Raw genomic sequence first — 57,671 nt, forward strand, 5'->3', positions numbered from 1 at the left:
TTCCTCCAGCTCACACCTCACGGTGGATACCTTGTCTTCAGCTAGTGGTTGGTAACTACAGACCCCCACAGTGGACTTTCACCACCTAGTTAATTGCCATGCCTGGCACACTTACAAAACCCCTACATATAAAAACTATGCAGGGGTTAGCATTTTACCAAATATAATATATCTTAAAGTTGATCTAGTTATAGATCACTGCTTTGTAAAATTCATCCAATTAAAATTCCAACCGCCCGAGTTTGCATAAACCCTAATAGTCTGATTTCCCGCATTTAGATTTACATTAGCCGATACAGTCGTAAAGCCTTGATTATTCCAAGTCTGTGGAACAGTTAATGAAGTAAGCACTGTTCCAGAAGAATCTTTTAATTGCACTGCATCTGCATAAGTTCCCCAATAACTCGAAACTCTAAATTGTACTGTATATATTCCTGCCGAAGTAACATTAACATTGTAATCCATCCAGTCACCTGAATCTATTGTAGTTACAGCTGATCCTCCATTAATATCAGCTGTTGCTTCGGTTGTAATTCCATTCATAGAATCATAGTTTTCTGCCTCAATCTTTCCAGGTATAGCCTTAGTTGAAATTGGTGGTTCAGAACTAATTGTACTTTCATCTAAAACAAGAATCGCAACTGAATTTGATCCTAAAGATAAACCTTGAGCACCTGTTAAATCTGAATATTTAATGGTGTCATAAGCTATGCCCCATCCATAAATACGTTTCACAGTAAAAGTAGTATTTGCAGTAGGAGTTGTTTGCCAATTTGAAAAAGAAAGTTGTACTGCCTGATCTGTCTCTGAACGATTAACAAGTAGTATTTTATCCCAAGAACCAGTTTTTACAGACATTATGTCAACTTTTTTTGAGTCTGCCGTAGTTGATGTTTTTATAGGTCCACACATATCAGTATTTAAAAAATTATATAAATTAGCAGATGCTCGTATTTCATAATTTGAAGGTCCTCCTAACTTTCCATACCATCCATCAGATTCATTCCAAGCCATAACACCTGTAGGTCCTGATTTTGCAATAGATATCAAAGAAAGTGCATCATATACCATGCCAATTTCATTATTCATTCTGTTGTCTGGTGGATTCCAACTAATATTGAATTCATCATGGAAGGTTTCTACATTTCTTGTAGTATACTTTGCTATACTACTTTTAAAATTAGTTGTGGTTTGACCAAGGCCTTGAGCAGTATTCCATACTGTAGCGTTTGAATCCCCAGTACTACCACTTGTATAGGAATGATAAGACACGAAGTCAATAGTCCCCGCTGTAATCTGTAAAAACGGGTCTACTCTTTCTGAAATTAAGTCAGATCTAGCAAATGCAGGACCACCAACTTTTATATTAGAATCTACTAACTTCATTTTGTTGTAGCATTTAACAACAATATTTGCTAATTCACTCATATTAGATGCATAAGCATCATCTCTTTCATTAGTTACTTCAAAGTATTGTACCCCGCGACTTTGTTGTATGTTTACTATACTTACAAGATCGGCACAAAATTGTGCATAAGCATCATACATATTTGTTTTTAATTTTCCTGTTCCATCATCCATATAAGAAGGCCAATTTGCAATGTTTATCATTCTTGTAGGACTATTACTAAATGTATTTGATAAAATTGTATTTATCTTTGTAGCATCCCACGCATAGGATGAAGTTGTAGGATTTATTACCCATGCTTTTAAATCAGTAGTGGAGTCATTACATTGACCTGCATAGTGATAACGAATAATACCATTTTTCATGTATGATACATTAGCCTTATAAGTTGAGTTTGAAGCAACTGCAGGGTCATTCCCCTGATAAATATTAATACCATAGGTATTATTAGTTGTAGTTTGTCCTTGATTAGAACCCCAATCAACACTTCCAGTAGTTGTAGCAGCAGACACAGGGATGGAAACTGATAGAGTATTCAAAACCAAACTTAGCGATAATAGTATTGTAAGTTTTTTTAGACCTTTGCTTTTTAACATACTTTCCCTCCTCTTATTGAAAACATAAATTTTAGTAAGCGATATATGTAAGCACGTGTTTACAATATTATCATACAACGTTTACATGACATTTACTATTGCGCTAAACAACGAAATGTAATAGTAAAACAACTATTTGAGTATGATTTATTATTTAATTCATTAAATAATTAACTTTATTATGAGTTTATACCATAAAAATTGCTCTGAAGAAGCAGTATATATAATCTCTCCTGAATTTTTATCTGTTAGTTGATTAGGACCTTTTATTCTAATCAAAAAAATAACAATCACAAGCAATATAACTTAATCTGTGGTATAAGTTGGATTAATTCTTCCATCTGATAATTTGTTTAGAATATTTTCAATATTTTAAACATCATTCATATATTTTACTAAATTAGCAAAGTAATTTTTTCTCAATTATAAAACCCCATTTCAGTTAATATTCTAACAAAAATGAGGTCTCATTGACAGTTAAAAAACCCGTGTTTTATACACTTTCAGCTGCTACCTCCCTTATACAATAAAAGTATTGAAGGAATAAGCCTTTAATATAACAGTAATTTCTTTATCCTTTACTATTAGGGTTATCTTTCTATCATTCTTAAATCCATTGTTAACTACCAAAACTACAGTTCCATCAGGATTTTCAAAAGCAAGAGAATTTCCAGTAAAATGCCCTTTAGTTCCTAATCTTATAGCACCTGATTTTATGAAGTGTGAAAAATGTTTCATAACATAGAATTCAGGATTATACACATATTCATTAGTCTCTGGATTTATTGTCACTAATGTATTTTGATTCCATCCCCAAGTGCTAAGACCACCTGGCTCAAGTGCCATGTTCCAATATATATATGCATTTACTCCATTTGCAAAATAATGTCTAAACAATCTGAAAACATAATGTGCATATTCCCATGAGTTTTTTCCATCTCCACATTCATTCTCTGTTTGCATTAATTTTATTTCCGGCCAACTTTCATGAGTTCTTTGAACCGCATTTTTTCCAGCCCATTGATAAGCTACACCTTTTACATATTTAGCTGCCTTCTCGTCGCTAAGCACTAGATTAGCATAATCATCATAATCTGTATATAATTGTCGGTTGTCAATTTCCGGTCCATTAAGCGTTCCAAGCCATATTTCTGCTGCCACATTATTTTTCTCAAAAAGAGGCCCTATGTACTCACCTATAAATTCTCTAAACTGATCTCCAGTCCAAATACAAGATGGAAACTTCTGGCTTGACATAGGCTCATTCTGCACATGAATCTGATCTATTTTTATTCCTTGCTCCTTGTATGCTTGTAGGAACTTTAAAAAATAAAGAGCATAGGCATCAAGTATCTCTTTATTCCATATCAATGTTCCGTAATTATGAGCTTTAGGATGTTTCATCCAAATAGGTGGACTCCAAGGCGATGCAAAAAGCTTCAGGTCAGGCTTCCTTTTAAGACCCTCCTTAATATATGGAATCAAATATTTTTGATCTCTTTGTATTGAGAAGTCTTTCATTTCGTAGTCATTATCTGTTTCATTTAGACTGTACCACTCAGTAGAATAGTCATTTGCTCCAATAGGTAGGCGACATAAATTGAATTTACATCCAGACTCATTAAGAAATAATTCATTTAATATATCATTTTTCTTTTCATCTGAAAGTTTTGATAACGCAATCCAACTAAGTTCGTTAAAGCACCCTCCAAAACCGTCAACAGTCTGATACTTTTCTCCTGTGAGCTCCAAAGTATCTTTTGAACTCCCTATGTTTACCAATGCACCTATATTTATTTTTTCAAAAGCACTTAATTCAGTTGTAGAATACCATTCAAAATTATCTTCTTTAGCCATAGTTAATCCTCCTAAAAATTTGTTATTAACAAAATATATAACCTTTATTTAATTTTTTGTACTATTATTTAAAAATTCAAACTTAAATACAAACTTAGCATCATCCTCATACCACATTGGGAAATTCGTACCCCAGACATTATTATACAAATTGAAACTTAATCCATCATTGACATCCTCAAATTTATTATCAAATTTAAGAATCTTACCTTTTCCCATAGAAAATAAAGGTGAATGAATATTTTTTATAGTTAATTGCTTTCCTTCTTTTTCATATTTTAATTCTTCAACAGCGCTCAAATTTTGGTTCCCGTTTATAGCAATATCTGTTAAAGGTAAGTAGGTATTTATTTTTTTCATTCTCCAACAATCTATATCTTTTAAGTTTAAATTGAAATTTACCCAAATTGCTTCTGGCATTCTATTGGCATCCTTATTGAACCAATTTATTTCATAATCAAATACATCAAATTCTTTGTCAAAGAAATATCTTACTTGAACAATTCTTGGAGCTCCATAATCGTTTGTTAATACTTCATTTATATTATATTCTACTAAAATCGAATCATAATTATCTTCACGCTTTAAAAATATGGATTTAAACTTATACGGATATCTTCCATCCGCAATCAATTTTTCATATCTTTCAATCCCAACCTTACTAAAATCTAATTGGCTCCATTCTTTTGTTATTTCAAAATCTCTAATATAGTTATCAAACCAAAATTTATAATCTTCAACGTTAAATATCTGATAATCTATTACTCCAAACCTTTCACCCTTAGTTATAAGTTCTGTAGCATCACTTGTAATTAAAGATATTAATGTTCCCTCAGTATCAAAAGTAACCCGAAAATTTCCTACGCTAATAGACTCATTACAATTAATCTGTTCATAATTTTCACGGGAGATATTCTTGCTAGGTACTAAGCTTCCAATTAACTTCAAAGCTTCTTCTTTGTGTTTACCCTCAGTGCAATTAATAGCACTCGAAATATATTCTCTTTGCTCTAACCATGAAGCTTCGAAGCATGAATACGATGGGCCTACATAAGAGCTTTCATTGTCATCATGGTGTGAAGAGAATATGCAATGTTTAAGATACTCCTCAGGATTATCAAGTGTATTTATTAAATCTTTATTACGTGCTGCTTGAAAATCTTTTTTTAAATAATTCTTGAAATCTGGTAAATAAGTTTTTTCATCCATTCCCCAGGTATGTTCTGGTATTCTAAGAAGATAATTGCAAAAAGTCCGATATTCCTTACTATCCTTAGATAAACTCCCCTCTTTGAGCCACTTGTTTTTCAGTCCTAAAAGTTCTCTATATTGTCCTACCTTTAATGGATCACTGCCCACTCCATGTATCCAGCTGTCACCAACTTCACAGGTTAAAACCGGGAGATTTTCCTTAACTAACCATATCTTCTCTGCAAAATTATTTAATGTTGATGCACATACTTCATAACCTTTATATCTATGCTTTAACTCTTCTATTTGAGCGTATAATTCTATTTCTCCAAGAGGACCCATATTATCATTGGTATGAGCAAAATATAAAACTTCTTCTAACTCATCATTTTTATAGGCATTTCCATAATTCCCTTCATAATTTACAATTATCTCATTATTATTATCGCTTCTCCAAAGAAATATTTGTGGTACCTCAGGCACAGATGATGCTGGATTTACACCAATATGTAGAAATTTAATTCCGTGCTGTGCTAATATATCAATCATTGCTTTAGTATGTCCCGGTACATCTGTTAACTTTGCAGCTATTGTTTTCTTATTATATCGTCTGTCAAGCTCCTCAGATAAACTGATTCCATATTCAAGTAAATCCTTATCCATAAGTTCTGAATGAGTTGTAAATGGAAGAGCATGCCATACAATATAACCCTTTTTAATTGCTCTTTCCATAATATCCTTATGTTCTTTATTTGCATTTTCGAGGAAATGATATATTAGCCAAGAACCTGTTGTCCAAATAAAATCCTTCCTAGTATCATTATTCACTTTATTAGCTAGCTCAATTGCCTTAATTATAAATTCATTAAAATACTTATCCATAATACTCGCAGCTAAATCGGTAAATCCCAAATCTAAATGTGTTTTATATATTACATTAACTTTCTTCATAAATACCCCCCTCAATTGATTTTTCTATACCAAGGTAATCGAGATAGAGGCGCAGCTACAGTCTTTGTACATGATCCAATTTCTATGCTACCGTCATCGCCTTGCCAAGTTCCCTCTGGGAAATGAATAGTTTTTTCATAACTACCCTTTTGTACAACTGGGGCAACTAAGAGATTTTCACCAAGCATAAATTGAGATGTTATTTCTTCATACCCGTTATTAGGAAAAGCATAAGCCATATGTCTTAATATTGGTTCACCCGTTTTTGCAGATTGCTTTGCAACCTCCAATATATAACTGCCAAACTCTTTATGTAAATTAGCAGCCTCAATACAATAGCCTGAATGTTTTTCATCCAATACTCTCCAAGGTGCCGCAGAAAATTGCATCATAGGAAATAGTGCACTACACTGTGCATATCTAACAAATAATTCTTGATCAAGCTTTGAAGAATTAGCTAGAAAACTAAGATATTCTCCACCACCTATCATATCAGGACATCCAAAAGCATAACCCATTAAACCTTGCGCTAGAGCATTCGGTATTAATGAAGCTAAGCCAGCTTTTTCCCATGAGTGTGTTTTATCTTGCAATCTCTGTACAAGTGGTTCTCCTGCCATCTTCCAGCATGCTCGGTATTCATTTAATTTATATTTTGTACCTATTTTAGCATAAGCTAAACATTGATCTTCTTGAACTGTTGTTATTCCTTCTTGATTTGGCAATGTGTAGAAGCTTGGATCTCCAGCATCAAATTTAAAACCATCTATCCCATAATTTTTTATAAGGCCCTGAAGCTGACTATCAAACCATTCCACTGCTTTCTCATTTGTAAGATCAAGTACAGCACTATATCCATTCCACCACTCTACCATATGAGGTTTATTACCGTTCATATAAAGAAGATTCAAATCTCTTAATTCTCTGTAGGTAACGCTATCCGCACTTATAAATGGACATATCCAAAGCATTACCTTAAAACCTAACTTATGAAGTTTATTCACCATTAATTTAGGATAGCTGAATCTACCTGGATGAAATGACCAAACGCCGTAATCCTCTTGCCAATTATCATCAATCATAAAAACACCAGTTGGCATATTATTGTCAATAATTGCTTGTGCATACTCCAGTATTTTATCTTGTTCTTGATCATAAATTAACTCAATCCAGGTATTATATTGTGGTGCTGTAAATAATAATTCTTCAGGTAAAAGTCCTTTAGGTGCAAAATATTTGTCCTTAACAAATTTGAAAACCTCTTGTAAATTTTTATGCCCTTCACCAAAGTCAATATCACCCTTTTTGCTTTTAACAGTTAAAAAGTTATCCTTAAAATAAAAAGCAAAAGGATCCTCTGACCATATAAATCTACCCTTGTTTGAAATTAGTATTGGTGAACTTTGATTACCAGTTTCATTTGGATCTAAATTTCTATTAAAAGTTTCCTTTCCATAAGGCATGGAAGTTCCATCAAAAACAGCTCCTCCCCACCAACGCTCTCCATCAATAAGAATTAATTTAATGTTTCTTGAATCCATTTTAGCACTCCTCCTTCTATAATATGTTGCTACTACCTCAGGTCCCAACATAAACTGGAAGTTTATGTTGCTATTATTAATTCATTAAATTGTTAATTCATTAACTTTATCACGAGTTTACATGATAAAAGTTGCTCTGAAGATGCAGTAATAATAATTTCTCCTAAGTTTTTATCTGCTTGTACTATCAGTTGGCATAACCCTTTAAATACACGTCTAACATTCATCAGATCTGATTCATGGCTCATAGGATTTCCATTACCAACTCCCAGTAGTTTACCATTTCCCTCAATGTTGAACTTTATGAGGTTATCTGCTGTTGGAATAACTCTGCCTTTTTCATCAACAACTTTGACAGTTATTATTGATACATCAACACCATCAGCTTTTATAATTTCTCTATCCGCTGAAAGTTCTATTTTATACGCGGCGCCAGTAGTTATGGCCTTGTACTCACAAACCGTTTTACCTTTTTTTGTTCCAATGGCAAGAAGCTCTCCCGGCTCATATTCTACCTCGCTCCAAATTAAATACCAATTTTTCTCCATAACCTTTTTGCCTTTGCTCTTTCCATTAACAAAAATCTCAATCTCATCACAATTACTATAGCAATAAACGTCAATAGGCTTCCCTACTTTATCAGGCCAGTTCCAGTGTGGACAAACATGCAGCACATCTTCACTACTCCACCAAGATTTGAAATAGTAATAGTTGTCCTTTGGGAATCCACAGGTATCCATAACACCAAATTGAGTTCCTATAGCAGGCCATGTAAAAGGTGCTGGCTCACCTCTGTAATCAAAGCCCGTCCAGATAAATGTACCACTAACCCATGAGTTTTCTGCAGTAAACTTCCACTGCTTCTCACCTTCATTAAGCCTTTTAAATTTTGGGTCATAGCCGAAAACCTCGCATTTATCTTCATCTGTTTCATAACAGCCCCTAGTCCACATACTTGAATAGGTTTCTGTTCCTATTGTAGGTTGATCTGGCATTGCCTCATGATACCTTTCCCATAAGTGTTCATGATAATTAAAGCCCATTACATCAAGCTCTTTTGTAGTAGGAAAAACAGTAGTAACATCCTCAAACTTGTTTACACCATCCCAAAACACAATTGCTGCCGTAACAGGTCTTGTAGGATCAAGTTTTCTGGTAATACTTCTTAGTGTTCGTGCTATACGCCCACCTTCTTCTGTCTGTTGGAGGCTTCCTTCTTCATTTCCAATAGCCCAAATAAATACTGATGGATGATTTCTATCTCTTAAAATTAAGCTCTCTAACTGCTCAATATTTTCTTTTGAACTACTCAAAATTCTGTTTTCATCCATTACAAGAATACCTAATCTATCACATATATCAAGTACCTCAGGTGTAGGAGGGTTATGCGAGCATCTGTAAGCGTTACAGCCCATCTCCTTTAATTTTTGGAGTCTAAATTCGTTTATTCTATCAGTTATTGCAATACCCACTCCTGCATGGTTTTGGTGACAACAGACACCCTTTATTTTAATAGCTTCGCCATTTAGGAAAAAACCTTTATCTTTATCAAAATTCATATTTCTTATGCCAAAGATAGTTTCATAACGATCTACTTCCACATCTTCTTGTATAATAATAGAGATAACCTTATACAGGTTTGGCTGATCTATAGACCATAGCTTTGCATCCTCAATACTTATTATTTGATGAATAGCTGTATCATCCAATCCATCTACTTCACCCGCGGATTCTATTTTTGAAACATTATTACCTGCTGAATCAATGATTTTTGTCACAAGCCTAAAATTAACCTTAGCATCATATTTATTATCTATTGATGTGTGGATTTCTATTTTTGCGTTAGCCTTTCCTGAACTTGTGTCTTTTTCAAAAGTACTTGTAACAAAAACACCGCCTAAAGGCTTTACATGTAATGGTTCTACCTTAACTAGCCATACGTGTCTGTATATTCCTCCGCCTTCATAGGCCCATAGTTCATGTCCAGTTGAATCTACTCTCACTGCAAGTAAGCTTTCTTTGCCATAATTAATAAAATCGGTGACATCATAATAAAAACCGGTAAATCCACTTTGATGGTTTCCTACAAAAAAATGGTTTAGATATACTGTACTGTCCCTGTATACTCCATCAAAAAAAATATAGAAACGCTTACCTTTATCCTCTTTTGCTACATTTATTTTCTTTCTGTACCAGCCTACACTACCTTCGAGAGAACCAGCTAGAACAAGTCTGCTGTCAATTGCCTCCATGGCAGGAATTTCGTTTTTATAACTAAAATCCTCGTTTACCCTTTTATAATTACCTTCTAAAGTAAAATCATGGGGTAGGTTTACAGTTTTCCACTTAGTATCGTCAAAATCTATTTTGGTAGCTCCAAAATCAAAAGCACCACCTTTTGAACCAGCCCATCTTTCTGTAGTTGTCTTAGGTGATAAATCAGCATTATAAAAACGCCAATTAGAATCCAATAATTCCTTCGTTCTCATTTAAATCAACTCCTCTAGAGCTATAAATACACCTGCAGTCCAACCAAGCATAGACGGCATTTCATATTCATTAGCCACATTTATAGTTCCATCAATTACATTATACTTCTCCCACAACTTATTGGTAGTGCCGTAATTCTTTATTACTGTATTAACGTACTTTTCTGCAATTCTCTTAGCATCATCTTTGTAGCCATAGTTCATAAGTCCCATAGCTGCAATATATTGAAGGGGTGCCCAGCCATTTGGGTAATCCCATTGATACAAAGAATCTCTTTCTCCTGGTTTACAAGTTGCAAGTCCAAAGGGATTTTCGAAAATTTCTATATTCTTCACAGTGCTCTCTGCTTGCTGCTGACTAGCTAAATTAACCCATAATGGGTGAAATACTGCCAATGATTCCACCTTACTAAAAGCATTATTTATAAAATCATAATCTACGAACAATTTTCTTGTTTCGTCCCAGCAATATTTATTTACAAGTTCTTTCCTTTTTTCTGCCCTATCTTTCCATAGCTTATCTTCATTCTTGTTTAAGATAGTGCTAAAATATTCAAAATTCTTTTCATATATAAAAAGATTGCAGTTTAAATCAACAGGAATAAAATCTGTGCATCTTCCTTCAAAACGAGGATTAAAGTCCCAACCTGATTCACATTCCGCTATATAGTGCCTACCTATAAGTGCTTTAGCATCCTCATCCACGTCTATGGGTTTTACCTTTTGAGGCATACGATTGTATATATGTTCAAACATACCTAGTTCTGTTTCTGTATCTGCATCAACAAAATATCTATTAAGACCTATCGGTGTTATTCTCTTTTTCATCCAAAAGTCATACTCTATTTTCAAGGTCTCATAAGCTCTTTCAAGCCACTCTTTATCCTTATATATATTAAACACATCTCTAACCATCATTGATAGATAAGGGGGTTGAGATCGATTTAAGTAAAGTTCTCTATTTCCATTAGGCATAAAACCATATTTGCTTACCATATAAAGTATATTATCTGTGTTGCTTTTAGCTAGGTTTTCAAAACCTTGTCTAAGCAATCCTTGATTAGTAAAATACGTATCCCAATAATACATCTCCTGAAAACCACCACTTATAGATGGAACAACATATGGATATGGCATACCTAAAAGGGTTCCTTCATCCTCTACATTATTTCTTACAGTCTTAATCCAATTGTTTTTTATATAACTTAGCACTGACTCAATTTCAGTGTGTTCAATATTATTCATTTAAAATTCGCCTCCTTACTTTTTATCTTACTTTACTCCATCCTCAAACATGACATGGCTTTCAGCATCAGTATATATCGTTTTCATTAACATTACTATTATGCTAATCAACTAAACATAATAGTAAAACAACGATTTTATTTTTAATAACTATAAATAAAGCACAAATAGATATATCCATTTGTGCTTTACCCTTTTCCTCCTAAATTTTTAACTAGATTGATGTTTTTACCAAAAGTATATCGATATATTCCTCGATTTCATGTACAGGCGCTAAATTCTTGATGTAGTAATGCATCCCATCGTTACTGGGCTTAAACCAAGTTACACCTTCCTTGTCCACGGTAACCTTACCATTCTCTGAAAGCTCCCAAAGTTTACAACCACCTCTTATTGCATAAATAACTGTAATCAAATCCCAGCTCATTCTTCCCTGTCCATTTGTGTACAACTCATATGATTTTTTTACGGGATTATTTTCAGATGTACCATGCATAAGTGTTCGTCCTGTAATAATAGGATCTCCTACCTCCCATGGGCTGAAAATAATTGGCGACTTCCAATCGTGAAAAACTCTTTGTGCCGAAGGAATATCCATAAGAACATTCCATTCGGAAAGGAGTTGTCCATTGTTATCCGCTACAAATCTTCCAGCCATAACAACTAGCGCTTTCACTTTAAGTTCCACTAATTCATCCCCTGATAAAGGACTAAATTCGTCAGGAGATGAGTCTAATAAATTAGCTAAGTTAATTAATGGTCCTATACCGATAACTGTTACACTTCCATCTTCTGCCCGAGATAACAACTTTCTAAACAAGCAAACCGCATCAGGAGCATTATTATCTTTGTAAGCATTATCAAAATTTTCAGTAACATATCGATTATATTTTTCATACTCCTCACCAACTAAAAAACCTTCTGTTTTTAAGATTCCTATTGGAATATGACCATGATTGTAAAAACGATTAATTGCATCTATACACCCTGCTCCATAAATACTAGATGTACAGTGAGTTACACCAAGTATTTTAGCTTCTCCCATATCTTCAAGCACATTAAGTATTGCCAATGCTCCTGCGTCATCGCAATCGGGACCTATGTCTGTATCCAAAATAACTGACAATTCTTTCTGTTTCTCCATGCTAATACCTCCAATTATTCTCCTAACTCAAGTTTTAATTCTAGCACTGCAATACTCATAATAATTTTCTTTACTCCATTGATTTCCTGACTTCAAACTCTACTTTTAATTCTGACATGCAGTCTCCACCTATCCAAACAGTAAACTTTCCTGGCTCTAATTGAATACTACCATCTCTACCGTAAAAAGATAACTCCTCCACGCCTAGGACAAAGCTTACCCTTTCACAATCACCTGGTTTTATAAAAACTCCTTTAAAACCTTTTAATTCCTTCACAGGTCTTGAACAACTTGCCACCTTGTCTCTTATATAACACTGAACCACTTCTTCTCCAGGTACACTTCCTGTATTAGTAACATTAGCGCTGACTTCAATATAATCTCCTACTTTTATGACTTCCTTGTTAAGGGTTATGCTATCATACTTGAAGGTGGTGAAACTCAAACCGTAGCCAAAAGGAAACAATGGTTTTCCTGTGGTGTCTTGATAATTCCAACCGCTTAAGCAGTTATAATATTCATCTATAGGTCTCCCATTACTCTTGTGATTGTAGTAAAGAGGGACCTGTCCAATGCTATTTAAAAAAGTAACAGGTAGCTTCCCACTTGGATTCACATTACCAAAAAGTATGTCTGCTACAGCTAAACCGCCTTGAGTCCCAGGGTGCCATGTATATAATACAGCATCTGATAACTGGCAAACCCTTTCTATATTAAGTGGCCTTCCTGAGCAAATAACCGATACTATGGGCTTGCCCAGATGTTTTAAAAGCTCTATCATTTCTGTCTGACCCGGTGGTAGCAATATGTCTGCAATGCAATTACCTTCACCGTTTCTATTATCACTTTCTCCTAATACAGCACTATAATGTCAGCTTTTCTTGCCTCATAAATCATATTATCCGTTAAGGCACCTAAAGAAGTTATAATCTCAACCTCTGATGCTATAGTTCTCATTCCCTCCTCCACGGTTACTACCCTATCTATGCTGCCATCAAGACACCAACTTCCGTTCATTGCCTTACGTTCTTTTGCCATTGGGCCAATAACAGCAATTTTTATCCCGCAACTTGATAGCGGTAGGACTTTATTATTTTTTAAAAGTACCATACTCCTTGAAGCTAACCTTCTTGCACATACAAGATGCTCAGGCTTTAGCATAACATCTTTTGCTAAATTTATATCCGTATATGGTTTTTCAAATAAACCTAACTTAAATTTAATTGTTAGAATTCTTTTAACCGCATCTTCTACTCTTTCTATATCTATTTTTCCTGTCTTTATAAGTTTTTTTATATGTTTTTTATAACAGCTGCTAGCCATTTCCATGTCTACACCTGCATTAAAAGCCATTTCTGCTGCCTCTGCTTCATTTGCAGCTACGGATTGATGTAAGAGTTGTTTCACCGAATCCCAATCGCTAATTACAAATCCATTAAACCCCAGTTATCCCTTTAATACATCTGTAAGTAGATATTTGCTAGCTGTTACAGGCTCGCCGCCATTTTCATGAAAAGCTGACATTATAGTGCTAACTCCTGCTTCCACAGCCGCCTTAAAAGGAGGCAGATATATATTCCTAAGCGTATTATCACTTATTTCAACTGAATTATAATCTCTTCCACCCTCTGCTGCGCCATATCCAATATAGTGCTTTGCACAAGCTGCAATTTTACCATCTTTACTCATATCCTCACCCTGTATACCTCTAACGGATGCTCTTGCCATAGCTGAACATAGGTAAGGGTCCTCTCCAAAACCTTCAATAATTCTCCCCCATCTAGGATCCCTTGATATATCAAGCATAGGTGCAAAAGTCCAGTGAACAGCATCTGCTGAGGCTTCAAGTGCCATTAAAGAGGCTGCCTCTTCTTGAGTTGTGGATCAAAGCTTGCTGCTTGGGCCAATGGTACTGGAAATGAAGTACGATATCCATGTATTACATCTTTACCATTTATTACAGGTATCCAAGTCTGCTTTCTTCTACAGCTATGCGCTGAGCTTCATTACTTTCAGTAATATCTACAATAAGCTGTTCTTCACTACCTGCATGGGCGGTGAAAGCTAATATTCTCGACCCAACCCTTCCCGCTTTTATTAGGCAATCTACTTCCTCAGTATTCTCCGTGCCCGCTGGCACTTGAGTGAGTTGCCCTATTTTTTCTTCAATGGTCATCCTTAAAAGTAAATCATCTACCCTTTCCAAAATGCTTGATTGCGGATTCTTATAGGTCTCCATTTTTTTAAACCTCCGTTATGCTTAAATTTGCTGTTTCTTTAGTATATGTAGTGCTACGAATTCATCTTTCTAATACAAGTATACTTACTTTTAATAAGCTTTACTATTGCTTAAATCAACGAAATACAATATTAAAACAACTATTTATATTTAAATTAGTTATACATAAAAAAGCACAAATGGAGGTTACCATTTGTGCTTTTTACTATTGCTATTGCTATTGTTATTGTTATTGTTATTTCTATTGTTATTTCGGGATTATAATCTTTATGGTTGTTCCAATGCCAATTCTGCTAAATATACTAACACCATATTGCTTTCCATAGTGAAGCCTGATTCGATCATTCACATTCCGTATACCATACCCTAGTGATTCCCCTTTAGGGTTAAAAATAAGTGAAATAGTTTCTTTTTTCATTCCTATTCCATTATCTATTACCTTAAATATGATACTCTCATTAGTCATTTCTGCAACTATCCTAATATGAATATTCTCTTCATACCAAGCATGATTTAATGCATTCTCAACAAAAGGTTGGAGAATTAACTTCAGCGTAGTACATTTAAGAACTTTTTCATCAATGTCATAGCTTATTTTAAATCTATTTCCATACTTTATTTCCTGAATATCTATATATGCCTTAACTTGTTCAAGCTCTTCCCCTACCGCCATAACAGCCTTACCTTTATTTAAAGTAAGCCTATAAAATTTTACAAGAGATGATACCATTTCACTTACCTTGTTTATCTCTCCCAAATTAGCTAAGCTATTAATTGAAGATAAAGTATTATATAAGAAGTGAGGATTTATCTGAGATTGTAGAGCCTCCAGCTCTATTGCCTTTTTATTTATTTCTGTAATATAACCCTCTTCTATAAGTTCTTGGATGTTATCTGCCATCTTATTAAAAGTCGACGATATATATCCAAACTCATCTTCCCCTGTATATTTAATTCTTTTTGTAAGTTCTCCCTCTTTAAAGCTTCTTATACTAATTACAATGTTTTTCACTTTTTTATCAAATCTTTTTGATATGAAAATTCCTAATATAGATACAATAATAAACGTTAATGAACATATTAATATAGTTACATTTCTAATTTTTGATGCCTCAGCATGTAATTCAGATTGTGACACCAAAGCTACAAGGCTCCACTTACCTCCATACAGATCTTTTTTTATTACAAAATCATCATCTGCTTTATCCTTAATTTTTTCTACTATAGAGTCTCCATTACTGCTATATACTATTGTATTCCCCTTGTTTTCAATAAGATATAACTTTGAATTCTCTTCAACCTTGTAAGAGTTAATTGATTTAAACAAATCCTTCATGCTTACAACAATTCTTAGATAACCAATTTGTTCAAAATTATCATAACTTATAAATTTTCTAAGTAGAGATATATTATGATTTTTTGCATCATTTTCTACCTGTCTCCATACATTATCCTCATTTTCCTTTATAATATTTAAATACCACGACTTGCTGTAAATTCGTGATGAATTATAAATATTATAACTTCTATCATTAGATAAAGGTCTATCTGTTGGTGTATAACTCTCACTCATATTATTATTTTGTGTGTAAATATTTATAGAAATAGGATTAAGCGATAGGTTTGCATTCGACTTTAAAACTGGAATTAAATATAACCTAGTTAAATCATATAACCCATATGCATCTGACTTACTACTAAGAATATTTTGAAGACTATAATCATCAAACAATTGATTGGAAATTCTTTGTACATCTCCTATCTGAGTATCCACATTGTCCCTTGTTTGTTGAAGTACCTTAGTAAGATCTTCTTTAATATAACTAGTTCTAGAATTCGTGAGTGCTGTATAGGAATACACACCAATAATAACATCTGATAAAAGCACTAAAATTAAATACAACAACATTAATTTATTAGTAAAAGATAGAAAATATTTCTTAATTTTTGATTTTGTTTTATATATGCTCAAATCTTACACCCTATTTCTCTTTCGATAATCTGTTGGAGTCATCCCGTAATGTTCCTTAAATTGTCGATTAAAATATAATATATTTCTATATCCAACCCGATCACATATTTCATAAATTTTAATTAATGGATCCAGAAGATACTTTCCAGCTCTTTCCATACTTACACCTATCAAATAATCACCAAATTTTTCGTTTGTTGCTTCTTTAAACATATGACCTAGATAATTAGGTGAAAATCCGAAATAATCTGCCACCTCTTTAAGATGTATTTTATCTTCAATATGATCTTCAACATATTTTTTCATATCATTAATTATCTTCTTGTCTTTATTTTGATTTCTTTCTGATAATTTCTTAGAAACATTAGATAGTTTCATTACCAGCCAATCCTTTATATCTTCAATAGTCTCAAAATTTTCAGCTATCTCAAAGTTTATTAACTGCTGCTCAAAAATATTATGGACATCATCGCCATTCTTTTGTAACATAGCCTCAAGCCTTGATATAAAATTAATTGTAAAATTATATACAGCTTTCTTTGTTCGGAAATCCTTTACATCGTGAAATAAGTCCTCTACAGAATCATTTAATTTCAGTAGATTATTTTCTATTATAGAACTAAAAATGGTTTTTAATTTAAATTCTATATCTACTTGACTTTTAAATTGCACTTTAGGTAAATTTTCGTAACATACAAGCTTACTTTTACCAATAAACATCTTGTATTCCAATGCTTCCTTAGCATTTTTGTAATATTTAGGTAAATCCTCCACGCTTTCACACTCTCCACTTAGCCCTATGGTAATTGTTAAAGTGGAGTTTTTCTTGATTTTTTCAACTAACCTCATTAATAAGTAATTTAGAACTGCTGGATCAAATTCCTTTAATATAATTGTAATAAGTCTTTCGTCATAAAAATAATAATAACCTAGATGCTCATAATTTATATAGTCAACAATCATATCTGTACACTTATGAAGTATCTCAATTCTCTCATTGTCATTGTATAGGCTAAGTTTCGACTTGACATCATCCACTTCAATAACAGCAGCATTGCACTTGGAACCCTTGACTATTATTCCATAATATTCAAGTAATTCGCAATCTACATTTTTATTAGTTCCACTAAGCCATTGATGTAACATCTCATCTTTAAAAAGAGTTATCGTATCCTTAAACTTAATATTAGGGTTAGCATTCACATTTTCGTTATTCAAAACATCTCTTATAGATTGTAATAATTCCAATAGTTCCTGATCTTTTACTGGTTTTAAAACATAACCAAAGGCATTTAGCCTTATAGCTTGCCTTGCATAAGCAAAATCTTCATGACCACTTATAAAAGCTATCTTTAAGTTGGGCCTTATTTCCTTAGCCTTTTGGGCAAGTTCTAGCCCTGACATTATAGGCATTTTTATGTCTGAAATCAATATATCAACTTGTTGCTCCTTTAATATACGTAATGCAGAGAATCCACTATTCGCAGTAGCTATAACTTCAAGATTTAGCTCTGGCCAATCCACTCTTCTCTTTAACCATTCAAGATCAACTAGTTCATCATCTACCAACAGTACCTTATAGCTCATTGTCAATCCCCCAAACTTTAAACTTTCAAAAACTTTTATTTAAAATTAGTATAACATTTTGTTTTAGTTATATCAATTACATAACCGTGCTTGTTACAAAGTAAAGATTTCAATGGTGATGAACCATTTCCCTATAGTACTTAGGCGATTGTCCTACAATTCTTTTAAAAGTAGAAGAAAAATAGTAAGGATTAGCAAAGCCTAAAACTGAGCTTACGCAGTTGATTTTAGATGCAGATGATTCCAAAAGCTCACATGCCTTTTGTATTTTAAGTCTTATATAATAGTCCATCGGCGAATACCCCGTTTTTTCTTTAAATACTCGAACAAAGTGGTATCTTGAAATGCTTGCATAATCCGATAATTGATTCAGATTTAGATTCCCCGATATATTGTCAAGCATATAGGTAATGATCTTTTCTATATTGATATTATCATATTTATTTAACTCTGAGTTCATAGCTAAACTACTTATATAACTTAGAATATTACTTAAGTATGATGTTGCAAAAATCAAATTACTTTGAGTATAACCCATAGATAATATTCTAAAAATATCCACAAGCCAAGATAATATTTTCGCATTACTACCTGTATGAATTACAGGATTTGAAGTTGAAATGCCAATCAAATTCATATACGAACTTGCACTTCGACCCCTAAAATGGATCCAATATTTACTCCAAGGATCTTTATTATCCGCACCATAGGAGTGAGGAATATTTGGTGGGCAAACAAAGAAATCTCCCTTCTTTATAATCCATTGCTTTTCATTAATTTTTAGCCAACCTCCACCGCCTACGCAATAAATTATAACATAATCCTTGAGTATACGATTATTTACCACATGTCCATATGCTTTTGTATAGCATCCTGCCCATGTGAGTAGAAGGTTTCCTAAAATCTCGTTTTGAGATTCCTTTTCTATAATATCCTGAGGAGTGTAAAATGACTTTTTGTTGTATGAGATGGTTTCCTCTATTGCATTATTTTTGATCAAAACTTCATTCCTCCTACTATAATAATTAAAAAAATACTTCGTCATTAGCAATATATTATATCAATATAAGCAATATTGCAAATTTCATTTAGTATATTAGAGGGGTATAATTATAATAATGAAATATCAAGGAGGCATATATGAATAACTTTCAAAAGTTTCATACAAAAAAAGATTGGGAAAATTTAAATGTCACTTCCATCAACAGAGAAGAATCTCATGCTCCCTGGGGTGCTTATGAAACCGGACTTCAATCAATGAGTTGTAATCGCTCTTTGTCCAAGTGGACAGATTCTTTAGATGGGACTTGGAAATTTGCCTATTATTCAAAACCTACAATGACAGACGCATTCTTTGAGAATGATTATAGCCACAGCCAGTGGAAAGATATTAAAGTTCCCGGAAACTGGGAATTACAAGGTTTCGGAGAGCCAATTTACACTAATACAGTATTTCCATGGAATTATTATACAAAAGATAAACAAGTCATACACCCCACTAATGAGGAAGATGCACGCGGCCTTCCAAATCCTCCGTACATTCCAGAAGAAAATCCCACAGGGTGCTATTTTAGGAAATTCAATATTTCTTCTGAGTGGTTAGGAAAAGATGTCTTCATTCATTTCAATGGTGTAGAAACAGTTTATTATCTCTGGATTAATGGGAAAGAGGTGGGCTATTCACAAGACAGTAAATTGCCAAGTGAATTTATCATAACCAATTTTATAAAAGAAGGCGAAAATACCATTGCGGTGCAAGTCATGCGTTTTGCAGAAAGCACATATCTTGAAGATCAGGACTACTGGTACCTTTCTGGAATTTTCCGCTCTGTTTCCCTATATGCAAAACCCAAAGCAAGGATTGTTGACTTTAAAATAGATGCAATTCCCGATCTCTACTATGGCTTTGGAAATGTAAAAGCAGATGTAATCATCAACCGTTTTAATGGTTTTGCAAATTATAAGGTAAAACTAGATTTATTTGATATGGAAGGTAATTTACTGGAAAGTGGAACTTCGGTTATAAATCCACAGGCTAACTATCGCTGCTATGAAACTCCTACCTCCAACACAGCAAGAATTCAACTAAATATTAAAAATATTAAGCAGTGGACGCCAGAAACGCCTACTTTATACAAAGCTGTAATGACTTTAATATCCCCAACCAATGATGAAGTTGATTTTGAAAGCTCTAGGATAGGATTTAAGAAAATTGAAATCTTAGACGGCGTTATATTGTTAAACGGTAATAGGTTAATTGTTAGAGGCGTCAATCGACATGAACATGAAGCCTATGGTGGTCGCACTGTTGCAGTTGAACACATGTTGGAAGAAATAAAGCTTATGAAAAGACTTAATATAAACTCAGTAAGAACCTGCCATTATCCGGATGATCCTATGTGGTATGACTTGTGTGATGAGCTGGGAATTTTGCTTGTTTGCGAATGTAATTTAGAAACTCATGGAGTAATGGGTTCATTGTCTCATAACCCTGCCTGGGGAACGAATTTTTTGGAAAGAGCAATTCGAATGGTGCTTACCCATAAAAATCATCCTTCCATATACTCTTGGTCTCTTGGAAATGAAAGTGGAGTAGGTGCAAACCATGCAGGAATGGCTGGATGGACTCGGGAATATGACCCTTCCCGTTTATGCCAATATGAAGCTGGGGAACCAGGAAAGAATATTTCTGATGTTAGAGGCAATATGTATGCATCGCAAAAACATATTTTACACATGCTTACAGATGCTGTAGATATAAGACCCATTGTACTAGTAGAATACTTATATCAAATACGAAATTCCGGAGGAGGTATGCATAAGTTTTATGATTTAATTGAGAACTATAAAAGATTTCAAGGTGGATATATATGGGACTTTCAGGATAAATGTCTTGTTTCTAAAACTGCTGATGATGAGGATTACTTTTGCTATGGTGGGGATTTGGGCGAAAGTGTGGTAGACTTTGAAAGTCCAGGTTTTATGACCAGTAATGGAATAGTCTTACCAGATCTTACACTAAAGCCTGTAGCAGTGGAGGTCAAGCAAATTTATTGTCCAATTATTTTTGAAGAAAAATCAGAAGATAATGCTTGGGTTTTGGACGAATATATGGGAAATTTTACAATAAAAAATAGAAATCTTGTTTTGGATACAAATCCTTATGTGGTAGCCTATGCAGTTAGAGAGGATGGATATATATTAAAAACAGGTTTGTTTGAACTACCTTATCTAAAAGCAGGAGAAGAGATAAATGCTAGCTTCTCAGAGCATATTGATAAAAAACCAAATTGTGAATACCATGTGGAATTCAGTGTAACGTACGCAAAGGAATCTGTTTATGCCACCGCAGGCTATGAACTGGGCTGTTATCAGTTTAGACTGGAAAGTGGTGTCTGTGAATATGGGCCTTCATATAAACTTGAACATAAAATAGCCAAAAACAAAATTTCTATAGAAAGTACTGAGGATATAATAAAAATAATTGGAACCAATTTTGTTATCACCTTTGACAAAACCACCGGACTGATTCTTTCTTATATCAAAAACGGGGTGGAATATTTGAACCTTGGTCCCAAAGAGTGCCTAACGAGGCCACTAACAGGAATTGATGCTAGAAAAGGATGGGGAAGGTACTCGATCTGGGACGCGTTTGATATCAAAAATACAAACACCACACTCAAAAATATTTCTGCTGAACCTGTAGGATTGTCAAAGGCTTTAGTTGAAGTTGTGCGTGAAGTTAAATTTACTACGAATTCTTTTGGAATTATTGTTCTAACAAGCTATACCATTAATAAAGATGGCGAAATAAAAGTTCAAACTAACTTTAATATTGATCCTTCACTAAGAGACTTGCCAAGGGTTGGTTTAGAATTAGTGATTCCTGAAGGTTTCGAGACTTTAGAGTATTTTGGACTTGGACCTGTGGAAAACTACATTGATAGAAACCATTCTGCAAAACTTGGGGTATTTAATAATAATGTTGAGGATGAACACTTTGCCTTTATTCCACCTTCCGAAAATGGTGGTCATGAAGAAACTCGATGGATTACATTAATGAACGGCGATGGAAAAACTTTAAAAATTACTGCACCAATACCATTTCACTTTGATGTACACCACAATACCATCCAGGATTACAAAAATGCAAAACATGAACACGAACTTATACGAAGAAAGCAAAGCTATTTGCATATTGATGCTGCCCATAGCGGCATTGGCAGTGATATGGGTTGGAGCTCTATGCTTAAGGACAGTGAAAAGGTAGCTGCACAAAATTACACTTTGGAGTTTACTATTTTCTTTGAGTAAATTTAAAGAGACAGTTAAATAATTTAAAGTAAATCTTGAAAAATAAAACACAGACTTAACAACGGATACTGTAAAACTAAATCCAACTACAGTATCATCCGTTAACTCTGTGTTTTATGTGTTTAAATAAATTAATGCTGCCTGTACTCATCTACAGCTTCTCGTGTTATTTGCACATACCTCTTTCCTTTATTAATATTACCATTTATAGCATAAACATCTCTTTGTGTTATCTCAAGTTTACAGCATTTAGTAATTCTTAATGTTTTTATTAAGTATTTTTTAAATGTAGCTTCATTTAAATTTTGCCTTTCAGTTTTTCTACCATAAATTCATCACTACACCACTATTTATTTTTTACCTTTCAAAAACCATGTTACGATGTAGTTCACTAATTATCCCAATAATCTAACTAAATCAGAATAAACCCTCAACTAAATTAATTAGTCGAGGGTTTCACTGGTGGAGGCGAGGGGTGTCGAACCCCTGTCCGAAAGCCATAACACCTAGGCATCTACGAGTGTAGTCAGTACTTTAAAATCCCCTCTACTAAGCCCCTACTGGCCGGGTTTTAATTTTGGTAGCTTAATATTTCCCGCCTGTAGCTTTGTCAAAATATAAACATCATAAAAATCTCTCATTCTGTCGTTCCTAGAGACCATTGTATCCAGCTTTTCAGTAAGCACCGTTTTAAGATTATATTCAAAAACCTGAATTGTTATATCATCAAAGATTATCTTTATGATTTCTTAATTAATCTATCGGTTTACCATCTTTTGTATAATCTTCTTTAAATGAATCAAATTTCTTAGGATTTTTAGCCACTAATATAATACAATATGCCATAGCTAATTCAAGAAACATTGATGGAAATCCTCCAAGATTAGATAACATCTTTATACCGTCTATCCCTGCAAATGATAGCATTACCCATGATACAACGCAGAGAAGAACCCCCCAAAATATTTTCATTAACATTGAAGGTTCTGGACTTTCTGGTGATATACCAGTAGTACTCATTCCACCCATGGAAGAAGTCATGGCATCTGCTCCTGTAACATAAGATAAGAATGCGGCGAATATAAAAATAGGTATAATCATAGATGCCAGTGGGTAATTAGATAAGAAAAGATAAACAGCTGCTTCCGGTCCTTGTTTCATTACTGCTCTGGCTATTGGAACACCATGCAACTGAGAAAATATCGCTCCTCCTCCGAATATAGACATCCACATCAATCCAAAAACTGATGGAAGAAAGAAGTTTGTCATAATAAGGTCCTTAACTCTGTATCCGTAAGAAATTCTACCAAGAAATAATCCGGTTATGGGAGACCATGCAAGCCAATTTGCCCAGTAGAACATTGTCCATCCCTTTGGCCATGGATCTCCTTCAACAATACCAGTAAATAGACTTTTTTCAAGAAAATGAGATATATAGTTAGCAAAAGATTCTACATTTAAATTAAGTATATATACTGTTGGACCTACAACAAATATAAATATTGCAAGCCCAATAAATATCCATGTATTTATCTGAGAAAGATTCTTAACCCCATTCATAAGTCCTGTAACTGCTGAAATTACGAAGGCTACCACTATAGCTATATCAACAAAAAGCCATAACGTTGTATTACTCTTAATTCCAAATAAATAACTAAGGCCTCCAGAAACTGTAAGTACTCCTGTTCCAAGTGAAGCTGCCATGCCTGCTACTAACGCAAAAAGGCATATAGCATCAATTCCCTGACCCCCAATTCCATAGGATTTTTCTCCAAGCAAAGGATATAATGTTGATCCTATGCTATAAGGCTTTTTCATATTGTAATATACAAAAGCAAATATAATTGTAGGAATCGTATATATAGCATATGGTGTAAAAGTCCAATGAAGCATTAATGTTGATAATGAGAATATTGCTGCCTGAGGTGAATTTGGTGTTATACCTAATGATGCTGGAGGTGCTACTAAATGATACATTGGCTCCGCAGTCGCCCAAAAGAGTATTCCAATAGCAATACCTGTAGTTAGAGTGATTGAGAACCACTCAAATTTACCAAGCATTGGTTTAGCTTTAGAACCTCCAATTTTCACCTTTCCAAAAGGGGAAAAATATAATCCTACAACAATTATCAAAAAAATGATTCCACTTAGATTAAACAACCAACCAAAATTTACTAATATCCATGTATTAGCATCATTCACTATTTTTCCGAAAGCATCTTTATTAGCAAAACTCATAATTACCGCTGCTAACAATAGAATAACTGGGGGGAAAAACACTATAGGTTTTATCTTTTTCATTAATAACCCCTCCTAGTATAATCTAATTACAACATCTTTACTCTTTGGAAATGATGACTCCATACTTATTTATTGAAATATTGGAGCAACTATAAACAAATTTCCCAGGTCTTGCACAGCTTCGGCAGCTGCACATAAACCTGGGTAATCTAACACTATTATTAATTACATGCATCATAAACTGTTTTTAATGTTTCTTCCATAAGTTTAGGTATATCACGATAAGCTTGTGAATTTATTTTATTGTATATCTTATGATTATCCTCATTTGGAATAAATTCATCTTTTTGTTTTACCATATTATTAACTGCTTCATCAAAATCCTTATACAAACCAGTAGCAACAGCAACACAAATTGCTGATCCTAATGCTGCTGAACCATTCACTTTATTTCTAACAGTCTTTACACCATATATATCTGCAAAAATTTGCATATATAAGTCACTATTTGAGCCACCACCAGATATAATAATCTTTTCAGGTTTAATACCTAGTTCACATGTCATAGCATCATAGTGATTCTTTAATGTTAATGCAATCCCCTCTAGTAATGAGCGGTAGATATGCCCTCTTGTATGACGTTCATCAAATCCAAGAATAACCCCTTTTTTATATAATTTGTCTGCTGGTGCAAGCCAATCGGGAATTGTTAATAATCCATCACAACCTGCTGGTACATTTACAGCTTCTTTTTCTAAATAATCTTCCACGCAGTATCCCGCGCTTTTTGCTCTAGCAGCATATTCTTCACCAATAATGCTCTTATACCAAGAAATTAACCACATTCCTCGTCTGACACCATTACTCTCATACAAATACTCATTTGGAATACATGATAAATTTGTAAAGAAATTAGAAGGTGCAGGTTCATTTTTACTACCACAAACCATAGAAGCTATATATGTGCCCAAAGAAATAAGTCCCACATTAGGCTCTATAAGCCCACACCCAAGAGCTTCTACTGCTTTATCATTAGCAGTAGCAACAACTGGAAGTCCAGCTGGAAGTCCTGTTTCTTTTGCCACTTCCTCAGTTATATGTCCAAGTATTGTTCCTGGCATCTGAAGTTCTAATAATTTTTCTTTAGGAATATTAAAACCCTTGAAGTATTCTTCATCTTTAGACCAGTCCCATGTATCCATATCTACAGGAAATTGCCATTGGAAAGCGTTTGCAGCCGTATCCTTAAATTCTCCTGTCAAGCGATGTGTTAAATATCCTGAAGTTGGACATGTATATCCAATTTCTGAATTATCTTCAAATTTTGCATACGAACGCACATCCATCCAACTCATAACTGGTGCTGCAAGTGTTCCATCTTTCTTCATAAATACTCTGCAGCAACGAATAGAACAAAGTCCAAGGCCTACAATATCTTTAACATCGCCTTTAAATTCCTTCATTACTTTTGGGAATACAATCTTAAGACTATCCCATAAATCATCATCTGGATGTTCAACGTAACCAGCTTTTCTTGCCATCATTGGATTAAGCCCTTGGCTCACGCTACAAATAACTTCACCCTTTTGATTAAAAATAAAAACTTTTGTACTTTGGGAACCACTATCTACACCAATTACATATTTATCGCTCACTTGTTTTCCCCCTAAAAATTTTTGTAATAAACTAAGGTTTTTATTAAAACAAAAACCTTAGTTTTGTATGCAATTGTTATTTGATTATCTCAATAAGTAACCACCATCAACTGCTAAAACATGACCATTTACAAATTGAGAAGCCTTACTTGCTAAGAATACTGTTGATCCCATTAAATCGTGAACATCTCCCCATCTTCCCTCTGGTGTATGATCCATAATCCTTTTGTTTCTTTCTGGATCATTCATTGAAAATTCTGCAGCTTTAGTTTTAAAATATCCGGGCGCAATACCATTAACTTGGATATTATATTGTGCTAATTCATCAGCATATGTTCTCGTTAAGCCAGCGATGCCAGCCTTTGAAGCAGTATAAGCTGGTGACCATTGTCCGCCGAGGAAAGAGAACATTGAACAGATGTTAATAATCTTACCGCTCTTTTGTGGAATCATATATTGTATAGCTTCATGAGTCATTTCAAATGCTGCTGTAAGATTAATAGCTATCATTGGATCCCATTCTTTTCTACCAAACTCTAGTACTGGTTTAATTAAACAGATTCCTGCACAGTTTACTAAAATATCCACTGAGCCTAATGTTTCAACACATTTATCAATTATTGCCTTAGGAACACCTGGTTTTGTTATGTCACCTTCCATATATATCGCTTTTACGCCTTCTGCTTCGATTAATTTATTAAATTCAACGTCATCTGGCATAAAACTTGGCATAAATATATTTGCTCCTGCTTTTGCCAGTGATAGAGAAAACGCTTGACCCAGGCCAGTGTTTCCACCAGTTACAATTGCATTTTTACCTTTTAAAGAAAAATAATCCATTTTAAAATCTGTGATATTCATTTTTATTCCCCCTAAATTCTATTTTTATTTATTTTTTCTACTAATTTATCAATAAACTCTATGGCATCTCCTTCAACAACAATATCTGCCAAACTACAAATAGGCGCATCCTTATTTATATTTACAGAAATTATATTTTCAACATTTTTTAATCCTTCAATATGTTGAAGTGATCCATAAATGCCTAATGCAATGTATAATTTAGGACTCACAGTTTTTCCTGATTGCCCTACTTGAATACTTCGAGAAGCAATACCACTATCAATGATACTTCTACTCGCAGACACCATTCCATTCAATTCATGGGCTAAGATATATAGATGTTCAAAATCTTCTATTACACCCCCTCCACCAGAAACCAAAACTTCACTTTCTCTTATATCTTTTATATTTTCTTTTTCTATTGTTGTAAGTAGTTTAATTTTGCTTGGTTCCACGGTGGTTGGTTTAAAGTTAATTTTTTCTGTTTTCTTCAAAGTATCTGATGTATAGACAAATACATTTGGTCTTACACTCATCATAATGGTCTTACAATTCCTGTTAACAATACCAGCAAAAATTTTACCACCAAATGCAGGTCTTACCATCTCTACTTTACCATTATTATGCTCAATGGCTGTAACATCTGCAACCAAGCCAACTTTAAGTCTCATTGATAATTTTGGTGCAAGCATTCTACCTAAGTAGGTGGCCGGAATTAGTATGCTATCAAAATCATAAATATGATGTAATTCTTCTATACAATTTGTTATGTTTTGAACATCATAATTCTTTATCTCTTGATTTTGAATGGTAATTAGATAATCAAATTTCCCATCAATTACCCTATCATTATGATTAAAACAAATAGCATAGGTTTCATACTCACGATCTTTATAAATCTGATTTACTACTTCTAATAAATCTATGGAATTTTGAAAATCTTCTTCATCAAAATAGATTAAACTTCTATTCATAATCAAACAAATCCTTTATATTTTAAAAATTTATACACCACTTCAATTCCTTCATCATCATTATGCACAACCACTTTTTCTTTCTTTTCAAACTTCCTGACAAAGGTTCTATTTACTTTCGTTAATGAACCGGAAGTACCAACTTCCTCTTGAAGAAACTTCAATTCTTCATTTGTAATCACTGATATCCTATCTCGTACATCAAGCTCTAAATCCTTATATTTTACAAAAGGCAATTTATATTTGCTCTCTTTTCCTATACTTAGAACACTTGGTAGTACCATCTCGTATTTTGAGAAGGTTTTTTCACAATCAACCATAACTATCACACTATCATTTTCTAAACTCTCCTCATTAACCTTCACAATATTAGATAGCTGACTAATTTGTAACATTTCAGCGATTTGTGAAGGGATGTGTGCAGTATCCCCATCCAAGGAATGACTTCCAGTAACAATGAAATCATATTCCTCTTCCCTTAAATACTTAGCTATAATTTTACTAGTTACATAAGTATCACTGCCCACATAAAACTTATCAGATATAAGTGTTGCTTTATCCACATTGAGTCTCAGCAAATCCTCTATAAGAGGAATAGTACTTTGTGGAGCCATACTAACTACTTCAACAAAAGTCTCTAAATTTTTTTCTTTTATTTTCAAAGCAAAGCCTAAGGCACAGGCATCCTCTGGATTAAGGATTAACTTTACATTTTCTCTAACCAATACATTTTTTTCATAATCATACGTAAAGTTATCCACATCTGGAACGAACTTAACTAGACAAATTATTTTCAACTTTAGCTTTCTCCTTTTTATTAAGAGTAGTAAACACAGTTACTAATACTATACCAACAACGCCCATTGCTGCACTTGCTATGAAGTATGCATTATATCCACCTTTGTCTCCGAAGGTCTTAAATAGAGAACTATTAAATATCGGTAATATAATATCTGGCAAGTATCCAACTAAAGATATTAATCCTATTGCTGCTCCCATTATCTTGTCGTCAATCTTTGCGTCACCAAGTAATGACCAATAAGTACCACGAATGGCATATAAGAATATTCCTCCGAGTACTATTAACACATAAAACGTGTTCTTACTTAAACTAGTAGGTAAAAGCGCTATTAGGAGAAGACATACTACTGCACCTAAAAGTGCACAACTAAGAGTTTTTTCTTTCCCAAATTTGTCTGCTAAAAATCCTCCAATTATTCCACCTATAGGTCTCATCCAAAGTACAACTACCATAATAGTTGCTACGCTTACAGCATCTACTCCAACATTAGATTGTAAGAACCCTCCAAGATAATAAACTGTCCAATATACTGCATAGGACATGAATATAATTCCACCCATTATAAACACATATTTATTCTTGAATACCCCTGCAAAATCTGATAACTTAACCTTTTGTTTAGTAACTGTACTAGCGCCATTTTGATATCCAGCCTTCTTATCATCTTCAACGAAGATTGTAACAAGTATACCAACCACAAATACCACTATTGAGTACATATATATAATTGATACTATAGCTGACCTCTTATCGGCTATTTCTGTACTGCCTCCTATTACCTTAGTGAAAATATAAAGTGCAAGACTTGCAAGTAGTGCTTCTACAACACCACGTCCACCATCAAGTATCCCGAAAAATCGTCCTTCTTCTTCTTTCTTGGCAAGTAATTTAACAATCTTCATATGAGCACTCCAGAATGTAAATACGGAGAATATACCCCATATACCGTAAATAACAACTACATTATTGTAACTAGGAATTTGAGCAAACCAGAAGCCAGCTGCTGCTGTTCCAATAAGTGAAATAGATAATAACCACTTGGCAGAAAACTTATCACTTAATAACCCACTCGGGAAATAACCAACTACCCATACAATTCCGAGTACTGAATAAATAGAATTCAATTGAGGTAATGTCATATTGAAAACCTGTAAAAGAGTTTCCTGATAATTAGTCTTCAAATAAATGATAGGGAATATTGCTCCTGCTGCTAAAACGATTAGCATAAATTGAAAATACCTTTTGAAATTTTTATTATTCATACATTTGCCCCCCTCTATAACTAATTTTTATTTTAAAGCGTTTTTAGACTCACTTCAAACCTTGTAATCCTTTTCTTGGAGAGTATAAGTTTGGCTTAAGAATTTACTCCTAAGCCTATGACAGTAGTTATTTTTGATATTTAATGCCTTCTTCTTGTGGGTAAATAGTTCCAAAGTTCATAATTCCATTTGGATCAAAAGCTTCTTTTAATTTTTCTAACATATAATATGCGCTGCCATGTTCTGCTTTTGTCCATTCGTTACGAAACTTGCCAATTCCGTGGTGGTGACACATAGATCCTCCAAGTTTTAGGGTTTCCTCTACAATAATTGTTTGTATTGGATGGTGGTATATTCTCATTTCATCTTCCGGTGAACAATTTATATTGTAATTATAAACAAAGTACATATTAGCTCCGTTTATGTAACTATGAGATGAATGTCCACCGAGCATTGTCAAGTCGTTTGCACGCTTAAATTCATTTTTAATCCTGTTAAGAACGTTATCATATATTTTAGGAAGCATTTCCCAGTTAGCTGAAATTTCAGTTGTATATCCATCATGCTTATCATTATCAATCATTCCTTGGAACTCATCATCAATATCTTGCTGTGACCAGTTCAAATGATTAAACCAATCTTCTATAAGTTTGCTATCAACTTTTTCAATAATGCTATCATTGAATTTTTCAGCAGCATCTTCAATTCCTGTGCATATAGCATTTACCATTCCTTTATTTCCTTCAGCCATAAATATCAATACACATTTCCCTTTGTAAAAGTGATAAAAATGTTGTCTTGCATCTTCCTCCGAATATGTTCGAGCAACAGATGGGCGATACCCATTAACCATAACTTCTCTTAACACCTTAATTCCAGATTCAACATCTTTTACAAGGTATCCATAAAACTTATTGTTCTCCGGGAAAAATTTGAATATTTTAACCGTAACTTCTGTAATATAACATAATGTTCCTTCATTGCCGATAACAATGTGCCTTATATCCGGACCTCCTGCACGACGTGAAACATTCTTAATTCTTGAAATATGTCCATCTGGGAAAACACATTCTAGTCCTACTACCATATCTTCAATTCCACCATATAAAGTTGAGAATTGTCCAATGCTTCTTGTTGCTACAAGCCCACCATATTGAGCAACCGGTTTAGATTGTGGAGAATGTCCTGTTGTATATCCTAACTTTCTAAGTTCATCTTCAATTAATTGTAGTGGAACTCCTGCTTGTACCGTTGCTTCCATGTTATATTCATCAATTTTAATAATCTTATTCAGGTGCTTACCATCTATTACAAGTGTTAGTTCCTTCCAGTTCTCTAGACCACCTTCTGTAGCAGTCTTACCACTTCTTGGGATTACATTAACATTGTTTTTATTGCAATACATTAAAAGGGATTTGACCTCATCCACAGACTTTGGGAACACAATTGCTGTAGGTAATGGAACATCTAGTACTTTTTTAGCTTTTGCATATTTTTTATATCGATCTGCAGATGCATCATACAAATCATCATAATTCGTATTAATTTGTTCTTCTAATAAAATGCACTTCAAATCTTCTATTATTTTTTCCTTATTCATATACATTGCCTCCTTAATTTCTAATTCATTAGGTCTACAACAATAGAATACTATAATCAGAATTGTATGTCAACGTTTTTTAGGAAAACTATTCACTTTTTATTTTATTATTCTATTTATATGGAAAACTTTCCACGTTTTATTGAATATCCTTATTTAATGACTTTACTAACACTTTCACTAGTGTTACAATCAAAATACAAGTAATTGCTAAATTACTTAATAAAATAAGGAGTAAATTTAGATTGTCTATAGAGATTATCTAATAGTGATTATGATAAATATTGACTTTAACAAATTGAATCCTTTAGAAAAAATGATTAATGAAACTCTTATTACTTTATCAAAAACTGCTACAAATATTACAATAACAAAAGCAGCTGAAAACTGTGATTGTTCGGTGTCTAAGATTTCCAAATTTGCGAAAAAGCTTGGATTCAACAATTTCAAACAATATATTGATTTTTTATACGGTAAGGACCTTCCAGAAAACAGATCTTCAGTAGAACTTGAACGAATTAAAAATTTTATAGATGATTTTGATATATCTTTAGTTGATGAATTTATTAAATTGTTAAATTCTTATAAAAAGATTATTCTTTTTGGTTATGGCCCTTCGTTTATTGCTACCCAATATTTTGAATACAAATTAAGAATCAACACAAATAAGTTTGTTATTGCTGTCCCTGATGAAATTTCTGTAGAGAGTTTACTTGATGACAAAAGTCTACTTGTTATTTTTTCTACAACAGGTAAATTCAAGTCTTTCGAACGAATTAACACTCTTGCTAAAGAGAAAAACTGTCAAGTTTTATTGATTGTTGAAGAATACAATGAATCCTTACTAACTAATTATAGTAAGATCTTTTGGATGTCAAAATTCCTTCAACCAGATATTTTAAAACCCTATGAAAAATCAAGAATCGTTTTTTTTATTTTCATAGAGGAAGTTATTCAACGTATTATTTTTAATAATCGTCAGGATAATTTTGAGCAAAAACAAATAAATACTGAGCAAGAAGATATATAGTATTTACATAATTTATATCATATTAATGTATGGTGGAAGCTTTTTCATAAGACATATTCATTATTGTTAAAAACATTTTCTTCTATTTCATAAAGTTTTTTTAATCTAGATTATCTTTTATGTTTTCACCAATCTCAATGGAATAAATTTAAACATAAGAAAACCCACAACTAATTAATTAGTTGTGGGTTTTACTGGTGGAGGCAAACCGTGCCTAACTATATCTCTGTCATTAAAAGACTTGAATTATATAAATAGCTCAAGTCTATAGCCTATCACAGGTCTTAAGACTGTTTCTGCGACTGCGACAGCTCCTACAGTAGATCCAAGAAAAATTGTTTAACCATTACTCACTTATCTTCCTCGATTATCGGTTCTTCCTTGAAAAACTTTTTAAATATTAACCATGCCAACAATGTAGCTCCCGCAGCAAACCAAGTTGGAAGATTAATATTAACTGCTGTTACAAAACCAGCGATAATTGGTGGCACAGCTTGTGCTAAGGCTGAAATAGATTGATTAATTCCAAGAATTTCGCCTTGCCTCTCCGCATCTGCTAAGTTAGAAATAATAGCTGTTCCATTTGGTTGGTTAAGGCCTTGAAATATGGCTATAAATGGAACTACTAAATATAACCATACCCTTTCACTTGGCACTAATAAAAATGGAAAACTTATTGCCAATAAAACTATTGAGAAGCTAAGAATTTTAGCCGGCTTAAACTTTTTTGAAAGTGGTCTCAAAATAGCGCCTTGTGCAATAGCTATCCATATTCCCATGTAAGCAAAAAAATCTCCAACTTGAGATTGAGTAAATTTAAATTTTCCGTACAAAAACACTTGGAAAAACTGTGTGAAAAAATTAAAACCTACTGTTAATAAAAAAACTACTAAAAACATAACTCTTAACTCTTTAAAAGTGAAGGCTTTTTTAATATTTGAGAATCCCGTAAATAAATTTACCTTAACTATTCTTTTAGTTACTAAGGTTTCAGGAAAATTTAATATTACTAAAACCACATTTATAGTTGCTAGCATAATAGTTAGATAAAATGGAGTTGCATAAGTAAACCAACTAACTATTGTGGAATCGGAAAGTTTACCCCCAATATATGGTCCTATAATAAACCCTAGACCAAAAGCCATTCCAATTAAACCAAAGTTTCTTGATTTTGTTTCTTTTGTGCTCACATCAGCAATTGCAGACTGTGCTATTGCAATATTTCCCCCTGTAAACCCATCAACAATTCTTCCTAAGAATAAAAGGTATAGATTACCCTCAAGTATTCCTAGTATAAAAATTGTATAACCAAAAACTGTACCTATTAGTGATAGCAGCAATAATTTTTTCCTCCCCTTCTGATCAGCCAAGGAACCCAAAATCGGTGCGCCGAAGAATTGTGCTAGTGGATATGAGGCTATTAAAAAGCCATATATTAAGGTCCTAGTTGAAAAAGAATATGTCATTGGTAATATGCCATGTACTGGATCAAGTAAAAGCGCGGGTAAAATTGGAATAATAATACCTAATCCTAATAGATCTAAAAATACTGTAAAAAATATTGTTCCTATAGACGATTTCTTTTTTTTCATATATTCACCCCAATACTTAGTTTTATTATAAAATCATGTTCTTATATGTTTATTATCCAATTCCTAATTTCTACATATAAATTTACTATATATTTTTATTATATTCTACTAATTACTAAATTGTTCTGGTGTTAAATTTTTGATAAAATAATTACCATAACCTTTGTACTCCTTTATAAGCTTGGTTTATTTTAGCAATTCTCTCTTATTTAAAGGAGCAAACATAAATCTCTTAAAAGACTTCATATTGGTAAGCCAAACTATATGTGCATCCTGTTTTTTATTACTAAGTATTCTAGGTACGAAGAATTTAGCAACTGTTTGCGGCTCATCTCCAAGTGTGTTAAAAACTTTCCTAAACTTTTTATCTTGTATAACTGAAGAAACTTCTCCTGTAGGCGACTTTGTAATAAATTCAGTAAGCATCATACCTGGAGAAAGCCTGCCTGCCTTTACAGGAGAATTCTTTAATTCTTTTGCAAGTCCCTTAGTGAAATAAGTAAGAGCATGTTTTGAAGCACCATACAAAATAGTTTGCTCAATAATCATGTCATTAGAACCTAATCCTTCCATATTCCAAATCTGACCATTCTCCTGTTTAAGCATATTTTCAGCAGCTACAAATATTTAAATAAGGAGGATAAAAACATGGAATTTTATACGAAATTACCACGAAACAAAAAAAGAATTCGCATTATTTATGGCCGTTATATCGGTTATCTCTGTTAACATTATCGCGCCCCTTATCACATTTTTCGAAGTGGGTTTTTACATGTCTACTTGGGTTGATACGACTAAGGTTATCCCTTTCATTGGGTTACTGTAATTGCATTAGTATTGATTACATATAAACCAGCTGAATGGTTAACCTCTCGGGTTGTTAAAGAGGACGATAGCTTTGGATCTCATATCTTGGTAAACATCATCTTTACAGTATTTCTAATGTCTATCTTTTTAACTGTTATTGGCACTTGGATTGGAAGCCGCCATATCAGCATGGAGCCTATTCGTATGTTTTTCTACAAATGGCCTCGTAACTTCGCTATTTCTTTCTTTGTTGAAGCTTGTATTGCAAAGCCAATAGCTCGTTTAGTAATGTCAAAGAAACATCAGTATACAGATTCAAAGGCAGATGCGGCATAGTTTTAATTAGCGTCGACAAATCGTCGTCAGTCACACCTTATTTTAATAAATGATACTAAAAAGGCTCTAGCAAAATCTGCTAGAGCCTTTTGGTGGAAACGGGATTGTTGGCGGAGAAAGGAGGATTTACCCCCCTTAAGATCATAACCCATTCGCCTTTTTAGAGACATGTGAATAAAACAGGTTATCATACTCCCTAGATTATGTTTTAGATTCTCATCAGTCTATTAAATTATATGTCTTTTTTTTGCTAAAGAGCATCGTACTTTCAGTACGGTTTACTTCACCAAACTAATCCAACAAAATTAACGCATAAGAAAACCCACAACTAATTTACATTAAAACGATATTACACCTAAAGTAGCTAAAATATTTGTTATAACTATTAATAACGGGAAAGACATTACAGTTCTAAAAAGAAATACTTTAGTTACATCCCAAAAGTTTAAACCAATTTTGCTTTTAACTAAAATCATTCCAGTTTCAGACATAAATACCAACTGGGTAAATGCTAATACACCAATAAAAAATCTTGAGGCTTCAGAGACCGATGTACCGATAAATAAAGCTGGTAAATACATATCTGCAAATCCAGCAACTGATGCTGGTGCCATGACTGTTGCTACTTCGCTACTGTACCCTATCCAAGTATAGAAATACACCAGTGGTGCACTAATGATACTGAAAAACGGGGTATATTCTGCCACTACTAAAGATAATGTTCCAACCGCCATAATAATAGGTAAGAAACCAACGTATATGTTAACAATATTTTTTAACGCCTCAATCAATACTTTTCCGATTTTGGCATCTCCTGCCTGCTTTATTGCAGATTCATATGAATACTCAAAAACAGTTTTACCTTTTGGAATCTCAATTATATTAGGAGTTACCCCTTTATAATAAGTTGGTGGAAATTTCTTAAGTGGCATTCTAGATGTAATAAAAGCCAATATAATAGTTACTAATGCAATAGATCCATAAAATATCGGGAAAATATGCGCAAATCCTAGCTCTTCAGCTACTGCAGAAGCAAATGCTATACCTACAATAGAAAAACTGGTTGCAATTATATAAGCTTCTCTTTTATTATAGTATCCTCTTTGATATTGGGTATCCGTTACCACAATACCAATTGTACCATCACCAACAAAGGATGCAATGGCATCGATAGTTGAATAGCCTGGTACTTTAAACAACTTTATAACTATAGGCCCTAATAAAATACCTACAAATTCAACAATACCAAAATGTGTTAATAAAGGAAGGGCAATAATACCTACAAAGAATGTTATATAAAGTATGGTTAAAAGACCACCATCTCCTGCCATTAGCCCGCCAGTATCGCCATCTAAAATCATACCTGCGAACCCATAGTTTTGAAACCAATTGTTAATCACCATAAGGTATAAAAATGAGCCAACTACCCTTAGTACAAGATTTAAAGGTGATGCTTTGAATACGGAATTAGCAAACTCATTTTTTGAAGAATAAAAGATAAAAAGAATAGTTGCAATTAACACAACCCATGTACAAATAACAGTGAAACCAATAAATGAATCAAGCATATTGGCTGTAACAAAATTTACTATGTGGGATATAGCAATCTTACTTTCTCCATTAATATTAAAAGGTATTAGAAAAAAAATAAATCCAAAAATTGATAAAAATACAAACTTTAACTTATTTATCATACTTACAAACCCCCATTTTGTCTTAACTACGATGCACATTTTCTAGAATAACATATGCCCAAAAGTGTTTCAATAGGTTTTTGCATACTTTGTATAAATAGTTCTTGTCTTCTTTTCAAAGTTCACCCTGTATCACTCTAATGAATATAAATCAATGCATAAGAAAAACCACAACTAATTATTTATTAGTTGTGGTTTTTACTGGTGGAGGCGAGGGGTGTCGAACCCCTGTCCGAAAGCCATAACACCTAGGCATCTACGAGCGTAGTCAGTACTTTAAAATTCCCGTCTCCTAACCCCTACTGACGGGGTTTAGGTTCCGGTAGCTTCATATTTTCCGTTTCTGGGTCAAAGCTAATTATTACAACGTATTAGCCTCAAATTTCTCTTTGGCTCTTTCTATGGACACCCCATGTTTAAATCCTCCCTATAGTGTTAACATATATATCCCCGCAATTAGTAATAGCACTGATATTACTCTTATCATTATTTTGAATTTCTTAGTTCCCCACAATTTATCTTCCATGTTTGTATTTGATACTATAGGCTCGTTGCTAAACATCATTAGTATAGACATAACTACCGCCCCTAGGTCTGTATAAATAAAGGTTATTATTGAATATATTATTATAATACACGCTATTATTTTAACTACCATACTTTTACCACCTTTTATTGTTATATTTAGCTAAATATTCGCTACTTGGTGCCACTGCTCCAATAAATTTTTGGTTTTAATAAATTCCTTTATAAACTTAAACATACTGGATCTCCCCTTATAAATAAACTTCTATTATTTATTTTATAACAAATAAATTAAGAATTATTAGATAAAAGTATTAAGAATTATTAATATAAGTTAAATCCATTCATCCTTAGATAATATTACAGGAGATTGTAACGTAACAATTATTATGACTTTCTCTTCTTTTTTCTTGCAAACATATAAACCGCCACAAGACAAATAAAAAGTCCTGTTACTGCTGGTTTAATAATTGAAGCCCCAGAATCTCCTGCAAAAACCACACTCCATATAATTTTCAATACAGCTGCCCCTATAATTATGATAATGCCGTACTTTAATTTTCTTTTCCAGAAGGCTAGTATTAATAAGTAAAAAAACAAAGGAACTGAAAGACTAAGAAATATCTTTTGAAAATCCCAGGCTCCAAAAGTATAAGATTTTTCAAAGGCCAAAAACTCTTCTATAGCAGGTGCCACCTCTGTTGGAGTATTGAACCAAAACATACTTGTAAAAAGTGCGAAGATTGTTAAGGACATTCCGCATAAACTTTTCTTGTAGGCAAAAAAGCAAATAGGAATAATAAAGAGAGGTCTGATATACCAACTCAAAACATTTTGATGTCTACTATAAGCCCAATCCACAAATTCCTTATTACTTAAAAATAGCACCAAAAATACCAATGTAAAAATGAAAAATATTAAAGCAATCTTTTTATCATTTCTTTGTAAAAATATCTTCATAATTTAACTCCCCCTATAATTTAATTTGATTTCATTCCATTAATAAGAATATCTAACAACTCATCTGCCCACTCATAAAGTTCAGTTTCATGCTGAGTTATATTTTCCATTTCAAAATGCTTTAGCATTTCGTCAAGAACTGCTTGATTTAAAGTCATAAACATTTGAACACAAGCTTTTGTGCTAAGATTATTATTAATTTCACCTTTCATTTTCGCAGACTCCACTAGCCCTATAAAAAAACTTTCACCCGATTCATTTGCTCCTTTTAAAATTTCTTTCTTTAACTCTTCGTTTATCTCTTTTGCAAATTGATTTCCAATAGCTGCATATTGAGGTTTCATAGTGGCAAAGTCAATACCCTTTCTAAAAAGGACTTTTACAAGTTCAAATATTGTCAATTCTTTTGACATTTCTGCCTCCTTAGAGAAAAAAAGTATTTTTTCTTGGGTGGCTAGTGATAAAATGTATTTGTACATGTGAAGTTTATCTTCAAAATATTGATAAAAACTACCCTTTGGTATTTTAGTCATTTTAACGATATTATTTAGACTACTCTCATTATAAGAATGGTTCCCAAACTCAATTAAGGCTGCGTTGATAATAATATTTTTCTTTTCCTCTGAAAGTTTTTTAAAAGCATTTTTTGCCATTTAATTCATCTCCTAGTCAATGATATATGGAACTATGACTACTTAGTCGCACTTCTAATTTAATTATATGACCACCAAGTCACAATGTCAATACATAATTGTTAAGCGTAATTAAGTTCTATGATTTATTTATTGGTTTATTGGTTTATAGACATAAAAAAAGATAGAAGTTTTCTTCTACCTTATATGGATTGCAAATTAACCACTGAAAAAAAGTATAGCATTAAACACCATCTTTACAAACCTTAGTTTGAAGTCCTTGTGAATCTCCGGCTATTATTTATAGCAACAGGCTCACTTCATTCCCCTCTAACACCTCTGAGTTCCAAAGAATTTCCAAATGAAATAACATCGATAACCGATGGTATTCGTTAAATAATAAGAAAACCCTCAACTAAAATTAATTAGTCGAGGGTTTCACTGGTGGAGGCGAGGGGTGTCGAACCCCTGTCCGAAAGCCATAACACCTAGGCATCTACGAGCGTAGTCAGTACTTTAAAATTCCCGTCTCCTAACCCCTACTGACGGGGTTTAGGTTCCGGTAGCTTCATATTTTCCGTTCCTGGGTCAAAGCTTTCCCAAGCTCGGTTCACCGCTGTCGGCGCCCTATCCTAAGTCGCGGTATTCAAAGGTAAGACGTAGCAGACTAAGCTGCTAGTGCTAAATTATCGTTTGCGTTTAAATTGTTCCAATAGTTTTTTAACGCGGGTCCATAGGTTCCCTCGGCTCGCTTCCTCGATGCAACGTACCCCCGTCGAAACCAAGTACGCCCCCTAATATGTCAAAAGATTAAACTAAACCTTTTGTACTACAATAATATATAAATATTATTGTTTGTAATCTCGCAAATTTAAATTATTAAATTTTTATGACCCGTAAATCAATTATATATTAACTGTTAATCTAATTTTTTGTTACTTACTATAAACCTAATGATACACTATATCATATGCTTTATCAAGTGCTAATATCATGGAATGTATGTGTAATACTTCTAGTTATCTCATTCTCTCTTTTATCTGCCTATCCATATCTCTCTTAGCATCTTTTTCTAACATTGCATCTCTTTTATCATAATCCTTTTTACCACGAACAACACCAAGATTAACTTTTACCTTAGTATCTTTAAGATAAAGCGATAATGGAACTAGTGTAAAACCCTTTTGAGACGTAAATGATGCTAGTTTTTCTATTTGTACTTTATGAAGCAATAATTTTCTTACTCTTAATGGATCAGTATTAAATTGATTACCATTTTCGTAATGGCTAACATGCATATTTTTTATAAATACTTCACCATTTATAACATCTGCATAACTATCTCTTAAGTTAGCTTTTCCTGATCTAATAGATTTTACTTCTGTACCAACAAGCGCTATACCAGCTTCCATTGCTTCCTCTATAAAATAATCATGTCTTGCTTTCTTATTCTCTGCTAATGTTTTATTTTCTGTTTTCTTTGCCATAATTTCACCTGCTTTATTCTTATTAATATAGTACAAGAGTATATATAATTATACTATAAATCATGCTCTTTTTCAAGAATATATGGATTATTCTCACATATCTAACTTTAATCAGAAAATTGCAGAAGAGGACATACATCCCCTTCTGCAATTTTAGATTCAAATGTTACATAATCATCTTATTTCGCCACATCATCACTAATAAGTTCATTCAAATCTTTAACTGTATATTCTTTTTCATCTTCATTTTCATTCTTTTTTCCATCTATATTTTCTTCTTCGTCTTCTTTTTCAACAAAATCGAAATAAACCTCATGAGTAGCTAAGTCAACTTTACTAACTATGATTCTTACCTCTTCACCCAATCTATATGTCTTTTTAGTTCTCTCACCAACTAGAGTTAAATGCCTTTCATCAAAGACATAATAATCATCATCTAAGCTAGTCATATGAACTAACCCTTCTATAGTATTAGGAAGTTCTATAAACAGACCAAAGTTAGTTACTGAAGAAATAATACCATCATATTCTTCACCAATTCTATCACTCATATACTCAGCTTTCTTTAAGTCATCTACATCTCTCTCAGCTTCCATAGCTACTCTTTCCATATCAGAAGATTGTTTTGATGCAATCTCAACTTCCTTAGTTAATCTTTCATTTCTAGCCTCACTTAATCCACCATTTATAACCTCTTTAATTATCCTATGGATCATTAAATCAGGATATCTTCTAATTGGTGATGTAAAATGGCAGTAATATTTAGATGCTAATCCGAAATGACCAACACATTCTGGAGAATATTTTGCTTTCATCATAGAACGAAGTAGCAAAGTGCTAAGTACCATTTCTTCTTTTTTACCTTTTACTTTAGCTATTACTTCCTGAAGCATTCTAGGGTGTATTTCATTTCCCCACTTCATAGCATATCCAAAGTTATATGCAAATTCACTAAATCTAGTTAGTTTTTCTTCATCAGGGTCCTCATGAATTCTATATACAAATGGTACGTTTAGCCAGAAGAAATGCTCAGCAACAGTTTCATTAGCAGTTAACATGAATTCTTCAACCACTCTATTTGCTATACCTCTCTCATAAGGAACAATGTCTATTGGTTTTCCGAGTTCATTTAATATTATTTTACACTCATCAAAATCAAAATCTATAGCGCCTCTATCCATTCTCTTTTTATTAAGAATCCCGCATAATTTTTCCATGTTTTTAAAATCTTCATGTAAGTATTCATATTTTTTGATTATTTCAGGATCCTTATCTCTGAGTATTTTAGTCACATCAGTATAAGTCATCCTCTCATTAGTCTTTATAATACTTTCCACTATCTCATGATCTACACTTTTACCGTTCTTATCTATTTCCATAAAGCAAGTAAGAGCTAATCTATCCACTTTAGGGTTCAAACTACAAACACCATTAGATAATTTTTTAGGAAGCATTGGTATAACCCTATCAATAAGGTATACTGAAGTTGCTCTTTTTAATGCTTCTTTGTCTAGTGGATTTTTATCTTTAACATAATGAGAAACATCTGCTATATGAACTCCTAAACGATAGTTTCCATTCTCTAAAACCTGAACGGACACAGCATCATCTAGATCTTTAGCATCCTCTCCATCTATAGTTACCATAGTTAAATCCCTTAAATCTTTTCTCCTTGCATACTCTTCCTTTGGAATTTCTTCATTTATATTATCAGCATAGGCCTCTACATTGGGTGGGAACTCCTCTGGTAGTTTATGTTTTTTTATTATAGTTAATATATCAATACCTGCGTCACCAATATTTCCGAGAATTTCAATAATTCTCCCCTCAGGATTTCTCCTTTGTTCTGGCCACTGAGTTATTTCAGCTATTACTATTTGCCCTGTTTTGGCCTTCATTCTATCTGCCTTAGGAATAAATATATCTTGGGCTATCCTCTTGTCATCAGCTACAACAAATCCAAAATTACTACTGTCTTGATAAGTTCCTATTATTGTTTTATTGGACCTTTCAATTACTTTTGCAATTTCACCTTCACATTTCTTGCCACCATTTTCTTCTTTTAAAATCCTTGCAAGAACTTTATCACCATTCATTGCTCCATTTACATTATCTGCTGGAATAAATACATCCGGCCTTTCTACTTCTGCTATTACAAACCCAAATCCTCTTTGATGTCCTTGATATTTACCAAGTATAAGTCCCATCTTCTCTGGAGTACCATAACATTCAGTTTTTGATTTAGCTATATCACCATCTCTTTCCATCTCTGCCAGCATCGCAGCAAACCCTTTCATGTCTTTTTTCCTAATATCAAAGATTTTATAGAGCTCACCTATATTCATAGGCTTATATGCCTGGTCATTCATAAAATTTATTAAAGTTTCTCTTATATCCATTAATTTTCCTCCTGTTACTTCTTTATATTTAATATCTTTTCTAATTTCACTAAAAAATATTTATTATTAATTTAATTTTTCATTAATTTCTTTGTTAATTTATTCATGTGTTTCTATAATTACTCACTTTTATTATAGTCCAAAAAATACGTCTAGTATATACTATATAATTATATACTTCCCTATTATCCAATAAAAATGCCCACATTAAATAGCTTTATTTAATGTGGGCACTTTTGTCGAAATATATTTTATTAAGAATTCTTCACAGAAATCGACTTTTTTATACAAAATAAAGCAGCCCTTGGGGGTGGGCTGCTTTAAACAAATAAAAAGGGGGCTATTTATCTCTCTATTTATCTTTACTACTTAATTATATTAAATTTAATCCTTGTTTGCAAGTGGTTTTGGCAAAACTTGTTGTAAATTATTCTTAACATAATGATATTTTGTTCATATTTTATTCATTTCTAATATAATTAACAATATTAATGCTAAATTAAACCTGTTTTAAAGAATTTATCTCATCTTCCGACAATTCTCTACATTGTCCTTCTAGTAAATTTTCATCTAATTTTAAAGGTCCGAAACTAACCCTTCTTAAAAATACAACTTTCTTGTCTACACTCTCAAACATTCTTTTGACTTGATGAAATTTCCCTTCTTGAATAGTAACCATTATCTCGGATCCATTCTCATCTGCATTTAATACTTCGAGTATTGCGGGCATACATTTATATCCGTCATCAATTACAACCCCTTTCTTAAAGGCGTTCACATCGCTTTCATCTACGAATCTGTTAATTTCTGCATAATATACCTTATCTACATGATTCTTAGGTGCTATCAATTTATGATTTAATTCACCATCATTAGTAATTAGTAGTAATCCCACTGTATCTTTATCAAGTCTACCTATTGGGAATGGATCAAATGCCTTGTACTCCTCATCTATTAGATCAATTACAGTTTCATCATGTTTATCCACTGTAGCCGAAACCACACCAGATGGCTTATTCATGATTAAGTATATGTACTTCCTATAATTAATTTCTTCACCTGATACCTTTATTATTGCTTTATCTGGATCAATTTTCATAGCATTGTCAGAAATTATAACACCATCTACTTCTACTTTACCTTTTTTTAATATTGCCTTTACTTCTTTTCTTGTTCCGTGACCTAAATTTGATAATATCTTGTCTATTCTTTCCAAATATATTCATCTCCTTAATATTTCTATAGATTCATGTAAACTTCATTTAAAACGTTACATATTTTACTCATAAAAAAAACAGCCTATAAAAGCTGTTTTAAATTTATTCTTTAACTTCTATCTCTAGTATATCATAATCTTCATATGAAAAACTCTTATAAAAGCTTTTTGATAATACAAGTAATCTATATATTCCTTTAGTAAAAGGCATAAAGATATAATCATCTTTCATGCTGTACTTTTGCACCAAGCTCCAGTCTCCCTTTTCCATTAGATAGAACTCATATACAACTTCCTTGCCGCCCATGCTTTGCACCCCAAAGGTTATTGTTTCATTAACCTTGAAATTCGCCCTATCACTTATGATTTTTGTATCTGTTACTGGTAAAGATTCATGTACTTCTATTCTTATCTCTTTCTTGCTATCATATTCACTAGTGCTCTTTTTATTTTTTGCAAGAAGTTCTATCGAATAAGTTCCACTACATTTAGGTTTAATCTCATAATTTTTATGTTCAACAAAACCCGTTTGTTCCACTGAGTGACCATCTATTTTTAAAACATAATTTAAAATGTTGTCTTTTGTATTCTCAAATATAACTTGAAGAGAAATAGTATCTCCAACCATAAAATACTCTCGTGTTGGCATTAAAACATATTGTATTTTAGCTGGAATACATTCTAAAGCCTCAATGTATACTATTGAATGAGCATCGAATTCCCTCTTTGAATACTTGTCTTTTACTCTTACCTCAAGTTTGAATTTTCCTAGTTCTTCAGGTGTGAAATTTACAAATTCATGAATTCCAAATTCCATTTTCTCTATCTCGTTACCATCCTTTGAAATTGTAAAACTATATCTTAAAGAAATTCCACCAGTGGCTTTAACTATAACATTGACAGATTCACCTAACACAACTATATCTTTTTTGTCCATTAGTATATCTTCTATGACCACATTTTCATTTCCTATATCATCAATTATAAAATCTATAGAGGCCTCGCTCTCATATTCTCCTTCGAATGAACTATCCTTCACCCATAAGCTTGCTTTAAACTCTCCAGCTTCTTTTGGTGTCCATGTATAGTTGTTTTTTCTAATATAACCTGAATCTTCCACAGAATTTCCATCAATTCTAAACCTATATAATAAATCGTTTCCACCATGTGTTATACACTTAAAAACAATGCTCGTATCACATATTTGTGGCGAACTCAAATCACTAGTAAAACTCTGTATGTTAATTTCTTCATAAGGGTCTACGCTATAATTAATTAATGCCCTATCATCAAATTCATGAAGAGAATACATATCCTTTGCCATACATAGAAGCTTATAATCTCCCCTGTTTTCTTCAATATAACTAACTAACTTTTTAGTTGAATAATCTTGTATACACTTAGTATTTCCCTGCGAATTTATTTTTACGAATTTGTATAGAATCATTCTGTTATCCTCATACTTTGCCTCAACCTCAAAAACTAACTCAAGACCTTCTAATATTTTCTCAGTCAAACATTTAAAATTCATAATTTCTAAGGACTGCATAGCCTTAACATTAAATCCTATTTTCATAAAGTCATCAAACATATTTTCAGAATCTAAATTTCTGCATTCTACTAAAAACTCTTGCTTGCCAGAAAATTTCGAGGTCCAAATAACTATGTTCTCCGGAGAGTAATCCTTTATAAGTAACCAATTCCCCTTTTCACATACCCAATATCTATACATAATAGGAGTTTTTGCGGAATCTACTGTTAATGTAATCTTTTCACCTACAACTATTTCTTCTTTGTCTATGTAAATATCATTTATTAGTTTTTCTTCACCATCACCTACAATATAATCAGTCTTTGACATAAAATCAAAGGGCTTATTACTTTTTTTCCTTTTAGCTTGTACCATTACTGAATACCTCCCATCAATCTGCGGTCTCCATATAACATCACTAGCTTCGCTTAATTTCTTTAATGTAGTCCAGGTTCCCTCAAGACCTACAAGAAATTTGTAGTCTAGATTTTCCTCTATTTTATTTTCAACACTTATTTCAATTTCTTTATACTTTTCTTTATAATTCTCCTCAATCTCTTCAGATCTAAACAAAATATTCATCTCATTCATTTAACCTTACCTACCTTTACAAATAAGCTATGTAATACTAATTTGTTATTTAAAATCAGCCTCTATAATAATATATTATACTATATTTACATTATTTGTAACAGTATATATTCCATTTTTTTATTTCTAATTAAAGACATAAACTTTCATTATTTTATATAAAAAGAATGATTTATTTAAATATTATATCCATTTATAGAATTAAAGATGATATTGTGAAATTTCTATTTTTAATAAATTCTTATAAAAATAGCTAGTAATTATAATTACTAGCTATTCCCTAATTATTGTATTAATTCATTTATTTTGATACTATTGCTTCGCTTTTAAAATTAGTTTGATTAAATTATTATAAAGCTTTTCATCATCTTCATTTGTTCGCTTTTTAGGGCCGTAGGTTTTTCCACCACTACGTCTTGCCTTTCCTGACAAATGCCTCTCAAATAATAATTTATCAATATTTTCATCATCGTATATGTGACCTTTAGGGCCTATAGCAAATGAACCTTTGGCTAAAACCATAGCAGCAACGCCAAAATCTTGAGTAATTACTATATCATTTAGCTTAGCTTCGTTTGCTACTTTCATATCAACAGTTTGGAACCCACTATCCACATATCTTATTGAGGCATAATCACTGCTTAAAACATGATTAATATCACAATACATAATTAGTTCAACAGAGTTTTCCTTAGCTGCCTTTTCTATTAGATGTTTGCCAGGGCATCCATCTGCATCTACAATAATTCTCATATTTTTTTTCTCATTTCTCTAAAGTCTTTTTTCAAGTTCTGCTTTTAATTCTTCATATCCTGCTTTTCCAAGAAGAGCAAACATATTTTTCTTGTATGCTTCAACTCCTGGTTGATCAAAAGGATTTACACCTAATAAATATCCACTTACAGCTAAAGCTTTTTCAAAGAAATAGACCATATGTCCAAAATTATATGCGCTTAATGCTGGTACATTTAAAATAATGTTTGGTACATCACCATCATTATGAGCAAGGACTGTTCCTTGAGATGCCTTTTTATTAACGAAATCCATAGTTTTACCGGCTAAAAAGTTCAATCCGTCTAGATCTCCACTTTCCTCATTTACTACAACTTCTCTTCTTGGTTTTTCAACATTTATAACTGTTTCAAATATATTTCTTACGCCTTCTTGAATATATTGTCCCATAGAATGCAAATCTGTTGAGAAATTAACTGATGCTGGGAATATTCCCTTTTGGTCTTTTCCTTCACTTTCACCACAAAGTTGTTTCCACCACTCACCAAAATATTGAAGTGCAGGTTCATAGTTTACTAAAATCTCTGTAACCTTACCTTTTCTATATAATGCATTTCTAGCTGCTGCATATTTGTAACAATCATTTTTATTTATATCTGGTTCATTATAAGCAACTCTAGCATCAGCTGCGCCCTTCATCATCTCATCAATATCAATACCCGCTGCTGCTATTGGAAGAAGTCCTACAGCTGTAAGTACTGAGAATCTACCGCCAATATCATCTGGAATTACAAAAGTTTCGTATCCAGCTGCATCTGCTGATTTTTTAAGAGCTCCGCGAGCTTTATCAGTAGTTGCAAAAATTCTTGCTTTCGCTCCTTCTACTCCGTATTTCTTTTCTAATAATCCTTTGAATATTCTAAAAGCAATAGCAGGTTCTGTAGTAGTTCCTGATTTTGATATTACGTTAACAGAAAAATCTTTACCTTCTACAAGGTCAATTAAATCTGCCATATATGTAGAACTTATATTATTTCCGGCAAAGAAAACTGCTGGAGATTTTCTTTTATCACTTGATAAACTATTGTGAAAGCTATGACATAATGTCTCTATAGCTGCTCTAGCTCCTAAATATGATCCACCTATTCCAATTACAATTAAAACCTCTGAATTACTTTTTATCTTATCTGCTGCCTTTTTGATTCTTGCAAATTCAGCTTTGTCATAATTTACAGGAAGGTCTATCCAACCTAAATATTCATTTCCTGGACCTGTTTTATATGTAAGCATCTTATGTGCTGTAGACACCATTGGCTGAAAATATGAAATTTCATGTTCACCTAAATATGGCACTGTTTTGCTTAAATCTATTGATAATACTTTTCCCATTAATAAATCCTCCTTTAAAACATCTTGAATCAAATATTTATACTTACATTACTTTCTAAAACAATATAAAATAATTTTAGTTTATTCAAGAAAATAAATCAAGTTTTTTAATAAAATTTTATAATTATTGAAGATTATGTATTTAATATTAGAATTAATATGAACTCACTTGTAACATGTTGCATATATTAAATTATATTAATAAAAGAGGTGTGATTTTTTTTGATTATTCATGTTGTAAAACCCGGTGAAAACTTATATAAAATATCTAAATTATATGGTGTTTCATATAATAAAATTGCTTCTGATAATGAACTTGCAAACCCTAATCAACTTGTGGTAGGACAAACACTTGTAATATTGCAAGTTACTCGATCACATAAAATTCTTCCTGGAGAATCACTTTATAGTATATCCAAATTATACGGAACAACTATTGCAAATTTATATGCTGCAAATCCCATTTTAAATAGTTCTATTATACTTTACCCTGGTCAAATTATTAATATACCACCTACCCCAAAATTAGGTTCTATTGAAGTTAACGCTTATGCGCTTCCTAGTACAAATATGGATGTTCTTGCAAAAACTTTACCAAACCTCACATACCTTAGTATATTTAGTCATCAAATACTCCCTGATGGATCTCTAAAAGACATTAATGATGCGCCCTTAATAAGCGCAGCTAGAAATGCTAAAGTCGCTCCTATGATGGTAGTTACGAATCTAAAAGAAGGTGGTGGATTCGATAGCGCGCTAGCACATACCATATTAACAAATCAAACCGTGCAAAACACATTAATTAATAACATAATTAGTACATTAAAAAGCAAAAATTATTATGGTTTAGATATAGATCTAGAATATATTTTTCCTGAAGATAGAGAAAATTATAATAGTTTCTTGCGAAGAGTAGTAACTACTTTAAAACCTTTAGGATATCCTGTTACCACCGCGCTAGCCCCTAAACCCTCTGGCGATATAAAAGGATTACTTTATGAGGCCCATGATTACCCAGTTCACGGCGCTCTCGCAAATCATGTTATATTAATGACCTATGAGTGGGGTTATACAGCCGGTCCTCCTCTTGCAGTATCACCATTAAATGAAGTAAAGAAAATTCTTGATTATGCGGTAACTGTAATCCCAAGTAAAAAGATATTTATGGGAATTCCTAATTACGGTTATGATTGGACTTTGCCTTGGGTAAAAGGAACTAAAGCAAGAGCACTCGGCAATGTAGAAGCAGTGGATCTTGCAAGGACAGAAAATGCTGCTATTAAATATGACTATACTTCTCAGGCTCCATTTTTTAATTACTATGATTCAAATGGGAAAGAACATGTAGTTTGGTTTGAAGATGCTAGAAGCATGAATGCTAAACTTAGGACCGCTAATGATTATAATCTCGGTGGGGTTAGTTATTGGACAATCGGCAAATACTTCCCTCAAGCTTGGCTGGTTCAAAATTCTTTGTTTGATGTTAAAAAATTGCTTTAGGTAAAAATTTTTAATCTTGACTCTAAACCACAAAATTTCCTTAGATTATTCTATAACTAAAAGGATATATTGCTGTTTTACGCAATATATCCTTTTGCTTGCTAATTAAATAGTTAACATTATAAACCATAAACTTACATTGATTTTCCTATACTACATATAAAGCTTTCTTACCTATCTCATCAATATATTCGATTACGGATTTGTCTGTTTTTAAATCTATATACAAAGTACAATACTTATCATCCTTTTGCCATAGAAGTTTTATTTCATCCTTTTGAGACTCTAGAACCTCGAATTCTCCATTGAATGCTATATATTCATTTCTAAACCTTATAAGTGTTAATAACCTCTGAACAACTTCTTGCTTAAGTGATTGTTCTATTTCTTCCAAGCTGAAGTTGTGACGATTAATTTCACGTCCTTCACCCGTTTTATTAACATTTTCCACATCATTTTTTCCAGCCAAAAGACCAACATAATATACTTGTGGTATTCCTGGTGCAAAAAACTGAATAGCTCTTGCTGCGAGATATGCATCATCTTCACAGTTTAAAACGGAATAATAGGAACATCTTATCTGATGGACATCAAATCCGTCCAGGCCCTTATGTTCATCGGACATAATAAGACTAAGATTAGAGCCTCTTTCCAAACAAACATCCACAAGCTTTTTAGCTTCCTTAGTATCTATAAGATCATCCATGTCCGGTTTCACTGGTATGCCATCATGACAGTCAAGCATAGTAAATTGCTTACTGGGACGATTTTTCAGATATTCACAAAGCTTCTCACTTGATTTATTAATTAGAGTGTCTAGAATTGTGTATGGCAAAATGAAATCGTATATCCAACATCCGTGATCTGCAAGCCTGTTTTGAACTCTATAATGTGAATGAAGTTCAGGCAGTAATTCAATTCCTAAGGAATTTGCAAGTTCTATTATCCAATCAAGGAACTCATATATCTCTGGTTCCACAAAAAAACAACTTGTTCCAAGCTTTTTTATAACATATCCAACCGCATCTAACCTTACAATCTTAACATTTTGCTTACTGAAATTTACGAGAAAATCGGTAAGTAGCTGTTTAATCTTATCTGATTTTATGTCCAGGTCAATCTGCTCAGATGGTTCTGTTTTACCAAATGTTGTCCATACTTTTTCCTCCTCGCCAGTTTCTTCTATATTAAAAGTGGAGTAGGGTACTTTTCTACGAAGAAACATCTTTTCAACATCTTTCTTTACTGGAGCGCCATCTTCCCAAACCTTATCTAATGTTATAAATAAATCAGCATATTCTGATTTACGACCCCTCATCAAAAAATCTTGGAAATATATAGACTTTTGAGAAATATGATTTACCATAAGATCCACTAAGACATCGAAATTTTCTCCAATAGCCCTGATATCTTCCCACGTACCAAATTCAGGTTCTATTTCTAAATAAGTTAACGGCGCAAAACCCCTGTCACCTGATGACGGAAAAGGAGGCAAAATATGAATTCCTCCTTTAAAAATATCCGAGAAATATTTCATTAGAATATTATTTAATGCTTTTAAATCTCCTCCCAAGGAATCTGGATAAGTAATTAGCTGTACCTGATTTTTTACTGCCATGTTGCAATCTCTCCTTTAAATTTTGCACCTATGTTACTTATATATCCTTATTACCATAGGCCTCTTCTGTAGATGATTTATATACAACTATTTTGCCAGCGACTCTTTAAACTCTACCAGGTCTACCTTTTATCAATTATTTGATTGACCCCTGCATTACGCCACTAATTATATATTTCTGAGCAAAGGAATACACTATGAGTAGTGGCAAGATTGTAAGTAGTAGTGCTGGTATTAATAGCTCCCAGTTATTCATGTAGGTTCCGTTGAAGACTTTCATTTTTATGGGCATAGTATAAAGATTATCTTTGTTTAAGATAAGTGAAGGCAATAGATAATCATTCCATATCCACATTACATTTAGTATTCCAATAGTCGTTGATGTTGGCGCAAGTATTGGAAACACGATTTTGAAAAAGGTCTTAATACGATTGCACCCATCAATTAGCGCAGCTTCTTCTAGTTCAATGGGAATGGACTTAATGAAGCCATGATAAATAAAAACTGAAAGTGCGCTGCCGAATCCAGCATAAAAAACAATTAGCAAAGGGAATGGCACCGTTTCGATTAAATTTAATTTACCCCCGTATATATACATTAGGGGAATCATTACAGACTGGAAAGGAATTATCATTGATGCCACTAGTACTGAAAAGAATATCTTACTAAATATGCTATTGTTTCTTACAAGATAGTAGGAGCACATAGCTGAAAATAACAATATTAATATTGTACTTGCAACTGTAATCAGAAGACTGTTTGAGAATGTAACGAAAAAATCCATTTGCTTTATTGCTTCTTTAAAATGGACGAAATTTAATGTTTTTGGAAATGAAAATGGACTTTGCAGTATTTCTCCATTGTTTTTAAATGAATTTACAATCATTAAGAAAAAAGGAAATACAAAAATTAGAAAAGAAAAGATTAAAAATGCATAAGTTATAATTTTACTTATTAATTTTTTATTTTTCATTATGCTTCTACCTCCCCTTTCTTACCAATATAAACCTGTATACCGGACACTATAGCAACTATTAAAAATAGCATTATTGCTTCTGCTTGCCCGACACCATAGTTATTTTCAATAAATGCTTTCTTAACAATATTCATCGAGACCATTACTGTGCTGTTGTAGGGACCACCAGCTGTTAGAGAATAATTTATATCGTAGACCATAAACCCACTCTTTAATGTCATAAATAGAGTGATTACAAAGGCTGGCCTCATCAATGGTAGCGTCACTTTTGTCAACCGCTGCCAAGCATTTGCGCCATCAATTGTTGATGCTTCAATCACGTCTTTTGGAACATTTACCAAGCCTGCAATAAAAATAAGCATCATGTATCCAGAAAGCTGCCAGACTGTAACTATAACTATAGACCAGAAAGCCATTTTCTCATCACCTAGCCAACCTAACCTTAGAGATTCAATTCCTAACTTTGCTCCTAATGTCGGTAAGGTCTGAACAAATATAAACTGCCATATATAACCAAGAACCAATCCTCCGATAAGATTTGGGGTGAAGAAGGAAGTCCTGAAAAAACTCTGTGCCCTAATTCCTGTAGTAACAAGGTATGCTAGGAGAAAGCCTATGGCATTAACACACACAACTGAAACTACAACGAACTTGACCGTTAACCACATAGAGGTCCAAAACTGGGGGTCACTAAATGCCTCCTTATAATTAGCAATTCCATTAAACTCTGGTGTACTCAAAACTGTTGGCATATTCATAAAAGTCAGATAAATTCCATAGGCAAATGGAATCAATATAGCAACAGAAAAAACAAACATTGTTGGAAAAGTAAAAAGCATCTGCTCACCAAATTTTTTTAAAGGTTTTTTTTCGGATACCATAAGCTACCTCCACTTCTAAATATAATTTAGTTATAAAATTTATGGGTGAGTTTGAAACTCACCCAGTTCATTAACTCACAATTACAATTAATCGTATATTTTATTTCTTCTTAGTTTTATAATAGTCTACAAATCCCTTTGCCAAGTCTGCGCGAGTTTCCTTTTTGCTAATATACTTCTGAACATGTGCTGCAATTACATCCCCATATTCAGCTGCGTTTACGTAGTTTGTACTGAAAGGCATTGTTTTGTCCTTAGCTATAGCATCAGATATAGATATACCTAAAGGATTGTTTACCTTGTTAGGGTTGCTCTTAAAAGCAGAAATTATCTGAGACTTGTTTACTATAAAATCCTGTCCTGCTTTATCATCTACCAACCAGTTTAAAAATTTCTTTGCTGCTTCTTGCTGAGCCGAAGTTGCCTTTTTATTGATCAACATTACTTGTGTTGGACCGGCAACGATTTTATTGTTCATTGGATTGTTTTCGTTGTTATCTACAGGCACAGGCATTAATCCAAATTTATCACCTGCAACTGCCTTGAGTGAGTCATAGGCCCAGTTTCCGTTGAACAACATAGCACTTTCACCCTTACCTACTGCCAAATGAGCATCATCATAATATTGTCCAAGAGGACGTTCTCCATATTTGTTATATTGCTTAGATGCTAACAAATCCATGGTATCATAATACCCGTTCCATGCTGCATTTCCAGCAAAATCAAATTTTCCATCAACCATCTGAGCTACCACTTTACTTGGATCACTGTCTTGATTGATAAATTGCGTGCTGTAATGGTTAGCTACAGACCAAGCTTCTGTTTGATAAGCTACTGGGTATTTAACACCTGAAGCTTGAATTTTATCAAGGAGTGCCTTAAACTTGTCTCGTGTAGTTATTGTGGAAGGATCAAAAGTACCACCTACTGCTTTATCAAGTACTTTTTGATTGTAAACAAGCCCAAACCCTTCTATTGCAAATGGAAAACCTACAACTTGACCTTGAGGATTTTTAAAACTATATACTGTATCCTTGTTCCATTTTTCGTTTGTTAAATCAACACCAAAATCCTTGTATTTATCTAAAACCGAATTTGGCTCCATCATTGCAAGTGTAACTACTTTACCAGATGCTGTAAGTTTATCAAATATATTTACTGTATCTCCAACAGCCACCGAATATGGTTCAACTATAATATCAGGATTTGCAGTCATAAAATCCTTTGTAGCCTGTTCAAATTGCTTGGATATCTCACCTTTTCCATTAGTCATAATAATTGTAACTTTTCCTTTTGATGTACTTTGAGGATCCTTTGATGCTGATGAACTACAAGCTACTAAAGACAAAGCAAGTGTGCCTGCCAAAACACTAGTTAAAAACTTTTTCATATTGACCCCTCCATTTTTTGTTTTATTTATGTAAAGCCCTTTGTGGTCTGTACATCAATTTCTAATAATGTAAACCATTTCTTACAATTTAATTATACAACGCGTTTATCACATATGTCAACCGTATGACATAATTTATTTTTACATATTTGTCCAAAGTCTCTTTTTATATTTTCCCAATAGATTGATCTTATAAGTAATATATAAAAGTAATAGAGACTATGTATATTATAATCCATAGTCTCCAGCCTCATTGAGATAACGGTCTATATCTAAAACTTCATTATTTAACTATGATTACATCATATTCTTTCGTAATAACAAAATCAGCTAGTTGAACATGACCAGCGATGATTTTATGTTCAGTTTCCAGAATATTTTCTATAAATAAATCGTTTACTTCATTTCCTCTATTTCTTTTCTTCCTGTGCTCTAATGTATCAAGTCTACTTCTTGCAATGAATACTTTTGTATCAACATTTTTTAGTAATGAGGTATAAGTTCCCTCAGCGATAACAACATTAATCCCATCTAAACTTATTACCTGATCTTCTATCGAGTTTGCATCATAATCAATTAAAGGCTTAATTATTTCTGATTTTCCACTAATAGCATCTTTTAGATTGTTTTCTAGAACCTTAAAATCAACTTCTTTATGTGGTCCTAGCCATTCAGGATCTTCCTTTCTCTTTGAATCATTTGACTTCGGTGGCAAATAAAAATAATCATCTTGCCCTAATAAAACAGATTTTATTCCATACTTTTGGAGTTCATCAACTATTGCCTTACCAGTTTCTGATTTACCACTTCCTGATTCGCCTGAAACTGTGATAGTATATCTTGTTGCTTTATTTTTTATTTTTGGGATAATTTCTGGAACTATAATACTGGCCGCTTTTATATGGTGTTCCTCTAATACAATAATGTCACCTTTCATGTAAGACCCTCCTCTAAATTTTTATATGTAAACCGCTTGACATATTTATTCTATATCCTTTTTGCAAACATGTCAACCAATTGACATGTTTTATTGTTACAATTATTTTACTTGTAAATAACATATATATTAATAAATGCAAAGTAACTTAAAAGACACTCTAAATCTTATGATTTAAAATGTCTTAGTGTAAAATTATTTAAGCTATAGAAATATTTTTATGTAGTTCTACGTTCAATAAGTTCAATAGGCAATATATTTTCATGCTCAACCTTCTTTTCATCAATCTGATTAATTAGAACCTCCATTGCAAGTTTTGCTATTTGTTTAATTGGCTGCCTTATTGTTGTGAGAGACGGCACAATTAATGAGGCTATATTAATATCATCATAACCAACTATTTTTAAGTCACGTGGTATGGATTTTTCTAAAACGTTTGCTACCTGAACAATGCAGGCAGCTATCATATCACTACTAGCAAATATTCCATCTATGTCCGGATTTTCTTTAAATAATTTGTAGATTAATCTTTCATACTCTTCTTTATCGAAATTATTTATCCTTGTTTCAGTTACCACATAGGGAATCTTGTTCTCATTTGCAACCCTCACAAATGCTTCACACCTTCTATTAGCAGAAGTATTTAAAGTTAGTGGACCACTTATATGAGCAAGATTTTTGCAACCTTTTTCTATAAGTAGTTTTGTGGCAAGAATACCTCCATTATAATTATCTGAAGCAACATAAGGTATATTTTCTGATAAATATCTATCAATAGCAACTATTGGCAACCGAAGATTTAAATACTCAGAAACCTCTAAGGTGTGACTCCCCATAATAATTCCATCAACTTGATTTCTTTTTAGCATATCTATGTAATCTTGTTCTTTTTTACTATCATTATAAGCATTGCATAACAATATCTTATATCCACTCTTATAGGCATAATATTCAATATCCCTTGTAAGCTGTGCAAAAAAAGGATGTGCTACATCAGGGATTATAAACCCAATTAGATTAGACTTTCTTCTGAAAAGAGCTCTAGCTAATTCATTAGGCTGATAATCAAGTTCTTCCATAGCCTTGTAAACATTATTCCTTGTTTTCTCACTGATATATCCCCTGTTATTTAATACTCTTGAAACTGTTGTAACTGTTACCCCTGACCTTTGAGCCACATCTTTTATATTTGCCATAATAACACCCTTTTCATAAGAATTAATATCATATTTACTTTACACTTCTTAACATACTACACTTGTAAGAATACCACTACTTGCTCAGTATCTAAAGGAGATTTATAGAATTAATTTTATAGAAAAATAGAAAGTTCCGGTCTTATTAAAATATTCACAGGGAGTAAATTGTTTTAATTTAAAAAAACATAAGGACTGGCTAAATGGCGCCAGTCCTTTCTCTAGTCTATATATATTTAATTAAAGGGGGCTTTAATTAAAAATCAATTACTAGTTACTTTCTATATATTCATAATAACAACTCTATGTGTCATTAAAATGGCAAATATATAAATATTCTG

Annotated in this window: 42 protein-coding genes, 1 other RNA gene and 1 pseudogene; 4 read left to right on the plus strand and 40 right to left on the minus strand. The window is 32.9% G+C overall.

Annotation, left to right across the window (positions count from 1 at the left end; translation table 11 throughout):
* Positions 1 to 195 precede the first annotated feature (195 nt).
* The 13 genes and pseudogenes from KPL55_RS11020 to KPL55_RS11085 all read right to left on the minus strand — a co-directional run bounded on the left by KPL55_RS11020 (position 196) and on the right by KPL55_RS11085 (position 19,220).
* A complete protein-coding gene (locus KPL55_RS11020) occupies positions 196 to 2,004 on the minus strand; it encodes a carbohydrate-binding protein (RefSeq protein ID WP_216306769.1) in 1,809 nt (602 codons plus the stop codon).
* A 519-nt stretch (positions 2,005 to 2,523) separates the two neighbouring features.
* Entirely contained in the window at positions 2,524 to 3,861 is a 1,338-nt protein-coding gene (locus tag KPL55_RS11025) for a glycoside hydrolase family 30 protein (RefSeq protein ID WP_216306770.1), read from the minus strand.
* Between the two features lie 48 nt (positions 3,862 to 3,909).
* Positions 3,910 to 6,003 carry a DUF5054 domain-containing protein gene (locus tag KPL55_RS11030; protein ID WP_216306771.1) on the minus strand — a complete coding sequence of 698 codons (2,094 nt, stop codon included), beginning with the start codon at positions 6,001 to 6,003 and terminating at the stop codon, positions 3,910 to 3,912.
* Between the two features lie 11 nt (positions 6,004 to 6,014).
* Complete coding sequence (locus KPL55_RS11035; RefSeq protein ID WP_216306772.1) at positions 6,015 to 7,544, minus strand: glycoside hydrolase family 31 protein; 1,530 nt, start codon at positions 7,542 to 7,544, stop codon at positions 6,015 to 6,017.
* A 92-nt stretch (positions 7,545 to 7,636) separates the two neighbouring features.
* Positions 7,637 to 10,033: a beta-galactosidase GalA gene (gene galA, locus KPL55_RS11040; RefSeq protein WP_216306773.1), complete on the minus strand. Its 2,397-nt coding sequence runs from the start codon at positions 10,031 to 10,033 to the stop codon at positions 7,637 to 7,639.
* The gene (locus tag KPL55_RS11045; protein ID WP_216306774.1) at positions 10,034 to 11,278 is read right to left on the minus strand and encodes a trehalase family glycosidase; all 1,245 of its coding nucleotides are present in this window, start codon (positions 11,276 to 11,278) and stop codon (positions 10,034 to 10,036) included.
* A 214-nt stretch (positions 11,279 to 11,492) separates the two neighbouring features.
* Positions 11,493 to 12,422, minus strand: a complete 930-nt coding sequence (locus KPL55_RS11050; RefSeq protein ID WP_216306775.1) for a nucleoside hydrolase — start codon at positions 12,420 to 12,422, stop codon at positions 11,493 to 11,495.
* 70 nt (positions 12,423 to 12,492) lie between these two features.
* Entirely contained in the window at positions 12,493 to 12,747 is a 255-nt protein-coding gene (locus tag KPL55_RS26535) for a fibronectin type III-like domain-contianing protein (RefSeq protein ID WP_312887272.1), read from the minus strand.
* A gap of 174 nt (positions 12,748 to 12,921) precedes the next feature.
* A pseudogene (locus KPL55_RS25955) lies at positions 12,922 to 14,282 on the minus strand (glycoside hydrolase family 3 N-terminal domain-containing protein); the annotation flags it as partial.
* A gap of 97 nt (positions 14,283 to 14,379) precedes the next feature.
* Positions 14,380 to 14,661 (minus strand): glycoside hydrolase family 3 protein, encoded by a 282-nt coding sequence (locus KPL55_RS11070; RefSeq protein WP_216306779.1) that lies wholly within the window; start codon positions 14,659 to 14,661, stop codon positions 14,380 to 14,382.
* Positions 14,662 to 14,908: 247 nt separating this feature from the next.
* Complete coding sequence (locus tag KPL55_RS11075) at positions 14,909 to 16,633, minus strand: sensor histidine kinase (protein WP_216306780.1); 1,725 nt, start codon at positions 16,631 to 16,633, stop codon at positions 14,909 to 14,911.
* A 3-nt stretch (positions 16,634 to 16,636) separates the two neighbouring features.
* Positions 16,637 to 18,220: a response regulator gene (locus tag KPL55_RS11080; protein WP_216306781.1), complete on the minus strand. Its 1,584-nt coding sequence runs from the start codon at positions 18,218 to 18,220 to the stop codon at positions 16,637 to 16,639.
* Positions 18,221 to 18,329: 109 nt separating this feature from the next.
* Positions 18,330 to 19,220, minus strand: a complete 891-nt coding sequence (locus KPL55_RS11085) for an AraC family transcriptional regulator (protein WP_216306782.1) — start codon at positions 19,218 to 19,220, stop codon at positions 18,330 to 18,332.
* A 257-nt stretch (positions 19,221 to 19,477) separates the two neighbouring features.
* Here KPL55_RS11085 and KPL55_RS11090 point away from each other — a divergent pair, with 257 nt between their 5' ends.
* Positions 19,478 to 22,534, plus strand: a complete 3,057-nt coding sequence (locus KPL55_RS11090) for a glycoside hydrolase family 2 TIM barrel-domain containing protein (RefSeq protein ID WP_216306783.1) — start codon at positions 19,478 to 19,480, stop codon at positions 22,532 to 22,534.
* A gap of 557 nt (positions 22,535 to 23,091) precedes the next feature.
* Here the strand turns inward: KPL55_RS11090 and KPL55_RS25960 are convergent.
* From KPL55_RS25960 to KPL55_RS11130, 8 genes are all read right to left on the minus strand, one after another.
* Positions 23,092 to 23,280: a nucleotidyl transferase AbiEii/AbiGii toxin family protein gene (locus tag KPL55_RS25960; RefSeq protein WP_216306853.1), complete on the minus strand. Its 189-nt coding sequence runs from the start codon at positions 23,278 to 23,280 to the stop codon at positions 23,092 to 23,094.
* 7 nt (positions 23,281 to 23,287) lie between these two features.
* Positions 23,288 to 24,835 (minus strand): BCCT family transporter, encoded by a 1,548-nt coding sequence (locus tag KPL55_RS11100; RefSeq protein ID WP_216306784.1) that lies wholly within the window; start codon positions 24,833 to 24,835, stop codon positions 23,288 to 23,290.
* 161 nt (positions 24,836 to 24,996) lie between these two features.
* Positions 24,997 to 26,430, minus strand: a complete 1,434-nt coding sequence (locus KPL55_RS26540) for an FGGY-family carbohydrate kinase (protein ID WP_216306785.1) — start codon at positions 26,428 to 26,430, stop codon at positions 24,997 to 24,999.
* A gap of 84 nt (positions 26,431 to 26,514) precedes the next feature.
* Entirely contained in the window at positions 26,515 to 27,291 is a 777-nt protein-coding gene (locus tag KPL55_RS11110; protein WP_216306786.1) for an SDR family oxidoreductase, read from the minus strand.
* Positions 27,292 to 27,302: 11 nt separating this feature from the next.
* The gene (locus KPL55_RS11115) at positions 27,303 to 28,247 is read right to left on the minus strand and encodes an electron transfer flavoprotein subunit alpha/FixB family protein (RefSeq protein WP_216306787.1); all 945 of its coding nucleotides are present in this window, start codon (positions 28,245 to 28,247) and stop codon (positions 27,303 to 27,305) included.
* A gap of 2 nt (positions 28,248 to 28,249) precedes the next feature.
* The gene (locus KPL55_RS11120; protein WP_216306788.1) at positions 28,250 to 29,044 is read right to left on the minus strand and encodes an electron transfer flavoprotein subunit beta/FixA family protein; all 795 of its coding nucleotides are present in this window, start codon (positions 29,042 to 29,044) and stop codon (positions 28,250 to 28,252) included.
* Positions 29,022 to 30,311 (minus strand): MFS transporter, encoded by a 1,290-nt coding sequence (locus KPL55_RS11125; protein ID WP_216306789.1) that lies wholly within the window; start codon positions 30,309 to 30,311, stop codon positions 29,022 to 29,024. Before KPL55_RS11125 ends, KPL55_RS11120 begins: the two co-directional genes overlap by 23 nt.
* A gap of 127 nt (positions 30,312 to 30,438) precedes the next feature.
* Positions 30,439 to 31,911, minus strand: a complete 1,473-nt coding sequence (locus tag KPL55_RS11130) for an FAD-binding oxidoreductase (RefSeq protein WP_246599404.1) — start codon at positions 31,909 to 31,911, stop codon at positions 30,439 to 30,441.
* A gap of 274 nt (positions 31,912 to 32,185) precedes the next feature.
* Here KPL55_RS11130 and KPL55_RS11135 point away from each other — a divergent pair, with 274 nt between their 5' ends.
* A complete protein-coding gene (locus tag KPL55_RS11135) occupies positions 32,186 to 32,941 on the plus strand; it encodes a MurR/RpiR family transcriptional regulator (protein WP_216306791.1) in 756 nt (251 codons plus the stop codon).
* 350 nt (positions 32,942 to 33,291) lie between these two features.
* Here KPL55_RS11135 and KPL55_RS11140 read toward each other — a convergent pair whose 3' ends face one another.
* Positions 33,292 to 34,533 carry an MFS transporter gene (locus tag KPL55_RS11140; protein WP_216306792.1) on the minus strand — a complete coding sequence of 414 codons (1,242 nt, stop codon included), beginning with the start codon at positions 34,531 to 34,533 and terminating at the stop codon, positions 33,292 to 33,294.
* A gap of 186 nt (positions 34,534 to 34,719) precedes the next feature.
* Complete coding sequence (locus KPL55_RS11145; RefSeq protein WP_216306793.1) at positions 34,720 to 35,139, minus strand: SDR family NAD(P)-dependent oxidoreductase; 420 nt, start codon at positions 35,137 to 35,139, stop codon at positions 34,720 to 34,722.
* Between the two features lie 390 nt (positions 35,140 to 35,529).
* Here KPL55_RS11145 and KPL55_RS25975 point away from each other — a divergent pair, with 390 nt between their 5' ends.
* Complete coding sequence (locus KPL55_RS25975) at positions 35,530 to 35,676, plus strand: hypothetical protein (RefSeq protein ID WP_246599405.1); 147 nt, start codon at positions 35,530 to 35,532, stop codon at positions 35,674 to 35,676.
* Between the two features lie 338 nt (positions 35,677 to 36,014).
* Here the strand turns inward: KPL55_RS25975 and KPL55_RS11155 are convergent, their stop codons facing one another.
* The 11 genes from KPL55_RS11155 to KPL55_RS11205 form a co-directional block, all read right to left on the minus strand.
* Complete coding sequence (locus tag KPL55_RS11155) at positions 36,015 to 37,370, minus strand: YjiH family protein (RefSeq protein WP_216306794.1); 1,356 nt, start codon at positions 37,368 to 37,370, stop codon at positions 36,015 to 36,017.
* 427 nt (positions 37,371 to 37,797) lie between these two features.
* Entirely contained in the window at positions 37,798 to 38,028 is a 231-nt protein-coding gene (locus tag KPL55_RS11160) for a hypothetical protein (RefSeq protein WP_216306795.1), read from the minus strand.
* Positions 38,029 to 38,282: 254 nt separating this feature from the next.
* Positions 38,283 to 38,855: a hypothetical protein gene (locus KPL55_RS11165; RefSeq protein ID WP_216306796.1), complete on the minus strand. Its 573-nt coding sequence runs from the start codon at positions 38,853 to 38,855 to the stop codon at positions 38,283 to 38,285.
* Positions 38,856 to 38,875: 20 nt separating this feature from the next.
* The gene (locus KPL55_RS11170) at positions 38,876 to 39,508 is read right to left on the minus strand and encodes a TetR/AcrR family transcriptional regulator (RefSeq protein WP_216306797.1); all 633 of its coding nucleotides are present in this window, start codon (positions 39,506 to 39,508) and stop codon (positions 38,876 to 38,878) included.
* A 421-nt stretch (positions 39,509 to 39,929) separates the two neighbouring features.
* Positions 39,930 to 40,282, minus strand: a transfer-messenger RNA (tmRNA) gene (gene ssrA / locus KPL55_RS11175).
* Between the two features lie 224 nt (positions 40,283 to 40,506).
* Positions 40,507 to 40,974, minus strand: a complete 468-nt coding sequence (gene smpB / locus KPL55_RS11180) for an SsrA-binding protein SmpB (RefSeq protein ID WP_216306798.1) — start codon at positions 40,972 to 40,974, stop codon at positions 40,507 to 40,509.
* A gap of 179 nt (positions 40,975 to 41,153) precedes the next feature.
* Positions 41,154 to 43,373, minus strand: coding sequence for a ribonuclease R (rnr, locus tag KPL55_RS11185; protein WP_216306799.1), 2,220 nt, complete (start codon positions 43,371 to 43,373; stop codon positions 41,154 to 41,156).
* Between the two features lie 499 nt (positions 43,374 to 43,872).
* Complete coding sequence (locus KPL55_RS11190) at positions 43,873 to 44,589, minus strand: pseudouridine synthase (RefSeq protein ID WP_216306800.1); 717 nt, start codon at positions 44,587 to 44,589, stop codon at positions 43,873 to 43,875.
* Positions 44,590 to 44,692: 103 nt separating this feature from the next.
* Positions 44,693 to 46,711 carry a triple tyrosine motif-containing protein gene (locus KPL55_RS11195; RefSeq protein ID WP_216306801.1) on the minus strand — a complete coding sequence of 673 codons (2,019 nt, stop codon included), beginning with the start codon at positions 46,709 to 46,711 and terminating at the stop codon, positions 44,693 to 44,695.
* Between the two features lie 312 nt (positions 46,712 to 47,023).
* Positions 47,024 to 47,464, minus strand: a complete 441-nt coding sequence (locus KPL55_RS11200) for a YaiI/YqxD family protein (protein ID WP_216306802.1) — start codon at positions 47,462 to 47,464, stop codon at positions 47,024 to 47,026.
* Between the two features lie 18 nt (positions 47,465 to 47,482).
* The gene (locus KPL55_RS11205) at positions 47,483 to 48,832 is read right to left on the minus strand and encodes a glucose-6-phosphate isomerase (protein WP_216306803.1); all 1,350 of its coding nucleotides are present in this window, start codon (positions 48,830 to 48,832) and stop codon (positions 47,483 to 47,485) included.
* Between the two features lie 222 nt (positions 48,833 to 49,054).
* Here KPL55_RS11205 and KPL55_RS11210 point away from each other — a divergent pair, with 222 nt between their 5' ends.
* Entirely contained in the window at positions 49,055 to 50,332 is a 1,278-nt protein-coding gene (locus KPL55_RS11210) for a glycosyl hydrolase family 18 protein (protein ID WP_216306804.1), read from the plus strand.
* 148 nt (positions 50,333 to 50,480) lie between these two features.
* On the opposite strand, the gene gtfA is transcribed toward KPL55_RS11210, so the two are convergent.
* The 6 genes from gtfA to KPL55_RS11240 form a co-directional block, all read right to left on the minus strand.
* Entirely contained in the window at positions 50,481 to 51,950 is a 1,470-nt protein-coding gene (gene gtfA, locus KPL55_RS11215; protein WP_216306805.1) for a sucrose phosphorylase, read from the minus strand.
* 136 nt (positions 51,951 to 52,086) lie between these two features.
* Positions 52,087 to 52,923 (minus strand): carbohydrate ABC transporter permease, encoded by an 837-nt coding sequence (locus KPL55_RS11220; protein WP_216306806.1) that lies wholly within the window; start codon positions 52,921 to 52,923, stop codon positions 52,087 to 52,089.
* On the minus strand, positions 52,923 to 53,807 hold the full coding sequence (locus tag KPL55_RS11225; RefSeq protein ID WP_216306807.1) for a carbohydrate ABC transporter permease: 885 nt from the start codon (positions 53,805 to 53,807) through the stop codon (positions 52,923 to 52,925). The genes KPL55_RS11220 and KPL55_RS11225 overlap by 1 nt, the downstream gene beginning before the upstream one ends.
* Positions 53,808 to 53,907: 100 nt before the next feature.
* The gene (locus KPL55_RS11230; protein ID WP_216306808.1) at positions 53,908 to 55,197 is read right to left on the minus strand and encodes an ABC transporter substrate-binding protein; all 1,290 of its coding nucleotides are present in this window, start codon (positions 55,195 to 55,197) and stop codon (positions 53,908 to 53,910) included.
* Positions 55,198 to 55,480: 283 nt separating this feature from the next.
* On the minus strand, positions 55,481 to 56,134 hold the full coding sequence (locus tag KPL55_RS11235; RefSeq protein WP_216306809.1) for a hypothetical protein: 654 nt from the start codon (positions 56,132 to 56,134) through the stop codon (positions 55,481 to 55,483).
* 218 nt (positions 56,135 to 56,352) lie between these two features.
* The gene (locus KPL55_RS11240) at positions 56,353 to 57,330 is read right to left on the minus strand and encodes a LacI family DNA-binding transcriptional regulator (RefSeq protein ID WP_216306810.1); all 978 of its coding nucleotides are present in this window, start codon (positions 57,328 to 57,330) and stop codon (positions 56,353 to 56,355) included.
* Between the last annotated feature and the right edge of the window lie 341 nt (positions 57,331 to 57,671).

The sequence above is a fragment of the Clostridium lacusfryxellense genome, assembly GCF_018861735.1.
GTDB lineage: Bacteria > Bacillota > Clostridia > Clostridiales > Clostridiaceae > Clostridium_AD > Clostridium_AD lacusfryxellense.

What these genes read in the sequence shown, in the direction of transcription:
- KPL55_RS11080 (WP_216306781.1), bottom strand. Translation starts at nt 18,220, where the DNA reads ATGAGCTATAAGGTACTGTTGGTAGATGATGAACTAGTTGATCTTGAA.
- KPL55_RS11165 (WP_216306796.1), bottom strand. Translation starts at nt 38,855, where the DNA reads ATGAAGATATTTTTACAAAGAAATGATAAAAAGATTGCTTTAATATTT.
- KPL55_RS11160 (WP_216306795.1), bottom strand. Translation starts at nt 38,028, where the DNA reads ATGGTAGTTAAAATAATAGCGTGTATTATAATAATATATTCAATAATA.
- KPL55_RS11220 (WP_216306806.1), bottom strand. Translation starts at nt 52,923, where the DNA reads ATGAAAAATAAAAAATTAATAAGTAAAATTATAACTTATGCATTTTTA.
- KPL55_RS11030 (WP_216306771.1), bottom strand. Translation starts at nt 6,003, where the DNA reads ATGAAGAAAGTTAATGTAATATATAAAACACATTTAGATTTGGGATTT.
- KPL55_RS11200 (WP_216306802.1), bottom strand. Translation starts at nt 47,464, where the DNA reads ATGAGAATTATTGTAGATGCAGATGGATGCCCTGGCAAACATCTAATA.
- KPL55_RS11045 (WP_216306774.1), bottom strand. Translation starts at nt 11,278, where the DNA reads ATGAATAATATTGAACACACTGAAATTGAGTCAGTGCTAAGTTATATA.
- KPL55_RS11135 (WP_216306791.1), top strand. Translation starts at nt 32,186, where the DNA reads ATGATAAATATTGACTTTAACAAATTGAATCCTTTAGAAAAAATGATT.
- galA (WP_216306773.1), bottom strand. Translation starts at nt 10,033, where the DNA reads ATGAGAACGAAGGAATTATTGGATTCTAATTGGCGTTTTTATAATGCT.
- rnr (WP_216306799.1), bottom strand. Translation starts at nt 43,373, where the DNA reads ATGGATATAAGAGAAACTTTAATAAATTTTATGAATGACCAGGCATAT.
- KPL55_RS11025 (WP_216306770.1), bottom strand. Translation starts at nt 3,861, where the DNA reads ATGGCTAAAGAAGATAATTTTGAATGGTATTCTACAACTGAATTAAGT.
- KPL55_RS11145 (WP_216306793.1), bottom strand. Translation starts at nt 35,139, where the DNA reads ATGCTTAAACAGGAGAATGGTCAGATTTGGAATATGGAAGGATTAGGT.
- KPL55_RS11225 (WP_216306807.1), bottom strand. Translation starts at nt 53,807, where the DNA reads ATGGTATCCGAAAAAAAACCTTTAAAAAAATTTGGTGAGCAGATGCTT.
- smpB (WP_216306798.1), bottom strand. Translation starts at nt 40,974, where the DNA reads ATGGCAAAGAAAACAGAAAATAAAACATTAGCAGAGAATAAGAAAGCA.
- KPL55_RS25975 (WP_246599405.1), top strand. Translation starts at nt 35,530, where the DNA reads ATGGAGCCTATTCGTATGTTTTTCTACAAATGGCCTCGTAACTTCGCT.
- KPL55_RS11070 (WP_216306779.1), bottom strand. Translation starts at nt 14,661, where the DNA reads ATGGAGACCTATAAGAATCCGCAATCAAGCATTTTGGAAAGGGTAGAT.
- KPL55_RS11090 (WP_216306783.1), top strand. Translation starts at nt 19,478, where the DNA reads ATGAGTTGTAATCGCTCTTTGTCCAAGTGGACAGATTCTTTAGATGGG.
- KPL55_RS11100 (WP_216306784.1), bottom strand. Translation starts at nt 24,835, where the DNA reads ATGAAAAAGATAAAACCTATAGTGTTTTTCCCCCCAGTTATTCTATTG.
- KPL55_RS11240 (WP_216306810.1), bottom strand. Translation starts at nt 57,330, where the DNA reads ATGGCAAATATAAAAGATGTGGCTCAAAGGTCAGGGGTAACAGTTACA.
- KPL55_RS11155 (WP_216306794.1), bottom strand. Translation starts at nt 37,370, where the DNA reads ATGATAAATAAGTTAAAGTTTGTATTTTTATCAATTTTTGGATTTATT.
- KPL55_RS11230 (WP_216306808.1), bottom strand. Translation starts at nt 55,197, where the DNA reads ATGAAAAAGTTTTTAACTAGTGTTTTGGCAGGCACACTTGCTTTGTCT.
- KPL55_RS11110 (WP_216306786.1), bottom strand. Translation starts at nt 27,291, where the DNA reads ATGAATATCACAGATTTTAAAATGGATTATTTTTCTTTAAAAGGTAAA.
- KPL55_RS11050 (WP_216306775.1), bottom strand. Translation starts at nt 12,422, where the DNA reads ATGGAGAAACAGAAAGAATTGTCAGTTATTTTGGATACAGACATAGGT.
- KPL55_RS11205 (WP_216306803.1), bottom strand. Translation starts at nt 48,832, where the DNA reads ATGGGAAAAGTATTATCAATAGATTTAAGCAAAACAGTGCCATATTTA.
- KPL55_RS11195 (WP_216306801.1), bottom strand. Translation starts at nt 46,711, where the DNA reads ATGAATGAGATGAATATTTTGTTTAGATCTGAAGAGATTGAGGAGAAT.
- KPL55_RS11020 (WP_216306769.1), bottom strand. Translation starts at nt 2,004, where the DNA reads ATGTTAAAAAGCAAAGGTCTAAAAAAACTTACAATACTATTATCGCTA.
- KPL55_RS11130 (WP_246599404.1), bottom strand. Translation starts at nt 31,911, where the DNA reads ATGAATAAGGAAAAAATAATAGAAGATTTGAAGTGCATTTTATTAGAA.
- gtfA (WP_216306805.1), bottom strand. Translation starts at nt 51,950, where the DNA reads ATGGCAGTAAAAAATCAGGTACAGCTAATTACTTATCCAGATTCCTTG.
- KPL55_RS11115 (WP_216306787.1), bottom strand. Translation starts at nt 28,247, where the DNA reads ATGAATAGAAGTTTAATCTATTTTGATGAAGAAGATTTTCAAAATTCC.
- KPL55_RS11125 (WP_216306789.1), bottom strand. Translation starts at nt 30,311, where the DNA reads ATGAATAATAAAAATTTCAAAAGGTATTTTCAATTTATGCTAATCGTT.
- KPL55_RS11140 (WP_216306792.1), bottom strand. Translation starts at nt 34,533, where the DNA reads ATGAAAAAAAAGAAATCGTCTATAGGAACAATATTTTTTACAGTATTT.
- KPL55_RS11170 (WP_216306797.1), bottom strand. Translation starts at nt 39,508, where the DNA reads ATGGCAAAAAATGCTTTTAAAAAACTTTCAGAGGAAAAGAAAAATATT.
- KPL55_RS11235 (WP_216306809.1), bottom strand. Translation starts at nt 56,134, where the DNA reads ATGAAAGGTGACATTATTGTATTAGAGGAACACCATATAAAAGCGGCC.
- KPL55_RS11035 (WP_216306772.1), bottom strand. Translation starts at nt 7,544, where the DNA reads ATGGATTCAAGAAACATTAAATTAATTCTTATTGATGGAGAGCGTTGG.